The following is a 55,741-nucleotide window of genomic DNA, read 5'->3' as shown; positions in this document are numbered from 1 at the left end:
GTGTCCATTTTTAGACATAACCTCTTTTTAGATTACTAATGTGGATATCTAGGAATCAGCAAGATTTCTGATTTTTCTTTATCACTAAAACATGTCATCGATTAAACTGTTGCCATTAAACTTAATGTTCCATTCAGTCGCCATATCCTCTATCTCTGGAATAAATGTCGTATAAACAAAGTTAAAATAATTAAAAATATTATATAAAAAGTCTGGCGTAACAGTTTTGTACTCCCCAGCTCCTCGCAATAAAATCACCCAGCCATCTCTTCCCTTGGCAAGGGAAAAGCTTAACTTTGTCATTTTTGTGTTATATGCAAGTAATGCCTGATTAAAAGCTGCTACATTTTCACTAGTCCCATGTGCAGATTTTTTAAATGGAGACTCAAAAACCAATTCCCCTTCATGCATAAAAAAACGAACATAAAATCCTGAACCATTTTTTGATACACAATACACTTGCAGGGATTCGTTTTCCCGCCTTATAGGCTTCAGTCCCATTTCAGTTATCATCTGAGATATATCTTCCAGATAATCTTTCGGTACCCGTTTCCATCCCAACATTTATAAACTCCCCAAAAATGAAATTAATATTCTCTTTTGATGCTTAAGGCTTTAAATTTTTTTGTATTTTTCTTGTTTAATACTTCTGTAAGATAAGTTTCATTATTATCAGCTGTTTTGTTGGAATAATAATTTTGATAATAATCACGCTGAATTTTTTGTGAGGTAAATTGGCTTTCTATTCTTATTTCAACGAGAGCGCGAGACCAAAAGTTCATATAGCGCTCCATTTTAGATACGATACTTTTTCCTATACGTAATTTGCCAATTTTTTTTGCATTGCTTCTATTAATGGTATATCTACAATCATTAATAAACGTTGTTACATTCCATTGAAGTAAGTTTACATCTTCAATCTGTTTGTTTTTTTTCCAAGTGCTATATGTATTAAGTAGTTTTTCATGATCTTGAATCATTTCATTTACAAGGTCATTCTCAGGTGCGCTAATCATTTTTAACATCTTCTGCTCCATAATTCCTTTTTATTGTCCCAGGGTCATGCGAAGCCATTTCAGACAATCTTCCACGTAAATAATCAGGAACTTTAGATTGACTATTGAAGAATTTATATATACCAAACACAATAGTCACGACGGTCATATTAGTTCCAAGACCTAATAACAAGTCATAGTAGAAATCATAATCAACGTTACCATGAATCTTATAAGCCCCCCATATACAAAAAACGCCGATTAAAAAAACAGATATATAAAGCCCTAATTCCAGTTTAGCTGGAAGCGATTTGTTGTCCATATCTAAAAAATATGAAAATTATTATACACCAATTTTTTACTAAAAAACAATACCGAAATCATCTGTGAAGAGTTTGATAAGGTATTATTTCGCATAGCTTATTACCCACCAAACCCCAACTCCTTCAAATTCTCCTCACGGCTCTTCTTCCCGCCGCCCCCCATCTCCTTCCAAAACGACTCGTCATACCGACGTGAACGCACAGGCAGCGGCATCGGCACACCCCAACCGAGCAACAGCACCTCTTCCTTCGGCTGCAAACGCGCCAACATACCCCGCAGCGCATCGCGCCCCGAAAGACCCGAAAGCACCGCCTGAATATCCAGGTCATCGCCCAGCCAGCCGCTAATGCGCGTGCCCAACTGACTCATCACCTCATCATAGATCTGCGACGGACGCTGGTCCACAATCAACAGCGTCACATAATATTTGCGCAACTCGCGCGCGATGGTCGCAAAGGTCGTCTGCGCCGCCATCTCGCGGTTCAACAGTTTATGCGCCTCCTCCACCACAATGATCAACGGACGCGGCTCCGCAGACCCATGCGTGCGGAACTCATTCGTCCGCTTCTCCCACGCCGCGCGGATCTTCCTCGTCAACAAATTCGACACCAGCAGATAATCCAAGTCACTCTCATGCTCGCCGAACGACAGCACCACATGCTTGCCCGCCTCCAACGACTGAATGATTTGCGCCACCGAATCCGCCGCAGTGTTGTCTACGATATAGGGTTTGCCGAACAGCCGTCGGAGTTTGTCATGAAGCGCCTCCGCCGCCATCACATTCACACCGTTCTCCATCGCCCACTTCGCCACGCTCCCCTCCGCAGGCACTTCCTTCGTCTTGCCGCGCTCATCTTCGATCATCACCGTCTCACGGCTCATCCCTCGAAACTCAGCAAACCACTGGTCACGAAACGACCCATACAACGCATTCAAAATCGTCGGCGTCGTCTCGCGCAGATTTAACTCGCGTGAAAGTGTTTCAATATCACTTGTGGAAATATCTCCCGTTGAGATTTCCAAATTAAAGTCAACTTGATTGCCTCTGATGGTGCTTCCTGCTCCCAAGCCAACGCATCTTACTCCGCCCTTGAACAGGGTCTTCAAACCCTTCACGGCTTTTTTCGTGTCTGAAGCCACATCGTCAAACCCATACTCGTTGTGCATATCCAGCACCAACACCGAAGCCTGATTGTGCTTCATCAACCCCGCCAACACCAAACGCGTCAGGAACGACTTACCCGTACCCGTCGCCCCAAACACCCCCGACGACCGCTGCACGAACTTATCCAAGTCAATGCACACGGGATGATTCTGCTCGCGTGTATAGCCGACCACAAAATTTCCGTCCCTGTTTGGGTCACCGAAAATTTCAGCGATATCGCCCTCATTCGCCAGCGACACAACCGCATGGTGCGGCGGCACATTCTTGACAGGCAAAATCCGCGGCGCATCCTTCAAGCCCGCATCGATCTTCCCCTGCCAATCCTTATACTCAGGCGTGCCCAATTCAGGACCCACCTCCAGCATCAGATTCGGCAGCACCTCAAGGTTCGCATACAACGCCTTCTTATGCAGCGCATCCGAAATATGCTTCGGGAAACGCCCCTCCATCTGCTCATCCGCAAACCGCGGGTCCGTCGCCCCCAGTTGGATGTCAGTCACGATCCCATAGTAATTCCAAACTCCGCTCTGAATCACCACAAACGCCCCCTCCTGAATCTCCTGCGGAGAAACCGTAAGCCGCACGCGGAAGTTTTCCTTGAGTCCGCCGCCGACGAGATAGCCGATTTGTGTTCGTTGTTCCATAAATTCTCCTCTACCACGAAGGGTCACTAAGGGTCACAAAGGTTTAAAACCTTCTGCTCTCCCTTAGTGCTCCTTTGTGACACTTAGTGGTAAAAACATCCTTCGTGTACCTTCGTGACACTTTGTGGTTGATAATTCCTAAACCACAATCCGCTTAATTCCATCTTTCAAATGCACCACATTGAAATTGATCAAAAATCCCAAACGGATTCCCGTCAACTTCAAATACGTGATCAACTGCGCATCAAAGATCGGATGCATCGTATCCACAGACTTGAATTCCACAATGACACAATCTTCCACGATCATATCTGGACGCAACCCCGCATCCATCTTGTTTCCGCGATAGGTCACAGGCAAACCGATCTGAGTCGGAGCACTCAAACCGCTTTCAGTCAACTCGAACGCCGTACAAGTCTCATACACCGACTCCAATAAACCAGGACCCAGAGCAGTATGCACCTTGAATGCCGCATCCAACACCGCCTTGCCGACCTTCTCCACATGCGGCGGGATGGGAGCATAAATTTTCTTATCCATATTCCTCCTAAAAAATCATTACCACAAAGAGTCACGAGGTGTCACTAAGGTTTAAACCTTTTGCTCTTCCTTCGTGTACCTTCGTGACACTTCGTGGTGAAAATTTATCATCAAATACTCACCTTATAAATCCTCGAAGTCATCACTCCATCCTCGATCCTCACATACCGATAATGGGGCGGCGCAAGAATCACCAGCGGCTCATCCACTTTCGCAAAGGGAAATGCCGTGGAGCGCAGACCATAAATGGGGACTCCGCGGTATTCATCCTCATACGTTATGTGAACATGTCCGCACAGGATACCCAGCACATTGTCTTGCCTGGGCAGTACCACATCCCAAAATCCATTGAGGTTATCCGCCAGGAAGGCATCCAGCCAGCGGCTGCCGATCCTTTTCACATGCTGATGGCACACGATCACAGACGGCAAATCCGCCTTTAACGCATTCATCAGGAACTCGCGTGTCTCGGGGAAGAAATGCGCCTTCGATTTCGGACCCCAATCCATGAACACGAATTGCACGCCTTTATGCTCAAAGGTGAAGTTATAAAACTTCGGTGTCTGCGACTCGGGAAAGAAATATTTCGTCACCAAAGCCCGGTCGTCATGGTTGCCCGGCAGGAAGTAAAAGGGAAAGTCCTTCAGCCCTTCGATGTTGATATGCTGCGGTCCCGGCAATGCGGCGGAGGATTTCACGCCCAGCAGTTTCACCGCGCTTTGATAATGCGTCTCCAGCTCCGGTTCGACGAGGTCACCCGTCGAAATGATGAAGTCGATCTTCGAAGCGACATGCTCCGAAATATGGCGCATCACCATGCGGAGAGAATGCGCCGGGGAAAAACCGTCGCGCATCGCGTCTTCCGATTCAAGCAGGTGATGGTCCGTGATCTGGACGAAGGAAAATCCGCTCATCTTAGATACTCACATCGCTCAATGCACCCAGCACGCTCATCAAAGCCGGGTAATCGTCCCGCAGGAGCGTGATCACTTCCTGTGTGGCTTTGTCCTTCCAGGTCTTATCCTTATGTGCAGACTGTGTCTGCACGATGTGCGCGGCAATCACTTCCCCTATTGGAATATCCTTGCCATTCAAGATATGACGGAAATACCCGAACTTCCCTGTAAACCTCACTACATCCTTATCATCACACAAATAGATCACGTCCAAACTCAGCGGCGGACGCGGCGGCAGCAGATGATGGATATTCCCATCCTGTTCATATCCCACCGCCAGCACGGACATTTCCACGGGCACAATGCGGCGCTCGCGGTTGTCCTTCATCACTTCCTCGCTGACTCCGTCCGCCGTCACGAGTTGACGCACCAGCCCATCATCGTCAATGTGAATATCGTGGATCAAGCCGTAGACCTGATACCCATCCGTCAGCGGCGCCCGGACAAGCGCCCCGAACGAAGGTACGCTCAACTGATTCACACGGCAGCCCGCGATGAATCCCGTCGTCCCTGCCCGCAATAAACGTCCGATCTCGATTTGAGTCATAACACCATCCTTTTAACGCAAGGGCGCAAAGTTTTTTTCTTTGCGTCCTGCCGTCTTTGCGTTAAGATTTTTTGAAAGACGTCCGTCCCGATAAACCTTTTGCAGAACTCTTATTGGAGCTTTCATCCACGTCTTCGTTGTTGCGTCTTAATTCCTGTTGCAACATCTGCTCGATCTGATATTTTTCTTCGTTCTTCACCACCGCTGTCTCATGCGCACGGTGCAAGAGATAAGGATATGGCTTGCTGCCCATCACTCGGCATTGTTCGACCAAAACGGCGTGAAGTAAATCTAGTTGCTTTCTGTCATCCACCACCCAGCGCGGAATTTCCACCCGAACAGGCCACGGATGTCCTTCTGTGCCAACGTTCAAATAGAAGAAATGCAATTCCAGCACGCCTTTGTAACTCTTTTCGGCACTGGACTGAATCTTGAACACCGCCGAACGATGACCGGGCGGAAGCAGTTGAAATAATTTGTTGTTGTAGCCGAACAACCATCTATCGGTCACATATTTCAGCGGTGGCGCGGAACGCAGTTTTTCCATCTCTTCGGGGATTGTGATCTGCGTAAGTTCGAGAAGTTTGACAACAAGGCTGGAGGAAGGTTTATCGATATACCCCGCCGAGATAATCCCGCGTCCTTGCAAGCGCGAGAGGACGGAGATGTACTTATCCACTGTGTCGCGGTACATGCTCGGGGTGTCCACGTCCCTGGTGCGGAAGATTTCAAGCGTGCCATCTGTAAAGGAGACAACCGAGCCTTTCAGCCCTTTGCTCATCTTCTCAATGACGCTGCGTTCAGCAAGGTCACGCCGAAGGGCAACACCGCCATCGGTGGTAAGTCCGTTCTCTTCGATGGCATCGCCGAAAAATAATTCGCTGTCTACTTCAACCGATGGTGTTTCCCCGGAGTTCGGTTTCATGATGATCGCCCCGACGTTGATGACGCAGAACTGCACCGGGCTGTGTCTGTCCGCGATGGATTGGGAACCGTCAGCGGCGATTAAAGTCGCTTGAAGAACAGAATCAGCCGTCGGGTAGTGAGAGGCGAGCGGTTCCTCAAGCGGCACGGCGCAGCGGATGTTGGCATCGGCCGCTTTGGCAGAATCCACTTTGGAGCGCAGCGCATCCAATTCGGAAGAATAAGTTTCGAGGAGCTTGCTGGCCCGTTCCTGCGCTTCCTCTTTCTTCTTCCTTCTTTCCTTCGCGCCCAAGCCGACTTGTTTGATCTGTGCGTAGATTTCCTGGTAATTAATTGGCATAGAACATTTGTGCAATTTTAGCCCTTAATGGGGCAAAATTCAAGGACATGTGCGGGAACATTTTCGGGATGGAAGCGTCTTTATGGTGCATAATATAAGTATAAAGGAGACAACAATGCGTACCAAATATTTTTCTTTTGCTGTTCTGGCGGTCCTGGCTCTCGTTCTGAGCGCCTGCGGACCGACCACCATCAACCAGGCAGCGCCGGAGAACCTGCGGACATTGGACGTGAGCGGCGTGGGTGTCGTGTATCTCACCCCCGACATCGTTTACATCAACATCGGCGTGAATACCCAGCGCGAGAATGCCGCCGAAGCGGTTTCGATCAATAAGGAACAGACCACTGCGGTCATCCAGGCGATCAGGGATTTCGGCGTGGCGGAGAAGGACATCCGAACCACGAATTTCAGCATCTGGTCGAATCCGCAGTACGATGAATTCGGTCAGGTCAAGGGTTCCAACTATTCGGTGGATAACACTGTGTATGTGACCGTCCGCGACATCGACAAACTGGGCGACCTGCTCGACGCCGCAATCAGCGCGGGCGCGAACAGCATTTACAGCATCCAGTTCGATGTTGAGGATAAAGCCGAAGCCAACGAGGAAGCGCGTTCTCTGGCGGTCGAGGAAGCCAAGAAACAAGCACAGGACCTGGCGGAGGTTGCAGGGCTCTCGCTGGTTGAGGTCCAAAAAATCAGTTACTACGAAAGCGGCGCATCGCCCTATTTCTATGGCGGCAAGGGCGGCGGCGGCGGCGGAGCGGAGGCGGCTGTGCCGATCCAGCCCGGTCAACTGGCGGTGACAGTGACCGTCAACATGACATACACCGTCAAGTAACCCGCATCTTTCCGGACTTGAAGCCTGTCCCTGCAAAGGGGCAGGCTTTTTGCATCTCACCCTGTGCTCCACCAAATAACCGTCGTATTAAGGGAAGGCTGGGGCTTATAATCCCCCCAACCTCACTCAAGGAGTCTCTTCATGTTAAGAGTTGGCTATATCGGTTTGGGATTAATGGGCAAGTCCATCGCGCGGAATATTATGAAAGCGGGATATCCCATCTTTGTTCACAATCGTTCACGCGCTGCTGTGGATGAATTGGCCGCCGAGGGAGCTGTTCCTGCGACCTCGCCAAAAGAAGTTGCCGAACAGGTGGATATCGTCTTTACGAACCTGCCCGATTCGCCCGATGTCGAAAAGGTGGCTCTCGGCGAAAATGGCATCATCGCAGGCGCACATCACGGCTTGATATTCGTGGATAACTCGACGATCAAACCGGCAACGGCACGCATGATCGCCGAGAAGTTAAAAGAAAAGGGGATTCTCTCCCTCGATGCGCCCGTCTCTGGCGGGGATATCGGCGCGAAGAACGCCACACTGACCGTCATGGTTGGTGGCGATGCCGAGGCTCTGGAAAAAGTAATGCCTGTCTTCCAGGCGATGGGTAAAACCGTGACACACGTTGGCGAAGCGGGAGCCGGTCAGGTGGCAAAGGCGGCGAATCAGATCATGGTTGCGGCGCAGATGGTGGCAATGGGAGAATTGCTGGTCTTCTCGAAGAAAGCCGGTGTCGATCCGCGCAAGGTGGTGGATGCCATCAAAGGCGGTGCGGCTCAGTGCTGGACTCTCGATGTCAAGCCGCCGCGTTTATTCGACGGCAATCGCAATCCGGGTTTCAAGGCACACATGCAATTGAAGGATTTAAGGATCGTGCTCGACACGGCAACGGAATACGATATCCCCGTCTCATCGGCGGAGGAACATACAAAGCTCTTCGAGCAGATGATCAGCCTTGGCATGGGCGAGTTGGACAACTCTGCAGTGGTGGGTGTGGTCGAGAAGTTAGCGGGGATTGGGATTTTGGATTGACCAAGGCCGGATGATCCCCAACGTTCGAATCATTGTCTCAACCAGCCGCGTTTCTGTTTTGCAATATCGCTCAACCAAAGCCACATCCGATTTGCTCCAAACCCGACCAGGAGTGAATAGGGAATCTGCAAGATCAGGAAATATCTTTGCCAGGAAAGAGAGATCAAGAAGAACAGCAGGACAGCGGAAACAAAGAAAAGCGAATGGATGAAAAATCCCTCCCCTGTGAACTTTATAAGCAGAACCCATCCGCCAAGGATAGCCAGCGCTGCAATGATTCCGTCGATCAAAAGCGACCCAATCCGTCCGCCTAATCCCGAATGTTCGTATGTATTTATCTGCTCATGAAAAGGCGGGACGTCGAAGCTCGCCGTCTCCATGTACATGACATCCGATGAAATGGTGTTTTCAATCAGGAAGCCCAATCGGTTCCTTTTGGTCCCGGCGTCGAACTGGTTTGCATCGCCGATGAACGCGCTTTGCCCGGAGACAACGCCCTCTCTGGTTTCGAGCATGGCAAGCACCGGTGTTGGGATGTCCCGCCATAGCAATGGAGATTTAACGGCTATCCCCGCCATAAGAATGAACCCAACAAGGGCAAATGGAACAGCCATTCGCTCCGATTTCAGAACAGGCAATTGAAAAAGGATGATGGAAAAACCGATTAACGTGAACGCTGTTTCCCACCAATCCCAAAAGACGGGCATGAACAACAGGAAGAGGGCATAGGCAATGCAAGTGGCGGCAAACAGGTAAAGGGAATTTATCAGGAGGAATCGGATTCCCGCTTTATTCCAGACCGGAAGAAGCCCGAGCGCAAAATAGATCGCGACCAGCATCGGAGCGGTATCCTGCTTGGCGGCAAGGGTAAGTCCGCTTGTAAGCCCCAGGAGGGCATACGTCTGCCAGCGTATTTTCAACGCCTGAAGGTTTTGTAGCACGAACAATGAGAGATAGACCGTAAAAAGTAGAAAGAGAAACTTCGGACCCTCCTGCATCGCGCGGCGGATATTCACAAGGACTGCGCCTTGTGTGGCAAATACCAAAGTCGCGCACCATGCAGCCAGGCGCGATGAAGATAGTTTGAACGCTGCAAGGAAGAATAGAATTATACTAATGGCACCCATCACGGCTGAAATCCCCCGCCCCATGGCTAAAAGGCGCGGTGCCGGCATCTTTCCCATTTGGATGTTTTCCTCCCAGGATTCGCCCCATAACCACTTCTCGATCGGGTCGTCGTTATCGGTGACATCCCGCAAAAAGCCGATGGAATAGGAAAGGACCGAGCCGGTGGTCAACCGCAAATATTGTTTTGGATTTCCCTCCGGGGTGTAGAGCACCTTTTCGAAATCCCGGTTTTTCACAACCCGGTCGTAATCTTCACTCAACCAAATGTATGCCGACTCATCTCCGTGGAAGGGAGTCAGGGAAACCCCGGCAAGGAGATAAACAACGGCAAGGAACAAAAAGGCAATATCCTGCCAATGGATGCGGCGTTCGTTCTTAATCATGTAAACTTCCGGATAGTTCCATTATGATCTGGGGTTATTCAATTATATCGTAAGCATTTTTCGAATCTCGAAAGCGCACTCCCCATGGAAATCAACCAACCCGTCCCCGATTTTGAATTGTCCGATCTCAACGGCATCAGTCACAGACTATCGAACCATCGTGGAAAGATCGTCATTGTCAACTTTTGGTCGTGCGAATGTCCGCATTCGGAACGAACGGACAAAGCCATCCTGTCCATGTTCGTGCAGTGGCAGGACGATGTGGCCATGCTGAGCATCGCGTCGAACCGCAACGAGTCGCTCGAGGCGTTGAAAGATGCCGCTGAAAGCCGCCGACTGCCACTGGTCCTGAATGATGCGGATTGCCGCGTTGCGGACCTCTTCGGCGCGCAGACCACTCCGCATGTCTTCGTCATCGACCGGGATGGAATCCTTCGCTACCGTGGTTCGGTGGATGACGTAACCTTCCGGCAGCGAAAACCAACACGCTTCTTTCTGGACGAGGCGGTTGAGTCGCTGCTCGAGGGGCATTTACCCCCGCTGAAGGAATCCCCCGCCTACGGCTGCGCCATTGTGCGCGAAGTTTGATAGAATCAAATCGTGAGCGATATCCAAGCGCGCGTCATCCTGCTCGATAAGATTCACCTCTTCAACGGGTTGGATCAGGATCAGCTGGCCGACATTGCCACCAAACTTGAAGACCGGACCGCCCCCGCCGGGACGGTGATCTTCAAACGCACAGATCCGCCGGATGGTTTTTACATGATCTTCAGAGGAAAGGTTAAAGTCACGATACCCGCTGGAGAGAAGGGTGAGCGACGGATCGGCGTCCTTTACGGTGGGGATTACTTCGGCGAAGAGGCACTCTTCGAAAACCGCAATCGCTCCGCCACCGTCACGGCGGAAGATAATACTGAGTTGCTGTTCCTCTCCCGTCACGGTTTCGATTTCCTGTTGAATCAATACGAAAAACTCAGGCCGAACTTTCAGGTCACGATCAAGAGCCGCAGGTTGGCACGGTCCACCAACTTCAAATGGCTGGGCAAGAATGAGGTTATTTACTTCATCGCCCGGCGGCATAAGATTCGGCTGTTTCAGACGTTGATTGCTCCGGTGTTATCCATGCTGTTTTCGCTGGGAATGGTCGCATCCGGCGTTGTTCTCAATTCGGCAATCCCGCAGGCGGTGGGATGGGCGGCAGCGCTCGGCGTTTTCTTCTGGGGCATCTGGCGCGCCATCGATTGGAGCAACGATTATTTCATAGTCACCAACCAGCGCGTAATCTGGTTGGAAAAAGTGATCGGACTGCATGACAGCCGCGAAGAGGCGCCGCTTGGCACCATCTTATCGGTTGGCGTGGAAACGGATACACTGGGGCGCATCTTGAAGTACGGCAACGTCATCGTGCGCACCTTCGTCGGGAAAGTCGAATTTGACCACGTGGATCACCCCGTGCAAGCCGCGGACATGATCCGCGAATATTGGGAGCGCACCAAAGCCATCACTTCACGCAGCCAGATGGATGTGATGAAGGATACGATCAAGCAGAAATTGGGTCTTCCCCTGCCGAAACGTCCGCAGGTGGAACTTTCTCCCATTGTGCCCCTGGATGAGGAAAAGGCGTTGAAGACTCCATTGTGGATTCTGGCGTTGCAAAACTTTTTTCAATTACGGATCGAAGAAGCCGGGAAGGTCATCTACCACAAACATTGGTTTGTGCTGTTTCGAGAGGCTTGGAGACCGATCGGACTCTTCTTTTTAAACCTGGGCTTGCTTGGCTGGCGAATCTACCTGCTCGCCGCTTCGCCCGACCCAGCCGATACGGTCTTTCATATCAATGCGATCGGAATCCCCGCGCCTGATGGAATTATTGCGTTTCTGATGGTTTTCTTCCTTCCCATCGGGATCTGGCTCTGGTATGAATTCACAGACTGGAAGAACGACATCTTCATGGTGACCAACGACGAGATCTTCGACATCGACCGCAAACCCTTCGGCACGGAGGAACGCCGCTCAGCCCAGATCGAAAATATCCTAAGCACTTCATACTCACGAGATGGGATCATCGCCAACTTGTTCAACTACGGAACGGTGAAGATCACGGTCGGCGGAACGCAGTTGGCATTCGAAGACGTGATAGACCCCGCCGCCGTTCAGGCGGATATCAACCGCAGGCGCGCAGCGCGTATCGCAAAAAAAGGCGAGGATGCCGGCAGCGCCGACCGCGAACGCTTCGCCACCTGGATCGCCGCGTATCACAAACATATCAACGAGTTCAACAAACCGATCACGGCTCCAGATGACACCGAATCCACGAATCCGTTTGCCGCGGCGGGACAGGACCTGGATGATCTTCCGCTGGGCGGGGACGATGGACTCGGCGGAGAGAACGACCTCGGTGAACAACCCCAGCCCGGCGAGTTTTAGACCACCAAAGGAATTAGCCTGAATGACATTAAGACAAATTATTCATCTGCCTGAACCCATCCTGCGAAAAAAGGCAAAGCCTGTCACTAAATTCGACAGGGACCTGCAGTCCCTTATAGACGATATGGTCGAGACCATGCGCGAGGCTCCCGGTGTGGGGCTTGCCGCGCCGCAAATCAACCTGCCCATGCAACTTGCGGTGGTCGAATACGGTGAACACGAAGATGAAGGGGAACCGAAGGAAGATGCCCCCCCGCCCCCGAAAAAACTTTATGTGCTGATCAATCCAGAGATCATCAAGGCGTCGGAGGAGAAGGTGATGGGAATCGAAGGCTGCCTATCCATTCCGGGATTGGTCGGCGAAGTGGAACGCCATGAATCGATTCAGGTTCGCGCATTCAACCGGCACGGCAAACCCGTCAAACACAAAGTGGACGGGTGGATGGCACGCATCTTTCAGCATGAGATCGATCACCTGAACGGAGTACTCTTCACCGACCGCGCCGCCCGCGTGTGGAAGCCGAGCGAGGAAGAAGAAGAAATACCGCTGGATTAAGTTACGGTTCGAAGGTTGAAAGTCGAAGGTTTTGACTTACACCTGCAACCTTCGACTTTCAACATGCAATTAAAACACCTCTCCCTCACCAACTTCCGCAGTCTTACCCGCCTGGATGCAGAACTCCCACGGCGGGCTTTGGTGTTGACGGGTGGCAATGCACAGGGAAAAACATCCGTGCTCGAAGCGATCTATTTTCTTGCGGCGTTCACATCGTTCCAGACCCATGCAGACAGGCAGATCGTCAACTTTCACGAAGCAAGAAAACCCCTGGCAGTGACTCGGCTCGTGGCGGATTATCAACGCGGAAAGACAAAACACCGTCTTGAAACAAGGCTGATCCTCGAACCGACCGGCGCGAACGGGCAGCGGCTTCGCAAAGAGATATTGCTCGACGGCGGCAGGCGGCAGGTCAATGATGTGATCGGGCATTTCAATGCTGTCATCTTCGCTCCGCAAATGTCGCAGATCATCGAAGGCGGACCCGAGGACAGGCGTCGTTATCTCAACCTTGCGCTATCACAGACGCTCCCCTCTTATGCGCGGGATTTGGGCGAGTATTCGCAGGCGTTGACCCAGCGCAACGCACTGCTCAAGGCGTTGAACGAAGGCGCAGGGAACAGCGACCAGCTGGAAGTCTGGGATGAAGCGCTGGCGGGAGTTGGCGCGCGAATCATTCAACGTCGCATACAGGCGATCCATGAGATCGAACGGTTCGCCGCGCGCGTGCATCACGAACTGACTCGCGGGTCCGAGATTCTTCGCCTCGCCTACGAACCCGCTTACGACCCCCTCCCCAAGCCAGAAGGTCAATTGGGGTTGAAGATCGATACTTCCATCGACCGCACGTCGCTCAACCTCAAAGAGATTCAAGAAGGTTTTTTCGCAAGGCTAAAACAAATTCGCGGTGAAGAGATCGCGCGCGGCATGACCACCATCGGTCCGCACCGTGACGATCTGCGGTTCATCATCAACAAAGCGGATGTAAGCGATTACGGCTCGCGCGGGCAGGTGCGCACCACGCTTTTGGCGTTGAAACTTGCCGAGGTCGAATGGATGAAGGAACGTACCGGGGAGTATCCGGTCATTCTGCTCGATGAGGTGATGGCGGAACTTGATTCCTCACGCCGCAGCGACCTATTGACATATGTGGGCAGGGACCAACAGGTTTTATTTACCACAACCGACCTTTCTCTCTTCTCGCATGAATTCACGGCAAATGCCGAGGTCTGGGACGTGAAAGGCGGGGTGGTGACGCCGCGTCCGGGGCAGATGACATGATCTCGAAAAAGATCATCGCAGTGTCGGCGATGCCAATCCTCTCAGTTGCCTTCTACATTAACGGATCGAGCGCATCGGAACCCGGTACGCGGTTCAGAAATAGAATGCGCAGAACTCCGCGTGGAACAGAGACTCGATACCGCGACCTGGTCCAAGTCCGCTGCAGGGTCGTGCCAGGCACTTCCGCGTATGACGTGATTCCACTCCGGCTCCAAATTGACGGGATTCCTCGCAGGCAATTGGGAATAATCACCCCAGTTGTACCAGTCATAAACCCATTCTGAGACATTGCCGACCATATCCATGACTCCATAGTAACTGGCGCCAGCCGGGTATGAACCGATGGGACGTAAACCCAATTGATCAACGCCAGGAGTGGCTTGCAACAAATTCCAGGCGTTCGCCCAAGCCGTGGGCGACCCGTCCCGCTCCGGCTGGGTAAGAGGCGAAGTCCAATGATCCACATTGGCGAGTTGCCGATTCCACCTGTTTCCCCATGGGTATAGATTTCCATCCGGGCCGCGGCAAGCCTTTTCCCATTCGGCTTCGGTCGGCATGCGCTTTCCCACCCAGGTGCAATATTCATTTGCATCTTCCCAACTGATACCAACAACCGGATTGTCTGCCTGACCGGATGGATAGGCGCCGCCCGTCCAATACGGTGGAGGTTTGTTGTCTGTCGCCAACAAAAATCGGCTGTATTGGATGTTCGTCACTTCAAAGCGGTCGATCTCGAACGCATCCAGATAAACTGTCTGTAATGGACCCTCATTGTAATTTCCCGCGTCATTACCACGGATGAAATTGCCTGCAGGGATGAACACGACGCTTCGCTCCAGCATCTCCGCCAGGACGGGGTCGTTGACGACGGCAAACTTACGCACAAGTTTTATTTCAGGATCGAGCAAACTGGACTTTGGCTGAATTCCAATTATTACAAAAAACCCCGTAACACCGATGAGAAGCGCAAAGCCAATCCATAGATACTTGCAATTCCATGTTTTCATTGGCTCCTCCTGTTCACCACGATTTCATTGTACAACGATTACAGGAGGATTTTCCGTCAATCACCTCATCATTCCCAAAGCCCCACCATCGCGGACAGGTTCCTCATCATTCCCAAACCTGACCACTCTCAATCCCATCTCACTCAGCACCCTCTCCCGCCGTTCATCTTCCCATCATGATACAATGACGTAAATTCGAAGTCATAAAACGTCAATTAGACGTCAGGAGAGATCCCATGATCGAAGTACTTCTAGGTTCCAAAAATGCCGAAAGGGTTTTACTCTATATCTTCACGCGGGAAGAAGGCTACGCGCGTGAAATCGCCAGTTTTTACAACACGGACCTGAAACCCATCCAAATGCAATTGGACAAGTTCGAGAAAGGCAGCGTTCTCGTCAGCCGCTCCATCGGGCGGACTCGACCGTATGAATTCAATCCCCGCTACCCATTCTTGAACGAGTTGAAAGCATTGCTTGAAAAAGCGCTTTCATTCTACCCTGCCAAAGAACAGGAAGAATTAAAAATGTATCGACGTCGTCCACGGGCGAGGGGGAAAACGTTATGAAAAAGATCAAGAACATGAGCCAGGTGGAGCTGGCAGCCTACGTTTTATAAGGGCATGACATTTGATAACAAAAAACTCCAAGCCTGTAAAATGCTTGGAGTTTTAGTTTCACAAAAACACGGCACTTGAAACCTTGAACTTCTCCGCAAGAGAGCGGACTTGTCGAATGTTCAACTCGCGCTTGCCATTCAAAATTTCAGAGACCATACCCTGTGGCCCGACTTCCGGCAGATCAGACTGTGTCAAACCATGTTCTTCCATGAGAAAGTGCAATACTTCGGCGCCCGTAACGTCAGGGATCGGATAATGCTCTTCTTCATAGATTTCGATCAGTGTTCCAAGTGTATCCAGCAACCCATACAACGGATGTTTCTCGTTATCTCCGATTTCATCCAGTAATTCATTGAGACGTTTGACAGCCGCGTTGTATTCGCGCTCGTTGCGAATGGACAGCAAAGGAGCGATATTTGCCCAGTGGACTTCAAGTTTTTTAGTTGCGAGTGTCATTTTTCCAATCTCCATTATGAATTCAAATTTTCCCGTATCCACGCAAGGACATCACCTGGAGTTCCAATTTTCAGCCCCGCTTTTTCCGCGACTTTATAATCATTCAGAAAATGTTTGCGGTTATGGGTCGCCAAATAATCGACATGGCTCTTCATTGCCGCCAGCAAGATAGGGACATCATCAGGATCTGCGATCAGGGAAAGGTTTTCTTCTATTTCTTCTTGCGTTGGGTTGTGGACAACTTTCAGGTTGGCGTCTTTGAGGGTTTGACGGAATTCAGGCAATGCCTGCGGAACTTTCTTTGCAATCGAACGTTCGCTCTCAACGATAACTTGCTCACTGATAAAAGTTTCGATCTGCCCATTTTCAGACATCACCAACAAGACACGCGCCGCGCCCGCAGATGAGATCACCCCCGCCATCACAGCACTGCTATCCAGGAACACTTTAATTTTTGACATAGTGCTCTTTGTAATAGGTCTTGCGCTCTTCATCCAGTGTTGCAAGTAAGTCTTCCAAATCTACATTTGCTTCTTTGACCTTCTTAGCGACTTTATCTGCATTCTTCATCACCTTGCTTTCCACAGGGACAAGGAAGAACGAACCGTCACCTACATCGATTAAATTGAAAAACTCACCCTCCTCCAGCTTATATTTTTTGCGAAGGCTGGAGGGTAAGGTAATGGTTCCTTTGCTACGGATTTGAAGGGTAGTCATGGTTTTTCTCCTGAAATTCGGAATTTCCGAATTTCTGAAATTCTACCACAAATTGATAAATTCCCTGACCTTCCCCACCACCGCGGACAGATTCCTCATCACTACATTATTCCGAAACCTGACAATCCTCAACCCCAGCGCGGACAACACCTTCTCCCGCCGTTCATCTTCCTCTTTCTGCAAGTCGTGGACATCTCCAGAAGAGCAAGGATGAATTACGAATGCTGAAGGATGAATTCTCTGATCTTCCCCACCACCGCGGACAAGTTCCTCATCATCTCATCATTCCAAAACCTGACCACCCTCAACCCCAGCGCGGACAGTACCTTCTCCCGCCTCTCATCTTCCTCTTTCTGCAGATCGTGGACATCGCCATCCACCTCAATAACCAATCCCGCCCTGTGACAGTACCTTTCCAAGGAAAAGCTCTGAATGGCTCGTCGCGAAATTTCTGATCTAAATTTTTGATCTTGACATTTGATCATAAAAATGTTGGAATTACTAAAGATCAGAAAAGGAGATCAAAATGCACAAGACAAAAGCTATTCAATTTATTCAAAACGGTCGCATCTTCTACTCAGTTGTTATCCCAGCTGGCAAACTAGCAGAATTATCAAAAGTAGATGTTTGGGACCCCAACAACCCACAATCAGGTTATCAAAGGAGTCCTAGCACATCGCGAAAACGTGAGATCGGGCAATATGCATTAAAGCCTGATTCAATAATGCCAGTAGGCGGGTTATTGAATGCTCGCGACGTTGAAGACGCTGATGGCGGTCATTATGGTAGTAAATTAAAATTCGAGATTGAATACAAAGAAGGTGACATAAGTTTTGGAACACTTACCATTCCAGATAAAGCATTGCCGCTTTACATCGTAGACATGCAACACCGCATTGGTGGTTATGAGTGGGCAATTCAACAGCAAGGAGGAGAGCGACTAGAAAACTTTCCACTTGTTGCAACAATTGCGGATGGACTTACTAAAATGGAAGAGGTTGACCAATTCGACATTATAAATACGACACAAAAGAAAGTTCGAACCGACCTGGCACGACGTTTAAAATCCATTCAAGTAAAAGACGTTGACCACATGTTAGCACTTGATAAGCGCGGCAAACTTTGGGAAGCAAAAGGTCCAGTAATTGCTGAAAACCTTAACACTTCAAGTGGTGTATGGTCTGGAAAAATCCTTCCACCAAATAAGTCAAAGGCAGATCAACCCACCATGGTTGTTCGCGAAACTTCCTTTGTTACTTCACTCAAGCCAATATTACAAACCCCGTATTTTATTCGTCAATCAGAGGAAACGGCAGCTGAACTCATCAATAGATATTGGACAGCTATTCAGAAAGTATGGCCTGACGCATTCAAGAATCCAGACGCTTATGTTATACAGAAATCTCCTGGGGTATTTTCTCTCCATGAATTAGCACCAGAAGTTTTTGAAATGGCGCGAGATAAAGGCGAGATTACTGTTAAAAGTATTTTTGAAATCGTAAAATCTCTGGGTGAAATTGGCGAAGCAGAATACTGGGAAGTGAAAAATTCCGAAGGCGCTGCAAGCTACGGGAGTATGCAAGGGTTTCGGTTTCTTGCTTCAGAATTGCGCCAGTATCTCCCCAAAATCGAAAACTAATTATTTTAATTCAGTGAAGATGCAATTGTAAACATATTGCATCTTCACTAAGGAGAATAAACAATGGATGAAGGAAACAATGTAATCATAGCGTCTTTTCAAAAAAATAGTCGCGAAGCCATTTGTGTTGGAGTAAGCGAATATAGGGGTAAAAATCTTATATTTGTACGAGCATATGCAGCCTCATTAGACTCAGCAGATCTCGTTCCAACACCTGCTGGCGTAACTTTATCAATTGAAAAATGTCAAGAGTTGGTTAGTGCAGTTAAGACTCTTGGAGATGTAATGAGTACAGATAAAGTTGTTGCGAAAATCACAAAGAATTCAATGCAAGAAATTTGGATTGGCACAAATATATTTAAGAACAGACCCCTAATTTTTCTTCGTACATATGCAGTTTGGGGAGGCTCTTCTGAGTACAAACCTACGAAAAAGGGTATTTCTATAAATGTAGAGCTTTATCCTCAACTATTAGATTGTATAGAAAAATTGGAAACAGAAGTCTCAAAGTTACTTTAAGAAAATTTTATAAAGCGATACAAATGAAAAAGAATTAAAATATCCCAAAGCAACATAAAAGCAAAGCTTTTTTTTCATCCCACAAACAATCATCGGGTAAAATACCGCCACTATGAGTAACGAAACCACCCAAGTAATTTATTCCATGAACAAAGTGGGACGTATCGTCCCGCCCAACAAACAGATCCTGCGCGACATCTCCCTCGGCTTCTACCTCGGCGCCAAGATCGGCGTGCTCGGTCTTAACGGCGCGGGCAAATCCACCTTACTGCGCATCATGGCAGGCGTTGATAACGACTACATCGGCGAGATCTCGCAATCCAAAGGCTACACCACGGGCTTGCTCGAGCAGGAGCCCAAACTCGACGAAAGCAAGACCGTCATCGAAGTCGTCAAAGAGGCGGTCGCGCCCATCGTCGAAATGCTCGCCCGCTTCGATGAGGTCAACGCCAAGTTCGCCGAACCCGACGCCGACTTCGACGCCCTCGTCGCCGAACAAGCCAAACTGCAGGAGCAGCTCGACAAGCACGACGCCTGGAACCTCGACAGCCGCCTCGAACTCGCCATGGACGCCCTGCGCTGCCCGCCATCGGATACGCCCATCAAGGTCTGCTCAGGCGGAGAAAAGCGCCGCGTCGCCCTCACCCGACTCCTGCTCACCGAACCCGATATTCTCCTGCTCGACGAACCCACCAACCACCTCGACGCCGAGTCCGTGGCGTGGCTCGAACATCACCTGCGCGACTACAAAGGCACCGTCATCGCCGTCACCCACGACCGCTACTTCCTCGACAACGTCGCAGGCTGGATCCTCGAACTCGACCGCGGCTACGGCATCCCCTACAAGGGCAACTACTCCTCGTGGCTCGAACAAAAACAGGAACGCATCCGCCTCGAAGAGAAATCCGAATCGAAACGCCAAAAGACCCTCGAACGCGAACTCGAATGGATTCGCATGTCGCCCAAAGCGCGTCAATCCAAAGGACAAGCCCGCGTCAGCGCCTACGAAAAATTGCTCAATCAAGAAGCCGAAGCACGCCGCGAAGAACTGGATATCTACATCCCGCCTGGTCCGCGCCTCGGTGACGTTGTTTTTGAATTTGACAAAGTGACCAAGTCTTACGACGACCGCCTCATTCTCGACGGGTTTTCTGCTTCTGTTCCCCCAGGCAGTATCATCGGGATAGTGGGACCCAACGGCGCAGGCAAGACCACACTCCTCAAGATGATCGTCGGCAAAGAAAAACCCGATAGCGGCTCCATCAAAATTGGCGAAACCGTCAAACTCGCCTACGTTGACCAATCCCGCACCCTCGACCCTGAGAAGACTGTCTACGAAGAAATCTCAGGCGGCGCAGAGACTCTCGAACTCGGCAAACGCAAGATCAACGCCCGCGGCTACTGCTCCTCCTTCAACTTCGCAGGCTCCGACCAGCAAAAGAAAGTCGGCATCCTCTCGGGCGGCGAACGCAACCGCGTCCACCTCGCCAAAACCCTCACCGAAGGCGCCAACGTCATCCTGCTCGACGAACCCACCAACGATCTGGATGTCAACACCCTCCGCGCCCTCGAAGATGCCATCACTGAATTTGCGGGTACTGCTCTTGTCGTCTCCCACGACCGCTGGTTCCTCGACCGCATCTGCACCCACCTCATCGTCTTCGAAGACGACTCCCAAGCCAAAATGTACATCGGCAACTGGTCCGATTATGAAACGATGATGATAGAAAAATTTGGCAAGGATTTGACTCCGCACCGAGTCAAATACAGAACATTGAAGAGGTAAAACCAAGTGACAGTCACCTTGAAGGTGACTGTCACTTTATCGGCACCTCGTCATTGCGAGACAGTGTTCTTCCGTCGAAGCAATCCCCTCATCGAGTCGGGGATTGCTTCGGGCAAAGAGCAAAAACGCCTTCGCAACACCGCACCTGCGGTGGGTGCAGGTGTGACATACAAAAACAACGTCCCGAAGGTTGTGAACCTTCGGGACGGTTTGTCTTACTAGGACATTGCCGCTGGTATTCTCTCATAGAGAAATTCCCGCATGTCGCTGGATTTGCTGGCATGTTCTATCGTGATACTGACCACGTTTCCGTCCCTGTCCAGATCCAGGTAGATATTTTCGTTCAATTCACGCGTCTCCACAGGCGGGTTGGTGGAAAGCTCAACCAGTGTGGTATCGGTATCTTCAAAGTATTTGATTCGCATGGCTTACTCCTTAAAATTTCGGTCAAAGAAAGCGTTGTGGACAGTCTCGCCATCCTCGAGCAGGATGACCCGCAATACGCGGTTTTCCATTTCTGCAATTCGCGCCCAACGGCGAATCCTTCCGTCAGATTGAATTTCTTCACGCAACGGGTTCTGAATGACCCGCTCGATCCATTCATCCTCGATCAACACACGGTCGGGGCGTTGACGGGTGTATTGAAAGTATTGCGTGGTCTTCATTTGCTTCGATTATACTTGAAGTACAAGCCCTCGAAGAATCCGCGGCGTGGCGCTGGTTGTCAGTCACGATCGCCGGTTCCTCGACCGCATCTGCACCCACCTCATCGTCTTCGAAGATGACTCCTAGGCGAAGATGTATATTGGCAACTGGTCCGATTACGAAACCATGATGAGAGAAAAATTCGGCAAGGACCTCACCCCGCACAGGGTCAAGTAAAGAACGCTGAAGAGATAAACATAAGTGACAGTCACCTGCGAGGTGACTGTCACTTTTAAGAACCCGTCATTTTTCCTGCATGGCTGTGAGCAACCTTTTGTAGGCGCGGTCAACCCTCATTTGCTGTAGGACGAGCCCTGCGATCCTCTGAGTGAGCCACGCAGGCATGGGAGTCTTTACCTTGCAATAGATCTCCAGTTTCGTGCCTCCATTTTCCAGTGGATGTAATTTGTACGTTGATATGATCGACATGGGCGGGGTGATCCTGCCCCGCTTTTGGGGTGACCTCAACACAGAATAATAATCAAACGGTTTCCAGTCCAGCACTCTTTCCGTGTATGCCCTGCCTTCGCCGAAACAACGGCTTTCCGATCCAATGCCGTGCTGTTCAGTGGGACGTTGAATCTCGTTCAGTTCCTCCCACTCCAGACGGCGTGCATTACTGGTCAGCCATTCCCATACTTGATGCGGGGATAGTTCCGTCTGTTGTTTAATAATAAGATCTGCCTCTTCCTGATCGATCAAGATTCGCTTGGAATCCACCCATCGGTCATAATAAGGGGTTAAATCCATGCCGAACAGTTGGATTTCGCCAAGATGTTCATACGCCTCGCGGAATTCTTGCATACCCTCCGCCGATATTCCCATCTGGGAAAGCGCATTCTGAGAGATGAGCGCGTATGCTCTCCAATTTGTTTTTTCGTGAATATGGTTTTTCAAGAGGCGATGCGCCACATTGACATCCATGCCGACAAGTTCCTGAAAGGCAGTCACACTTTGGATGGCAAAACTGCCATAATGAACGATGAATTTCAAATCGAGACTGGGCAGGGACTGGCAAGCTTCACATTCGCACAAATTGAGGCGGAACAATTCTTGCCCTTCGCGAAAAGCGATATACGTCGATTCGATCAAATCCATAAGCGCTTCGCCGCGGATTGGTTCCGTGGTGTAAGCGAACACAGCGTCACCTTCGAGCCGCGAAATCTTTACCACGGATTGAAATTGCTCGACGATCCGCTTGAGCAACTCGGCTAATAACGCCTGCGCATTTTCGATCTCGGATTTTGCGAGATAGGAAGTGTAGCCCGAAATATCTGCAAGAATGAGATAGCCAGTGTGTATGTCACTTTTCATGTTCATAGTCCTTGCTTGAAAGAGGATGTCCAAACATCAGAGACCCGCTTTCCTGGGCAATTTACAACACGCCTGAGACGGCTCGGGTATTTGGGTTACATTTTTTCAAGCTGATTCTTCAATGCAACCAGTTGCTGTTTGGAACTGTTCTTGAATTCGGCGGCAATGATCGGCTGTAAAAGTTTCCACAAGCCTTTCGGTTGCACCGTGCCTGTGAGCGTAATGATTACGCCCTTGTCCGCAGGTTCAACCAGAATTCTTTCAGTAAAGTCCATGGCTGTTGATAAACCACTGAAGGCGAGCGCCTTGTCTGGGGAAAACTCGGTCACTTCGCAGTTGACCGAACCGACCTTCGACTCCTCTACAAAGCGGGATCCGACCCCAGCTGCCCCAGGCGTGACGAGAGTGAAATTCTTCACCTCGCGGTCCCATAAGGGGATGTTGTCCAAATTGCTGATGAACGCAAAAACCTCGGCTGGCGACCTGGAAATTGAAATGGTCTCAGTTACCTTGATCATGGGATAGCTCCTTTTTGAGATTTCAGACACCCATTGTCTGATTTATGAACCAAGTGTAAAATTTCAAGTGCGCTTTAAGTCAAGAGGCAATTTGGAGGCTGATATGGACGAAATGAATATCGGCGAACTGGCTGAAAAGGTGGGCATCCGAACCTCGGCGATCAGGTTTTATGAAAGCGTGGGGCTTCTCCCCAAGCCGCCGCGTCAGAGCGGTTGGCGGCGTTACGACCCCTCCGTGCTGGAACGACTGGAAGTGATACATGCAGCGCGGGAGGTCGGTTTTTCCATTGAAGAAATTCGGACGTTGTTAAACGGTTTTCCAAAAGGCGATTCCCCGTCAAAACGCTGGCAGAAACTTGCCAGGAAAAAGTTACCCGACCTGGAGGCGATCATTCAGCGCACCATAGCGCTCAAATATTTGATCGAAGCAGGGATTGAATGTGATTGTGAAGATATAGCCTTGTGCATCAACAGCGAAGGAAAAGCCTGTCGCCCCGCCTCAAAGAATGGCGTCCCAGCCGCGCAAACCGACGATTGCGATTGCTAGCCTCATTGTCATCGAAGACGACTCGCAAGCCACGATGCACATCGGCAACTGGTCAGATTACGAAACCTTGATGCAAGAGAAATTCAGCAAAGACCTCGCTCCGCATCGAGTCAAATACCGAACGTTGAAACGGTAAGTCGGACTGCCAGTCCGACCTAGGCATCGAGTGAAATACCGAACGCTGAAAAGATAACAGAGATCTATCAGCCTGCATCGTCGTACAACGACGCCAAACCTTCACGCAGAGCATATAGCGCGGCTTGCGTGCGGCTGGCAAGATGCAGTTTATCGAGCACACGCGAGACGTGTGTATAAACGGTCGCCACACTTACAACGAGTGTTTCCGCGATCTCCTGGTTGCTCAAGCCGCGCGCGATGAGTTTCAACACCTCCACCTCACGATCAGTTAATGGATCGGGCGATACTTTCTGTTTGGATGTGTGCGAGATTTCAGTGAGCAGCTTTTGCGCGATGCTCGAATGCAACGTGGGTTCGCCCTTATGCACCTGCCGTATCGCATTGATCAATTCTTCGGGACTCGTATCTTTGATCAAATATCCCAATGCGCCTGCTTTGATGGCGGGGAAAACTTTGTCGTCGGTGGCGAAACTGGTCAGCACCAAGATTTGAATGGACGGATGACCCGCCTTGATCTGACGGATCGCCTCGATGCCATCCATGACGGGCATGACCAAATCCATCAGCACGATGTCGGGCTTGAATTTTTCCACCTCCGCAACAGCCTCCCTCCCGTTGGAGGCCTCGCCCACCACCTCGATGCCCGCTTCTGTGCTTAACAGTTGCCTGATTCCCCTGCGGACAATTTGGTGATCGTCGGCAATGTAAATTCGAATCACGTTACCCATAAGCTGCCTCCGCACGTACCTTCGTTCCATTCGCGGAGCTTTGGATCTGCAAATCTCCTCCAAACTGTTCGGCGCGTTCCTTCATTCCTTTCAATCCAAGTCCGCCGTGCGTTTCAGCGTGATCAAGATCAAATCCAATGCCGTTGTCGCTGATCTCCAGAACGATTTTGTCTGACTGCCTCGCCAACAAGACCGCGACTTCGGTGGCATGGGCATGTTTGAGCACATTGTTCAACGCTTCATTGGATATGCCATACAAACCCGCTTCGACCCCCACATGGAGCCTTCCCAAATCCTGCACGTCGATCTGGGTTTTGAGTCCGCTTCGGCTCTCCACAGATTCCAATCTGGCTCGCAGCGCCGATGCCAGTCCTTCATTTTCAAGTATCGGCGGGCGGAGTTCGAAGATCAACAGACGGGTTTCCCGCAAGGTCTGCTGTGCGCTCTCGCGGATCTCACGCAGTTGTTCCGTCGCTTTGTCTGTTCGCCCGAGGTGCAGTTCGCGCGCGGCGGCTTCAGCCTGGAGCGTCAGTCCGTAAAGAGTTTGGGCGACTGAGTCATGAAGTTCTCTTGCGAGTCGGTTGCGTTCCCTGGCAGTGGCAAGTTCATCCGCCTGCCCCGCATATACCTGCAACTGTTGGTGAGCCTGTTTTAGCTCGTCCAAAAGCGAATCGCTTTGTAAACGCGCTTTGTCGGCGCGCATCATCAAGGTCGAGAAAGAAGCGATCAGGAATAATCCAGCGAGGTATAGCAACGAAAATGACAATCCCTCAGGAATTCCGAATTGAATCCCTTGTCCAGCAACAATGGCGATGCCAAAGACGGCAAACCACATGAAGGCGGTCTTGCGGGGGAACAGGAACATGGCTTGCCCACCAAGCGGAAGGAAAAGAGCGGCAAAAAAATCCAATTCGAAATGGAGCAGCATGGCGCCAATGATAAGAATCGTTTGAACTCCAAGATAGATATGCGCCCTTAGCGACGCTCCTTTGACCGTGACGGACTGTAACCCAAGCAAGACGCCGTACGCCGCGAGCAATGCACTGAGAAGCCAGAGATGCGGATGCCGCTGTTCCATGAACTCAAGAATCCATCGCAGAGACACAGCGACCCAAATGGTGAAACTGACAACGAGAAGGGATGATGTGTAATTGGCAGGGCGGAGAATTTTCATTGGGCAAATTATAGGGGAGAGACCCGACCCAATCAATACAGAAAATTATTGATATCAAGCCTGTTGATGTGGAAGTTTTTATGTAGGTGCATTTCATCCTTTTTTTCGATGGCAGATGAGGCGATAACTGTCAAACTGGCATCATCGTTTCCAAATTTATCAGATTGGAGTTTCTCATGAAAAAAATTGGATGGTTGGTCGGAGTTCTTGTTTTTCTGGCAGTTGTGTTGGGACCTGTGCTAGTAACACAAGTGAAAGGAGGTTCCCCGCAGCGGACACTCTATGGTCCGAGTTTGTCCACCTTGGACTATACGGAGGTAACATTCAACAACGAATCCCAGGGTTTGACCCTTGCGGGCATGTTATTCGTACCCGAAGGAGAAGGTCCATTCCCTGCGGTGGCGATCATCCATGGCGCAGGGACGAGCGTACGCGAAAACACCTGGTACCTGAGTCTTGCAAGCTTCTTGCAAGAGAACGGCATGCTGGTCCTATTGCCAGATAAACGCGGCTCGGAAAAATCCGAGGGAAACTGGCGCACATCCAGTTATGAAGACCTTGCCACGGATACGGTGGCAGCGGTGGATTTTCTGAAGAGTCAGGATATGGCTGCTGTCTCGAAGGTCGGCATCATCGGGATGAGTCAGGGCGGGCAGATATCGCCTTATGTAGTTCACCTCTCGCCTGATATGGATTTCCTTGTGGATGTGGTCGGCACTTCACTTAACAACTATGATGTGCTTCACTACGAAGAAACCAATAACCTGCGCGAGATGGGATTTCTGCCAGGCGTATCTGACCTGATCGCATACCCATCAACCTGGGTGCTCAGAAACTTCACGCAAAAAGAGTTCTGGGATGTTGTCGGCAACTTCGATGCCCTGCCTTATTGGAAAGAACTGTCTGTGCCCGCGCTGGTGATGTATGGCAGTGATGATCCCAATGTTCCTGCAGAGGCGAGCAAGGCGCGGTTGGTATCTCTGAACAAGGACAATATCGAAGTAAAGATCTATGAAGGCTCCGAGCATGCCTTGCAGGATCCGCCTGGGAAAGGAAATGATCACTTCCGTATCGAGGCGCTAAACGATATAAAGGGTTTCATATTTTCAGTGAAGTAGGATGAAACAAGAAAACCGGCTTGACTCAAGATATCAAGCGGGTTTTCTTGTCTTGTGTTAATTCAAGCAATTTTACCTGAACGATTACATTCAGACTCGATGATGAAACATCTCATCCTCTTCGAAAGCGATTCCACGGTGAAGATATACATCGGCAACTGGTCTGATTACGAAACCTTCATGATGGAAAAATCCGGCAAGGATTTGACTCCGTATCGGGTCAAATACAGATCGTTAAAATGATAATCCCTTGTTGGGGCAGCTCAATGGGTCGCCTTATATTTCCCCTTGACACATAGTGTTACTAGGTGTAGCATTGCTAGGTATGAACAACGAAACGCTAAAAGGACACTTGGATTTTCTCCTGCTGGCAGTTCTCTCGAACGGCGCGTCACACGGGTATGCCGTGATCGAAGCCCTGCGACAGCGGAGTGGCGGTCACTTTGACCTGCCCGAAGGCACGATCTATCCCGCCCTGCACCGTCTCGAAGAACAGGACTTTCTTAAAAGCCATTGGGACGAATCCGCGCCGCGCCGACGAAAAGTCTATTCGCTGACCGTGAAGGGGCGGCAATCCTTGTCGAAGCGCCAGTCTGAGTGGATGGCGTTCTCGGAAGCGGTCAACGCTACGGCGGGGATGTAACATGAAGAACACCATTGCTTCTTATTTGAAAGTCCTCCAACGGGAGATGAAAAGGAACGGCACATTTCACGCAGACCATCTCGAGGAACTCGAAGGTCATCTGCTTGAAGCGGTGGAGACGAATCTCCGACGTGGGATGAATCTGGCTGAGGCAGAAGAGGAAGCGCTGCGTCGGTTTGGATCGGTCAATGTTGTTTTATCTTCATTTGAAAAAGAAAGGTTTACAGTCATGCAAAAAATTCTGCTTGGAATTGCAGCTATCGCGGGTTTGTTCTCTCTCTATGTGGATACCCGCCCAAACTGGGATGATACGGGCGTTCTTGCAATGGGAATTCTATTTGTCTGCGGCATGCTGGCATTGTTCGGGTTTCAACGCCCCTGGGTGTTGGCGCTCGCGGTCGGCGCATGGATTCCGCTTCATGGAATACTCATTAGCCATAATTATGGATCAATCATCGCGATCATCATCGCCTTCATCGGCGCGTATGCGGGTTGGGCCTTCCGCGCGGGAATTAACAAGATGCTTCACCCTTTATTAAAACAGTAGAAGATTCAGAGGTTCGGCAAGGATTTGACCCCGCATCCAAATAATGAACTTTGAAGGGATAATGTCCCGTGGGGCGACTCGGCGAGTCGCCCCTTTTTGTTTTCCCAACCCTTGACAATAAATAAAAAACTAATATAATTAGTTTTATCTAATGATATTAGTTTATGAAAACACAACGCAAACCCACCCCCTCCATTCGCCGCCAGCGCAACCGCGAAGCCATGATTAAAACCATCCTTGAAACGGCGCGTGAGATCATGCGCGAGGAGGGCGTGGCAGCCTTGACCATGCACGAACTGGCGCGCAGGCTTGAGATCCGCCCGCCCTCGCTTTACAACTACTACAACAGCAAAATGGAAATCTACGACGAATTGTTCCGCCTGGGATTCGAGCTGTTCAGCCGCGCCATGCAGGAAGCCGCCGATGCGGCGGAATCGACTTTCGATGACATGTGGCGAAGCATGGAAGCCTACATGAATTTCGCACTGCAAAACCCGGAACTTTTCAAATTGTGTTTTGAGCGCCACGTGCCTGGCTTTGTGCCGTCAGGGGAAAGCATGAAGGTGGTCAACAGGTTAATGGAAAGCGCCATATCGAGAATCAACTTGTGGGCGGGAAGAGGCGGGTTCAACCCCCAGATCCCCATGGACAAAGCCTTCGACCTGGTCAATGCCATGATGCACGGATTGGCTTCCATGCACCTTGCAAACGATCCGCATCTTCCCATGGGCGAAGGCAGATTTGGCAGACTTATCCCTGACGCGGTCAGGGTGTTTGAACAAGCCTGGAAAACGGCTTGAGTTTTATAAGTAAAGGAGAACAAGATGTTAAAAGTTGGTGATGTCCTTGATATGGGTCCATTTCAAATAAAGATGACGGTGAAGAAGTTCACCGCTGAGACCCTCGACGTGGAGATGGAGTTGGGACCGCGTTCCGGCGGGACGCCGATCCACATTCATCCTCATGCGCTCGAAACCTATGAGGTGCTCGAAGGTCGTTTCGACGCCTATGTGGATGGCGTCTGGAAAATCTATCAAGTTGGCGAAAGGGTCAATGTCCCGAAAGGCGTGCCGCATGCCTTCCGCAACAGCAGCGACGCGAAGACGCGCGTCTACAACACTCATCAGCCCGCCCTAAAAATGGCTCAATACTTCGAAGGGCTGCACAAGATCGCCCACAGCGGTGTGTCAAAGAACGGTGAGGTGACCTTCAAAGCCATGCTCTATCTGTCATTGTTAATGATGAGTTTCAAGGATGAGATCGTCCCGATCAACCCGCCCGCGCCCGTTGCGAATGTGCTGGGTTTCCTTGGCAAACTGGCAGGTTATAGAATTTAACCCCGCATCGGGTCATATACCGCACGTTGAAGAGATAATGTCCCGTAGGGGCGAGGTCATCTCGCCCCTTTTTGTTTCATCCCACCATCAAGGGCGACGGGACGTCGCCCCTACATTATTATTTCCTCCACGCCATCGTCGCCTGACTTAACATCTCTACTTCCTCCGCCGTCAACGAAAACGTCAACGCCTCGGCATTATCCGCTGCCTGCTTGCCATTCTTTGCCCCAGGGATCGGAAGCACAACGGGATTCTCGATCAGCCATCGCAGCGCCACTTGACTCGGCGTCTTCGAATGGCGTTCTCCAATCTCACGCAAGAGTTTAATCACAGGCTGCATTTCTTCCAATGCCTTGCGGCTGTATTGCGGGAGAATGCGCCTGAATAATCCACCTGCCCTGTTCTGTGCGGAATACTTTCCTGTAAGCCTGCCGCCTGCCAGCGGCGTTTGCGCAATCAGCGTGATCCCCAGCTCGCGGCAGGCATCCAAAACGCCATCCACTTCAGGTTTGCGATTCAGCAGCGAATACTCCACCTGATTCGACGCCAGCGGGATTCCGCGTTTGGCAAGCGCGGCATGCGCCTCCCGTAACTGCTCTGCCGAATAATTGCTCACGCCCACCGCCTTGACCTTCCCCGCCTCGACCACATTTGCCAGTTGATCCATCAATTTTGGGATGGATATGTTCGGCATGGGATAGTGATGCTGATATAACTCGATGGAATCCCGTCCCAAGCGCTTCAAACTCGCCTCAAGTTGTTTCGGCAGATCCTCCTCTTTCATCGAAAACCCGCCTGGGAATTTCGTCGCAATGATCGCATCTTTCCCGCGCCCCAACTCACCGAGCCGAAGTTCCGCCGCGCCGTTGCTATACATCGCCGCCGTGTCGAACAAATTCACATCCGCTTCGATGCTCAACTCAAATGCACGCTTCTCCTCTTCAAATCCGTGTGCGCCGCCGTAGGCTGTTTTTGCAGGGTGCAGACGAGCCAAACCTTTTGCATCACCCCACGTCATTGCACCTACACCCATGCGCGGCACACGTAGGGTGCTTTTTCCTAAATATGTTTCGTGTACCATGCTTCCCTTCCTTTTATACAGAACGTCCCGAAGGTTTCGAAGATCAAACCTGTTTTCCGCCAAAACCTTCGGGACGGTGCGTACATCACTTCATGATCTTCACATTGAACATTCCCGTCCCCAACGCGCCCCACATTCTCAGCCAGATGGGCAAATACATTTCCGTGCCGCGCGCAGTGGTAATGTCGCCCAGATCCAAAATGTGGATCCAGCCAAACTCCTTTAAGATCCCGATCGCCGTATCCTTCGCGCCCGCATCATTCCCGCTGACAAAGACATGATGCTCCCCGTCCGCCACGCTGCGTGGGTTAACCATGATCGCCGCCGTCACCGTGTTTAACGATTTCACCACTTTCAAATTCGGATATGTCCGTTGGATCTGCTCGCCAAGCGAATCCGTATTGCTCACCGATAACGAAGGCGGCATGCCTTTCGAAAAATCAAGCGGGTTGGAAATATCCACCAAAACCTTGCCATTGAGGTTCGACTCGCCCGCCAGCTTCAACGCCTCGAGCGATCCCGCGCCGTTTGTAGCATTGAACAGGATATCGCCGAACGCGGCGGATTCCGCAAACGTGCCGACCTTCACCGCTTCATTCTTCGACTTCAACTTGTCCCCGCTCTTCGACGGTTCCCTCGTCCCGATCATCGCCTCGTGACCCAACTCCACCAGCCGATTCGCGATCGCCAGCCCGACCATGCCAGTTCCAAAAACTCCGTATTTCATGTTTATCTCCTTGTGATTTTTCCAGAAATATGCTACGATACAGACCTGTATCGAACACGCCCCATCATACGATACAAACCTGTATCGTGTCAAGAGGAAAATGCCATGAAAAAAGAGACTGCTCCAAAAGATAAGGTCTTTCAAACCGCCGCGCGGATGTTCTACCAGCATGGCTACCGCGCCATCGGCGTGGACACCCTCGCCGCCGAATCGGGCATCGGCAAGATGACCCTCTACCGCCACTACCCCTCGAAGGATGACTTGATCACCGCATTTCTCAGAGACAGCAACGAGGTCTTTTGGAACGGCTTTGAGCAAATCACAAAAGACGCTGCCACGCCGCGCGAAAAACTGCTGGCATTCTTTGAGTCATTGCAGGAGTATGTAAATACCCCCGCCTGTTACGGTTGTCCGTTTCTCAACGTGGCGACCGAATATCCTGAGACTGACTACCCTGGTCATCAGGTGGCAATCGAGCATAAACAATCCGTCCGCGTGAAATTCCGTCAACTGGCAAAGGAAGCGGGCGCTAAAAAGCCTGACATCCTTGCCGACCAGCTTTTTCTCTTGATGGACGGCGCCTACATGGCATCGCGCATGTTCGGGGCGGAGAATCCCGCCGCGCATCTTGCCGAAGCCGCACGGGTTTTGATTGACGTGGCAATCGAATAGTTTTCTTTCCCATCCAGGCTAATCTTTCCCCGTTTTTTGTTTTGTTGAATTTCATGGAAGCAGAATCCGGCTCGAAAGCAAAGAGGGGAAATGTGCATCCTTTTGCTTTACCTCTCCCGGGAAACCCATGGAAGCATGATCAGGTTCTGCAGATTCGAACCCCTACATGTCAAATTAAAACATCATCATCTGCCCGACCGCCTTTTCCACCGGGTCGCTGGTGATCTGTTCATCGAATGTCTCGCGCGTGAGAATGGGGAGTTCGAGCAAGCCGCGCAGCGTGCGGTATTTTACCAGGCGGTGTTTTTTCAACCCCTCCTTCAATGACGGGTCTCGCTCCTGTTTATACGCCACAAGCGCCGCGCGACCGCCGGGAAAGACGATGACGGTTTGCCCGTCCGCCTTTTCCAACGCGCGGTGGACCAGGGCGGAAGCGAGGACATGGAACCTACGGACAGGCTTGCCTTTCTCGAGCCATGTCAATACCGGATGATCCCGCTTCGAACCGTAATCGAGGCGTTTACCGATCTCTTCAAGCAGATCGAAAACCTTTTCCATTTCGTCGCGGCGCGCAGAGGCGAAATCCTCCCTGCGGAGGGTCCAGCTCCCGCCGTCTTTTTCTGCATACGAATTCAGGACCGCATAGATCAACGCCTTGGATGGCGTCATCAGCCCCGGGAACTGATTGTTCAACTCCCCTTCCACTTCAAGATAGATCGCATTGGGGTTCTTCTGCAAATAGGTCACAACCGCAACTTCCACTTTATCTGAAAGCGACTCCTCATTCTTTGATGGTCGAGTAGGGATGGCGCTCTTCCGTCCCGTATCGAGACCAGAGACCAAGCCCCACATCCCTGTATCCACGCCTTCCCCCGTCGAGTAATGGAAGAACCCATCCCCTTCCTTCAAAGCTTCTTCCATCGCGTTGTGAGTTTTGCGCAATGCCGTATCGAACTCGTCTTCAGCCTGTTTCAACGCATTTGCCTGCGCCAGCGCGATCAATCCCGCCGTGTGCAGATGAAGATACCCCGCCGGTTCGCCGCGCGCGGATAAAAATTCGCGCATCGCTTTCCGTATGGTTTCGATCTCCATCGGCGCCGGCTGCAGTTTGCTCCCGCTCTTCCAAACGATCTGCACAGGGTCGAGCGCGGTACGCAATGCGACACTTTCCAGGACAAATCCCGCCGCCTGCGCCGCCGTCAACGCCGAGGTCATGAAAGGCGCTTCGGGTTCGGGCAGAACACCAAAGACCGGCACACCGTCTGCGAGTAGTTCGTTCAAATGGCTGAACATCGCGTACAACGCGGTCGCGTTCCATGCCCAATCGTACCTTCTGCGCCGCAATGCGATCTTGTACGGCTCGACCGCATCCCTGCCCCAAAGCCATCCCGCCCACAACGCCGAAAGAGTCCAGAACGCCTGGTTTGGTCTTGGGATGGAACCGATCACGGCCGCGATGGGAATCTCCCGTTTGACTTCATGCGCAAGGTCTTTGAGACGGCCGTCATAGATGCATATCCCGCCCGTTTCGGGAATTTTTTTCGGCCACGCCTCGAGCGGGACGGGTGAGCCTGAGCCTGCAAACAAACCGACTCCACGCTCGAGCATCATCCAAAGATTATCCTCGCGGTATTGATTCGGCGTGGATAACTGCTTCGGGCGCGGACGTTCCGCCGGGTGCGCCCAAAGCGAGTTGCCCGCATCGAAAGCCAGCAGCAGGAGCGCGGTCAATGCGCGTTTGCGGTTTGGAGAAAGATTCATGCCATCGAGCCGGTTCAGGATCGTGCCGATGACATACAATGGGCGCGGTTGATAATGCTCGATGGCTTCCTCGGCATAGAAACGGTCTTCATCCTTAAGTGAAACCACCCGCTCGAAAAGGCGCGTTCGGTGCAGTGTATCCGTCGAGGCAAGCCGTTTTGCACTTTCCCTGTCCTCCTCCGTTGCGGGTCTTTCCCCCGAGTCACCACATTGTTTGCATTCGTAAACTTTCGCATACGGCGCTTCGTCCCCTTTGCGCCAGAGAAAAGCCTGCGCCTGGGTCTTTTGTTCGCATTTTTCGCATTTGGTCAGGTATAACGATTGCAGGTGAAGTTCGAGTCTCTCGTCCCCCTTTTTGACCGCGCCCAGGTCTGCGAGCGCGGCAATGAATTCTGACTCTGGCGGCGGGTCGGCAAATATTTCAAGAAGAAAGCGCGTCACTGGGTTGTTGGCTGTCACCAGCACGCGGTATCCGCTGCGTGCGGCTTCGAGGGCAACTTTCGGGGCGAATCCGAACGGGTCGAGCAGCCAGGTTCCGGTTAAGTCAAGATGCGAAAGCCATCCCGAGATGACGCCATCCTCCAATGCGGGTAAAAATCGGGAGAGGGGTCCAACCTCCGCGGGTTTGAATCCGGGAATATAGGGTTTGAAGTCCATCTCACACCAAAGGTTTGCTCAAAGCCTTGCGCGGGGCGGCGTTGAGGTCGATCTCGACGGCGGAAAGCAAAATTTGAATTGCGAGGATGACCGAAAGGGTGGGCAGGATGACCGTGCCCGTGGGGGCAGGGATGTCAAGCCTTGCGTAATGGATCCATTTGGTAATGCCGAAGATCAAACCAAACAATAGAAGCGGGATGCCCGTCAGCAGGTAGATGGAGGTCATCGAGAAATCGAAAATGAAATATTTCAACACGATACGGCGAAGCAATGTGCGCGTGAGTTTAAACGGAAACTCGAAAAGGGCGCGCCGGATGGAAAGATTGGAGGTCTCGCCGCCGTACCGCGCAGGCATGGTCACATCCTGGACGCAGGCGCCAAGCAGATACAGCCGCGAGAGCATCGAGGTTTCGAAGAAATAACCCTTGTCGAGTTTGTCGAGAGGCAACTGCGCAAGGATTTCGGCGCGGATGGCGAAATAGCCGTTGGTCGGGTCGAAGATGGTCCAATAGCCGGTGGCGGCTTTGGTGAGAAAGCTCAACCCCAGGTTACCGATGCGGCGGATGAACGGCATTTTTTGCAAAGCGGCAAAATTGCGAAAGCGATTGCCCTTGGCGTAATCGGCTTCGCCGGAGATCAGAGGCGCGATCAGGGCGGGAATGTAGCCCGGGTCCATCTGTCCGTCGCCGTCCACTTTGATCACGATGTCGCTTTTCAATTCGAGCGCTTTCCTGAAACCCGTCGCCATCGCGCCGCCCACGCCCTGGTTTTTTGCGTGACGAATCAGCGTGATGCGTTTATCGCGTTTGGCGGCGGCGGTCACGAGGTCCGCGCTCGAGTCGGGCGAAGCGTCGTCCACCACGATGATGTGACGGATAAAGCCGGGAATCCCCCCGAGGACCGTTTGAATTTCCTTTTCAGTCCGATACGCAGGGATGACCACTGCGATCTTGTATCGCGCGAAATTCATGCTTAAGATTGTAATCGAAAAGGTGATAGAATTTCTTCAAGGAGAACTTCGATGGCAACCGGGGAACGTATTCTCATTGTCGAAAACGACCCAGATATCGCCGATCTGATCGGCAGACAGGCTCTCAAACCGCTCGGTTACCAGGTGAATGTGGTGGGAGACGCCGGTTCCGCGATCAAGCTCGCGGTTCAGACTCCTCCAGACCTGATCCTCGCCAATATCAACCTGCCCGGCCTGAGCGGAAAGGACCTGCTGGCGGCTCTTGGTTCTCAAAACGTCAAATCCCCCGTGATTGTCATCACCGAAAAGGGACAGGAACACGATGCCATCCAGGCATTCCGCCTCGGAGCAACGGACGTTCTGTTCTGGCCCTTGCGCGACGCGGAGGTGGTCTCCATCGTCGAGCGCGCCCTGAGTCAAACCCAGGAGGCGCGCGAGCGGCAAAAGCTCGACCGCCAATTGAAAGCAACCAACGAGGAACTGCACAAACGGCTGCGCGACATGACCACCATTCTCTCTGTCGCGAAAGCGGTCACCTCCATCACCGACCAGCGTTATCTTTTCGACCGGATTCTCGAAAGCGCCATGCAGCTGGGCGAGTCGGATATGTGCTGGTTGATGCTGCGAGAAGAAAAGGGGAATCAATATCTGATGCGCGCCCAGCGCGGTCTTCCCGAAGCCTGGTCGAAGAAAATGAACCAGCCGATGGACGATGGCATCAGTTCGCTGGTTGCGCTTTCGGGTGAAAGCCTGTTCATGAACGGCGGTCCGCTGCAGAAATTCAAAATCGCTTCGCTCGGAAAATCCGCCGGGGTCGTTCCCATCAAGATCAAAAACGAAGTCATCGGCTTATTGATCGTGGCGCGCAAAGCCGACCGTGAATTTACCCGCGATGCCCAGACCATGCTCGAAGCCATGGCGGATTACGCCTCCATCTCGCTCGTCAACGCGAGATTGTTCCGCGCACTCGAACAAACGGCGGAAGGCGCCCGCGCCGGGGAAAAAGCCCGCCAGAGTTCACTTGAAAACCTTCGGAAATCCATCCATACTGAAGTAGAGGCGGCGATCTATCCGCTCAATCTGGTGTTGACCGAGATGCCCGGCACTCTCAACGCCGAACAGAAGAGAGCGCTCGAAACCGTGAAATCCGCGCTGGAACGTTTGATGCGCTCATCCGAAAAAACGGTTCCCCCGGCCAGGTAAAAACCGTCTCTCATCGAAACAATGGCAAAACAGGACCTGATTCTGCTCGCAATGGATCCCTCGCCCTCGCTTGAACTATTGGTGAAGGCTCTGCGGGCATCGAATTTCGATCTTGTTCTCGCGCATGACCGCGGGGGATTGGACAAATTAACACAAAACAGCATTCCAGCATTGGCAGTGATCGGGGATTCGTTTGCCAGGCAGGATGGGTTTTCCATCGCCGCAGGCATGCTGGAACGTTTTCCCACCATGCCGATCGTCCTGTATTCAGAAGGAAATTCCCCCGACCTCGCCGTGAAGGTTTTGAAAGCGGGGATTACCGGATATATCCATCCGCCGTTGACGATAGAAGAGATCGTGGAGGAGATACGGCGCGCCCTGAAACGCGCACGAACCCTGGGAGATTGGGTGCGGCGTGAAGTGAAACGCACCACTGCCTCGCTGGAGCAAAAGGCGAGAATCTCCGAATCGGAGCGCGTCAAACTCGAAGCGATCATCTCCAACATCCAGGACGGCGTCCTTGTACTGGATGAACAGCATCACATCCTGATCGCAAACCAGACGATTTACGAAATGTTCAGCCTGGACGGAACGCCGATCGTCGGCAAATACGTCAAGGATGTCATCCCGAATGCCGACCTGAGCGCCCTGATCGACCGCGCGCGCGACGGCATTTTGAAATACCACGAGATCAATTTCGACGATGGGCGCGTGTTCAACGCCCAATACACCCCGCTGGCGCGCATCGGCAGCGCAGTGACCATGCAAGACATCTCCTATTTAAAAGAGATCGACCGCTTGAAGAACGAGTTCGTTCACACCGTCTCGCACGACCTGCGTTCGCCGTTGACCGCCATCCTGGGCTACATGGAATTGATCGAACGCGTTGGCTCGCTGAACGACTCCCAGCGCGATTTTCTCAACCGGCTACAGGCCAGTGTCCAACACATGACCAGCCTCGTCAACGAATTGCTCGATGTGGGCCGGCTCGAAGCCGGATTCGATACCCGGCGCGAAGTGGTCGATATCAGCAATCTGTTTGAGTATTCCCTGACCGTGTTCGACAGCCAGATCCGGAAGAAGAATCTGCGCCTGACCGTCGACCATGGCGATACGCCCAAATCCCTGCGCGCCAACCCGATTCGCATCAGACAGATGATCGACAACCTGATCGGCAATGCCATCAAATACACGCCGCCGGGAGGCGAGATCAGGGTGAGTATTTCCTCGCAGGAAAACCAGGTCATTTTGCAGGTTTCGGACAGCGGTCCGGGCATCCCGCCTGATGAACAAAACCGGGTGTTCGAAAAATTCTATCGCGCCTCGAACCGCCCCGGAAATGTAGAAGGATCGGGGCTGGGTCTCGCCATCGTAAAGTCAATTGTCGAAAGCCACCATGGGAGGGTGTGGGTGGAGTCCAAAGTGGGCGTCGGCTCTACCTTTATTGTGCTGCTCCCCGTGCATGAGTGAGGGATCTGTGTACATAGGCAAGCTGAAAATTGGCAGGGTGTTCGTTTTAAAATTAACGACATATCATTGACCCGTAACCTATCGATTTATAATAATGGAAAATAATCCTTCACAAGGAAATATAATTTGAAGCTTCGTCGTGTATTTTCCACTGCGGCACTCGTGACGCTTGTTTTAGGCTGCCTGTTTTCCCCTACCATCAAGGCGCAGGAGGCGTTGATGTTTGAGGGAATGATCGCTTATGTTGGCGCAGACGGAAATATCGTCCTTGCAACAGGAGACGGGGCGCGAGCCCAAATTACAATGGATGCCAATTTGGACGAATTCTCGCCTGATGCAGCAGCTTATCACTATTTGAACTTTTCACCTAACGGCGCATATCTTGCATATTATCGCTCCGGGGCGAGTGCACTGGGGTCAGGGATTTTCATATACGATGTTTCGGCGGGTTCCGTTATTGGGAGACTTCCTGAAGATATCAGGTCGCCGGTAGTGTGGCATAGGGACAGCGATTCTTTTTACATAAATGAAAGAGAAGATATCAATATCGGATCGGGAACCATAAATAACAGGATATATCGTCTGTATCTTTCCGGGGAAAAGGTCCAGTTAGGGGAATATTACGAGGATGACGCCGGTTATGTGATCAACTACAATCTCGACACGGTTTTTTACACACCAGAATCTAATACCCCGATGGGAACATTTTATAATTGGGCTCAAAATACAAATTATCAGATCGCGCTCAGTGACTTCTCTGTAGTTGGATATTGGTCTAAAGACGGGTCAACCTATGTCCACAAAGGGGATGATAGCGCATACACGATCATCGACCTGAAAACAGGCGGTGTAACGAAAACAATAGACGGACTGCCGCCTCTTGAACACGTATACCCGGATGGGAACACTTATAACCTGTCCGCCACCGCCACGGACTTCTCGCCAGATGCAACTCGTCTATTGTTGAATAATGATCTGAATTTATATGAACTTGACCTCAATACATCGATTTACCAAATCTTGTACACATCCATACATGACGACCCCGACTATCGGCTTTATGGGACTTGGTCGAGCAGCGGCAATCTAATCATGTTCGATGAGTTTTCTGTAAATAGCAGTTATTACGATGATGTTCTAGATGACCAGAGCATAAACGTATTAAGCAAGGGTGCTCCACCGATCCTTGCGGCAACCAATGCCGAATTTTTATTCTGGCTCTCTAAAGACTCAGAAAGGTTTTTGTACAACCAATATATCAGGGCAGGCGGATCGACGCTGGTTGACCTTATGGTATTCGATGCCACAAACCATGTCAATATAAAAATAGGAAGCCTGCCAACCATAAAGGACCCCGGTTACGATCCGTTCAGATTTAACTTCCTTGTTGCATGGACGGAAAACAATGTGGGATTAAGCAATATTGTTCCGTCAATGCCTTTCACTCCCATCACCGAAGAATCTTCTCTTGGTTTAAATGATCAGGAATTACTTCAAACTCCTGTTGCTGCGCTACCGACCTCAACCCCGTCTTCATCCCCATCACTGTTCACAGGGCTGGATGCGTCTTATTTGCTCGCCTGTCTTTTATGCCTGCTGGTCCTGATCGTCCTTGCTGTTCTTTTTGCCATTTTCATGGCGCGTTCCCGCAAGCGGAAAGATCAGACACAACAAGAACAAAGGGAAATCCGGAAGGACTATCACTCTCATTTCTCAAATGAGGGACAGGTTGGGCACGCCATTGGATTGGCGAAGGCAAAAAAATACCAAGAGGCCCTGGATATTCTACAAACCGTTGTGCAGACCGAGGCGGGTAATGCCAGTGCGTGGTTCAACCTTGGCAGAGTTTATGCCAGCATGGGGAATTTTGAGAATGCGAAGAGATGTTTTCTGCAAGCCGGAAGGCTCGGGCACTCCAAAGCTGACGAGGCGTTGGGTTGGTTGAGGAAACAGAAAAGCCAGTGATATCGTTCATACAATATCTATGGGCGGGATAATTTACGATCTGACTTATAATGTTGACGCCGGGCTATTCACCCGGCGTCAACTTTCGCCAAAGGAGGAGACTGGGATCTTTGTTGGAGGTGTCTGCAACCGTCTCCAGTTCGATATTAATGCACGATGCCCGATTTGAGCATCGTAATTTGTCACCGTTCCAGCATGATGAAGCGCATAAAAATCAGGACCTGCGCAGAAAATGCTCAGCACGACGGAGTGCCTCTTCGAAAGTGGAATAGACATCAACTCGAAGAGCGGGATCAGGGTTGCCTGTTATCATCCTGGAGACTTTACGCCCCTCCTGGTATAGACAAAGTGTCGGTTTCTTCAAAGTCAGGGCATATCCGATCTCATGGCCGACGCCATGCGAAGGCACGCTGACTTCCGCGATCAGTGCGTCACACTCGCGTATCCATTTCACATCGCGCTCATAGACATCAAGCGGAGTCAACACCCGCTCCCCTTCCAGGGCTTCCGACCGGGCAAGATGCGATGTTGGGATGATGTGTCCCTGCGCTTCGAGCGCGACGACGAATTGTCGGTAAAAGCCTTCGAGTTCTCGGCCGCCGGTGATGGAACAGGCAAAATAGATATTCATTAGATTTTGTGGAATCCGAAGTCTCCTGACTTCGGATAGTAAAGCCAACACCCGGAGGTGTTGGACCCCGCAATTACTTTTTCGGAAGCTTCGATAATATGGAAATATCGCGCCGGTGCTCCACGACAGGAGCCTCGCCCCCGTGGCGCATACTGTCCATCTCAGCCCCGAAACGCATCCAGTCTGAAACAAGGATGACGATATGAGGCGACTTATCCTTGAAGAAGAGCGGTGAGAGGAAAAGCCGCAGGGCAGATCGAGACATGGGAAGCGCGTTGACCTCGATGACGATCGCTGTCATTTTTGCGATCGGTTCAACGATATCCACAAGCGACTTCGGGATGCTTTTGGGCGGGAAGATCGAGCCCATTGTCGCAGTGGCTGTACGCCGGAAGCGTTTGTATGAAATATTCAAACGCAGGAAAGGCGTGACAAGCCGCAGATGATCGCTGAACGGCTGGACATACGCGCTTTTTCGAATCAACCACATGCCAAGGCCGATCATGGCGGTGACCACGCCCAACGCGGCGAACGTCATCCAACGCCATTGCTCGAAACCCCACGAGTAAATCGCCCATGCCAGCCCGAGCATTGCCAGACCGAGCGTAAAAACCGCCGTCCACCAGCGGCTCATCATATGCGTAAATACGACCAACGGGTAACGTCTTCCGCCTTTCCCTGCCATGACTTAATCGTCCTCGTCCATGATGGGTAAAGTCCCGTTTCCTTCGGGACCTTGAACCTGGCTGCCGCCCAACCGGTCGATCAGATTCCCGATGGCTTTTTCCAAATGTCCTCCGCGCAGGCTGAAGGTAATATCGCCGCGCGTCTTCTCGATGATGCCGCGCGCCAGGTCGGTCTGACGACGCAAGCCGTTGGTGATGGCGTCGGGGTAATCCATGGTGACAAGCACGGAATAAATTTCGTCCATCACGCCGAGCAGGCGTTCCGCTTCGGTGGAATATCCGTGCCGCAAAATGTCCAGTGTGCGGCGGCGCAGTTCGCCCACGACCTCCGCCAACCCGTTGAGAAAAGTAGCGGGTTCAACGACCAATTCCTCCGGAGTCGGAAGCGGTTGATTCTGGATCAAAGAACAAGTGACGTTGGCTTCCACGTATTCCTTCAACGCGTCCTGTGTGTATCCTGTGTGATAAAGGTCTGGATGGGCTGAGAGGGAACTGCGGAGCGTATCCGCAAGTTGACGCGCTTCGCGCAATTGCGCATGCATGTTCGCCGTATCATCACGGTGGACTGCGCGGATGGCGAGCGAACAGGCGCGCGTGAGTTGACGCGCATGGGCAAGCGCCTGCTCACGCGCGGCGGTGCGAGAGTCGAAACTTTTACGGATCTGGTCTGCGATGGATTCGAGCTTGTGCATGATTATTCTTTTGGAGGCTCGGGAGGCTGTTGGTACGGACGGAACAAGTTGTCGGCGAGGGTGGAATTGACGGGGACTTGAATCTCACCATAGGCAGCCTCATAACGCGCAATGTTCTCCGTAAGCGCTCTCAACAATAGTTTCGCGCTGAGCGGCGTCATGACCACCCGCGAACGGATTCGCGCGCGCGGCTCGCCGGGCAGGAGGTGGGCAAAATCAAACACGATATCGGACAGTGAGTGGGCGATGCGCGCCAGGTTGACGTATTGCGGTTCCAGGTTGGGGGGAATTTCGAGCACCGGACCGGCAGGTTTGGGAGGGGTTTGGGGAGTGGTCATGGCTTTTTATGGAGACCCCACAAGGCTTGAAAACCTTCAGGGTCTTTGAATTTAGAATGGAATCTCATCTTCGGGCGGGAGTTCAGCCATTTCCATGCCGCCGCTGGAGGGTATGGGTCCGGCTTCGCTTTCGGCGCGCGATGAGAGGAAACGCACAGTCTGGGCAGTGACTTCAAAGGAAGAACCCGCCGAGCCGTCCTGCTTCGTCCAAATGCGCGGACCGCCGGTATTTTTATCGGGTGTAAGGCGGCCTTCGATCAGCACCTTGGCGCCTTTCTTTAAATATTGATTGCAGGCTTCGGCGGTCTTCCCCCAGGCTGAGATGCGAAACCAAATGGTTTCCTTGACCTGCTCTCCGTTCCCGGCAGTGTACTGCCTGCTGGTGGCGACCGAAAACGAAGTGACTGCCTGACCGGTGGGGGTGTAACGCATCTCCGGGTCCTTGCCGACATTGCCTGCGATGATGATCGTGTGATACATGGGGAATTCTCCTTGAGGTAAAGGTACCCGCCGAAACACGGCGGGGAAAATGGAAACGAACATGTCCATTTTACACCCGTCAGACCTTGTAAGAAAGGAATTTAAGAGATTGTCTTGTATGCAACGAAAATAATGAGGAGAAATATCATGTCGGAGACCGCCCCCAAAAGATACCACCCCGCGCATGTCGCCATTCATTGGTTGATGGCGCTGCTTGTGATCATGATGCTTGGCATTGGTAAATTTGCTATGCCGGGCATCCCGCCGGAAGATCCGCAAAAGCCGATGATGTTGCAAAGCCATGCTTACATCGGCGGCGCGATTGCGTTGTTGTTGATTTTTCGCCTTGTGCTGCGATACACCACCAAGCGTCCTGCTCCGGCAGATGCCGGTAATGCCTTCCTGAACTTCCTCGCCAAGGCTGTTCATTTCCTGCTGTATTTGATTCTGGTGGGCATGGCGATCAGCGGGTTGGGGCTTTTCCAAATGGCGAACCTACCCGCCGTGTTCAGCGGAGCCGCGCCCTACCCTGCCAATTTCTTTGAATATCTGCCGCGCGGCGGTCATGGGCTTCTTTCATGGTTGCTGCTTGCGCTTGTATTACTGCACTTTGGCGCGGCGATGTTCCATCAGTTCATCAAGAAGGATAACTTGCTGGCAAGAATGTGGTTCGGGAAGTAGTCAAACCCACTCACAACGGCGCCTTCATCGGGATCCCCGCTTTTCTCGGGTACCTGGGCGGGGTGGCGGCGATCTTTTCCACCAGCACAAGATAGCGGTCATCTGCCACGCCTGGCAGGTGGACGGGGATCAACTGCTTCAATTTGCCGCCCAATAATTTCATTGCCTTTTCAGCGGACTGCGCCTCGGCCGGTCCGCTTTCCCCTTTTTGAGCAAGCATCGTTCCGCCGAGTTTGACAAGTGGGAGCAGGTATTCGGCAAGAATGTTCATATTCGCCACTGCGCGCGCCACCGCCCAATCATAGGTTTCGCGATGCGCAGGATCATGCCCCGCATCTTCAGCGCGTGCATGAATGACTTCCATGTCATCCAATCCCAAAGTTTGAATCACGTGCTGACAGAACATGGCTTTCTTGCCGACGGATTCCACCAGCGTCACATGCATGGTCGGGTAGATGATCTTCAAGGGAATGCCTGGAAAGCCCGCGCCTGTCCCAACATCCACAAGGCGGCGCGGCGGGTTGGCTCTCCAGGCCAGCACACAGGAGAAAGAATCCAAAAAATGCTTCGAGCGGATGGACTCCACATCGCGGATGGCGGTCAGATTAAATTTCCGGTTCCACTCGATCAACTCCCGCTCATAATTGACGAGCGCCGCCACCTGGCGGGTTGTGAGATGCACGTTGAAAATCGTTTTCGCGTCGTGAATGAGGGAATCCATGTCTGACGGGATTATATAACAATTGTGGTGCCCGGCATTTTATATGCGTACGCAGCGAACACCAATATCGGCGCGCTGTGATGGAATAACCCACCAGCCCCAATTGCCGTGATGGTCGTTCCAAGATTTACCTTTGAACAGGATATATGCCATCAGGGACGAGGAACGACGAAAGAGCCCCGCTCTCCTATCATCTTTTATTGCATACCGCCTCGTCTATTCCTTTTCGCCAACCTCACCGAAGTATTTCCGGACTTTCGCCGCAAACTGACGATCGGTCATCTTATCCGCAGATTCGATGCCTTCGATATGAATATGGTCTTTCCTGTGTTCGAGGCGCTGTTTCAACTCATGCTTCGCCTCGCCGGGACCAAAGATCAGAACTGCGTCCGCGCCGCGGAGCATGCCAATTACTTTTTCATAATACTTATTGAGATATCCTTTGTATTGTTTGTCGATCTGGTCATCCCCTTTTTGATATTGGGCGCTGTACGGAGTGCGGGGGCGGGTCAGGCCCCGATAGCGGAGGTGCCGACCGATGCCCGACTCGACCACCTGTAGGAATTCGTTGTCATTCAAGGTCAGGATCACCGCCCTCTTGTGATCGATCCAAAGCCCGATCTGTTTGGTCATGCATTCCATCCTTTCCTGTCATGTGCGCTCAAACCCTCATTAATAGTATAGGACGTTATTGATAGCAAATCAACAGGGTACGGGACAAACATAATTAATCCTGAATTTAATTTGGAATACTGAAGCGCAAAAGGATCAAAGGATCCGCGTTATCAAAGTTTCTCCGTATTCCATTTGTTCTTAAAAACGAACTCACCCACGAGCTGAAATTTCGGGTGAGTCATGTTTTAAAAGGGAAGGTGAAAACCAGACCAGAGGACGAGACAACTCGAAAGTTCGATTTACGAATAATACCAGTTGAAGATCCTGTTATAGATAGCCATCAGCATCTTCTTGATAAATACGATTTCCAGGACCCGTCTTCTAAACGAGGCAGGCTTCCTCCTCCCTGAATCCTTTAATTCACCGCGCAAATACCCCAGCGTATTGGACATATTCATCGCCAGTGGATCGGAAACCATCAAACGCAGCAATCCTGCGTCGTTCATTCGTTTGTCGAGCTGGCGTACCTGCCCCATCGGCTTGTCCATTTCGAAAGGCAGGAATTGTTCCAGCGTGGATTTGTACGCTGTAAACTGCCAGTGACTTGCTCCAGCCATCGCGTTGACTCCCTTATAAACTATTCTCCAGTCTCTAGTTTCCGCATATACTTTCTTATTCTCTTCTTCAGTTTGCCCAAGCGACAGGTTGAATTCCAAAAACGTCTCCCACGGGATAAATTGACCTTCCTCCAGTCTGGCGTTTTCGCGCGCCCACTTCAAAGTTGACTCATAATATTCTGGCGGCGTGCGGAAGGGACGCGCGGTCACCATGCCGACATTCGGAAAGGTTTCGAGAATTTCCACCGAACGCGAAAGCCATTTCGGGGAGAATAGTACATCCGCATCGGTGTAGGCGATGATCTCGCCCGGCGCGCCCGCCAGCATCACATTCCACGCGCCGCCCTTGCCCATGTTCTTCTCGGAAAGGATCAAATATTGGATTCGCCTTTCCTCCTTTTCTTTCACAAGAAAGTCACGCACCTCGGCGCATGAGCCGTTGTCGAAAACCATCAGATCGAAAGGCAGACCCGCGTCCTTGCGCATGGACTCGAGCGAGACTTTCAGCACATCGAGAGTCTCGGCGTAGAATCCGCTCAGGAACGGGATGTAATTCAACAGCGCGGCTGTGATCCGTTCGGGGCGGGAAACATCTTTGACGAACTTGGCGGGGTTTTGTCCTTTTCGCATTAGGTATCAGGTCCCAGGATTCAGGTATCAGGTTATGATTTGAAGAGTTTAGCAATTCGCTTTTGCCATCGTTTTGGGCGGGCAATGTTTTCGATCATATTTTCAGGCAGGAAGAAAAACACAGCGCGCAGAAACAACTCGACCTTCCTCATAAAGTGAGCCGATGTCATCTTCGGGCGGGCAAGCTGCCCATCGAACAATTCATGCGTCGCATCCAGGCTTGTGTAACGGATGTTCGCCTGTCCGCCCGCAAGACGGATATTGTCGTTGGTCTCGGGATGTTCATAATGCGGCTTGCCTTCAGGCAGATGCGAGTAATCGTGGTTTTGATGCACAATCATGATGGAGGGCGTGCAGTCAATAACCGCCCAACCTTCTTTGCGAGCCTTGTAGATCATCCAATTATCCCAGCCTGCGCGACCGATGGTAAAGTCGGGAATATCCTGATAACAGGATTTTGGAAAAAGGAAAAAATCGCTTCCCGCGGGACGGTGAAGTTGATCCTGTTTCCGGACGCTTTCCCTCAGCTTTGACTCCCACCCTTCGGCAAAATCAATTGGAGACGCAATGTCATAATCCCAGCGCTGGCTGAGCAAAACGTATTTATCACGCAACGTGCGCGAGCTCCGCGCCGTTTCGAAGAAATCGAGCATGAGGATCATATCCGTATTAATGATGCAGAGCAGGTCGCTGTTCGAGTTTTCGCGGGCAAGTCGAAACATGGACGAGATCAGCGGCGCGCCCGATTCGCTGCGTGCCACGTTGGGGATTTGCCTGACGCCGAGTTCTTTTGCAGTTTCAGCAAGACCCGTCTCTTCGCCGAGGAGGATGACTTCGACATCAGGAAGCAAAGTCCATGATTTGATCGCGTTGCCTTGAATCAGCGCGATGTGCGGATCGGTGAAGGGTTTGGGAGCGGAAAAGAGAGTGATCAGTGGCATGAGTAATCAGTATGTCGTTGCGAGCCCCGAGGCTTAAACGCCGAGTGGGCGAAGCAATCTCCCGTTTAATTGGAGACTGCTTCGTAGCAAAGAGCGCTCCTTGCAACGACATTATTTTAAAGCTCTTTTATCAATATCCTTCAAAGTTTTGTGTTGCACTCCTGCATTGAGCTTCATCAATTCAGGTTTGTCGTGAACGAGATCAAGCACTTCTTTCCACGAAAAGTCATCGCGCCCATCAAAGTGACTGTAGACCTGGCGCATGAATTCCAGGTCTTCGGGGGTGTCGACCGTCCAGCGGTAGTCGCCGAAGTCGATGGTGTGATGAAGCAAAGCAACTCTATATCCGCGTGAGGAAGTTCCATTTTCAAGTGTTCGGTTTTGACGAGTCAATTCGACACCTTCATAAAAATAGGGCATGGCATGCTCGCGGTGTTGCGGTTCCTTGGCTGATTTCCACGCTCCGGCAAGGGCTTTGAAGGTACAGGCTTCCACATCCAAACCAATGGGATAGGTTCGAGTCCACGGTGGAGGGAGACGGTTGCAGACAAAGTCATATTCGTCTCCAAGAAGAGTATTGACGACATCATCAATCAACGCGGGATCGATCACGGGACAATCCGCTGTGATGCGGACAACCACATCTGCCTTTGCTTGTTTGGCGGCTTGATAATAACGGTCGAGCACATCGTAGAGACTGCCGCGTGTGAAGGGGATTCCGCTGAAGTCGCAGTATTCGGCAACGGGGTCGTCGGAGGGATCGGTCGTCGTGGCGAATAAGGTTTGGGAAACAGAAGCAGACCGCGAGGTCCGGATGAAGACGCGCTGTAACATGGGTTGACCCGCAATGTCTGCGAGAATCTTACCGGGCAAACGCGAAGAGGACATGCGTCCCTGAATAATGGCGGCAACACGCGTCGTCATTGAGTCTGCCCTTCGGACGGGATCGGCTGGGGAATCACAAATCCCTTTGCCCTGAATTTCTCAACATAGTCACGGACGGTTTGATAATCAAGCCCGACCTGTTCTGCAATGTCGAAGACCGTGTGCTGACCTTCGAAGCGCATCATGATCTTTTCGATGGCGCGGTTGAGCGTCCAATTCTCGCGCCAATCGACCCAGAGACCGTGACCGCTGAGAAACACTGGACCTCGGAAGGTGCGCTTTGGAATGTAATTGGTTGCGTAAATGCGAATGATCTCTTCGGCAGTCCGCGCCGCGCCGACAAGCATGTCTTCGTGCATGATATCGAGATTGTCGTCGGTGGTGTGATATTCATCATAGGGCCAGCGGTTGATGGAAATGCACGGCACGTTGACGCCCGGTCCGTTGATGACGCGTTCATCGTTGGCGGGGGCAGCGGCAAAATCGCGTTCGTCGTGCTCGACATTGCGTAATTGGTTCTTGGTAATTCGGTCGAGGAGGTGATTGTGTTGACGTGTATGATGCCACGCAATTTTGTTTTTGTTACCCGTCATCTCCATGAAGATTCCGCCGCGCAGATTCGGGATGAGCGGCTCGTTGTGCGCAAGCCAGGCGATGGTGCCGATGGTTTCGGGTCCAAACCAAAAGCGGACGCTCATCGAGCCAGCCGGAAGCGGATTCTCCGCGAGCCGCCGCGCCAACTCAATCGTGCTGACCACTCCCGCACCATCGTCGTTGGCTTGCATGGGATGGCAGGTATGCGCCTGCACAAGGAACTCGCCCGCTGCGGGATTCGCTCCGCCTTCGGGATGGACAACCGCAGTCGCGACCTTGAATCCCTGTTTGGGGTCGGTGATAAATTCGCAGTTGATGACTGCATGATATTTCTTGTCACGAGGAAGTTTATCGAACGTATTCTTCGGCAGACAGAATCCCCAGTCGCGTTCGTAGTATTTGAAAATCCATGGCACCGTGTGCGGACGTTTCTCATTGAAATACAAATGCGGCTGGAGTTCGTCAAAACTCAGAACCTTGTCAACGGGCAACGAATACGAAACGATGTGCAAAGGGTTATCTTTGAAGTCAATGATTCGCTCGCCGCCTTCGATCTCCAAATACGCTTCGTGAACCACATAACGCTCCGGTACTTTCCACGTCCAGACGGGAGTCAGCGGCGCGTACGTTTCGATGGTGTAGTTCGAAGAATCGGGCATGTACGAGCCGACGATTTCCAACGTCTTATCGTGGTCGTCGGAGGCGATAGTGCGATGCAGGGGGAAGAATTCCGCGAGGATGGATTTGAGGGAGGTGTAGGGTTTCATTTTTTAGACACGCAGGGGCGAGGTTCTCTCGCCTTGTTTTGGTTTTATCAAATTTAGGGCGGGGAAACCCTAATACTTCGCCTCTTCGATGTAATGCAACTTTTCAGGGTGCTCGCGCACGATAATCGACATATTATCGTAAAAATCATTCGCCGTTGCAAAATGGATCTTTGCCTCACCGACCTGCACTTCCTTGATGACACCCGCCGCCAGCAATTCGTTCATGCCCGGGTTGATGTAGGTCTTCACGCGCTCGTCATTGCGGACGAACATCGAATACATTTTGATCTGCGGCTTGCGGTCATAACCGACATAAATTCCGGAAAACTCCTTTACGCGCCGGTAATTGCAGCCGACGTTGTATTCGATGTAATGATGCATCGAGAACGTGCTATTGAAATCCAAACCAATGCTCACAATTGTGCCATTGATCTTGTGAAATAACGCAAACGCCGAGTTCGGTCCGTAGGCTTCCACATCTTCGGTTTTGGAAAATTCCTTCGCCCTCGCCCCAAGCGCGGAAAAACTGTAGATCGGGTGCGGCGTACGCAACGCATTCGGCCTCAACCGCGCAATCTCGGTGATCATCCCCATCTTCGAAGGACTCTCCATGACATCGAAATAATGCGTCTCCGTCCACGATTGAAAATTGAACGCAGGGAATAATACCGTTCCGGTTTTACCGACCAGTTCGCACATCACATCGATGACCGTGTCCGCGCCGCCCTCCACCCCGCCCAGCGATTTATACGACGTATGCACAATGATCGTCTCGCCCTCTTTCAGGTTGAGTTGACCAAAACCACCCAGCAAATCCTTCTTACTTAACATGTTCTTCTCCAAGACTTCGATAGACATTCATCAAAACCGCGGCATTCTTTTTCCAATCCGCGCGCCTCTCCGCGGACCTGCGGGCTGCTTCGCCGATCCCCGGCAGTTTCTCACGCTGATTCATCGCCGCGCGGATCTTCTCCGCAAGATGATCCGCATCCCCATCGCGGAAAAACCAGCCGTTTTCGTCCTCCACCACCCATTCTTTATTTGCGGGGATATCCGAAACCAAACAGGGCAGCCCGCACGCCAGCGCTTCCATCAATGACACGGACGAACCGTCAACATGCGAAGGCGAGATGTACAAATCCGCCATATGATACCAGCGCGGAAGCTCTGTCTGCGAAATCTGCCCGCCGAAGGTGACGTATTCCTCCACGCCGCCGCTCTGTAAAATTTTACGGATATTTGCTCCCTGCGAACCGCCGCCCAAAAAGATCAAGCGGATGTCTTCGCGGCGCCGTGCAACTTCCACAAATGCGCGCGCCAACACATCCACGCCATAGCGTGGCTCCCATGCGCGGTTACAGAAAAGCACAAACCCTTCTTGATCCAATTTGCCTTCTGCCTTCTTCATTCTGAAATGATCAAGATCCACACCCCAGGGAATGACAACCGTCTTTCCAGGGTCCATGCCGTAGGTGGCTGCTTTATCCCGCGTTACGTTGGCGTCACTGGTGAAAAAATCTGTGCGGCGCAATACGTAATGCGTGACCCATTCCATCCACTTGTTTTTGTGAACATCGTCCATCAAGTCGAAACCCCAGGACATGGTGAGGATGGGATGGAATCCGCTCAGGGTGGCGATAAACGCGCAGGTCTGAATCGGTCCCGCATGGACGAGGTCAGGTTTGAGGTCCCGCAAGAGGCGTTTGAAATCCACCACCAATGAGGGGAGTTTGCTCCACGTAAACGGTTCGCGTCCGCCTTTCCAAATGACTTGATTCACATTTTCAGGAACAGGGCGGCTTTCGACCTGTCGCTGATTGCCTTCAAGTTGCACAAAATAAACCTCGTGCCCGCCATCGGAGATGGCTTTGAGAAAACGATAATCGTGGGTGGAGTAGCCGAGGGAGAAATAAATAATCTTCATATGCAAACGTAGGGGCGAGGCAACCTCGCCTTACACATTTACTACGCACCCAACTCTGTCCAGCGCAATTCTTTGCCTTTGGGCATATCAACCAATGCCTTTGTACCGATGACTTTTTCTAGTTCATGCGGTTTGACCGCTCCCGGTGTGGCGGGACGCAGGACATCGATCATGTCGCGGGTGAAGGTTTCACCGGCTTTGATGTCGCGCGCGGCTCGCAGACAGCGGCGTTGCACGACCTTGGTCTCCTGCTCATTGGCGGCGATGATTTTATCGGGACTGCCAAACGAGCGTTCGAGCAGGCGGGTCTCTTCGACCATTTTTGCCCAGTTGGCGGGGTTCATCGCAAACTTGTGGTCGGGACCTTCGCGGTCGTTACTGTCGGTGAAGTGGCGTTCGATCATGCGCGCACCCAAAGTCACCGCGCCGAGAACTGGTGCAAGGGCATGGGTGTGATCGGACAGACCAAGAACCACATCAGGAAACATGGCGGTAAAGGTTTTGAGCGTGTTGATGTGCAGGTGGTCGTAGTTATCGGGGCTGGCGGTGTAATTGGTATTGCACTGCATGAGGCACAGTTGCTTGTTGATCTTGAGTATGGCGTGGACCGCGCGCTGAACGTCGGCGATATCCGCTGCGCCGCAGGCAATGATCATCGGCTTGCCCTTGGATGCCATGTGTTCAAGCGCCTCGATCCAGTCAATTTCGCCGGAACCCGCCTTGAAGGCTGGGATATACGGATTGACATGCTCAATGGAATCGTAATCATAGGGTGAGGTGAAAAAGTCAATGCCGACCTTGTCGCATTCCTCTTTGAGGATGGGCGTCCAACTCTGGGAGACGGAAGCGGCGGCATAAACTTCGGTCACCGATTTCTTCCACGTGGCTTGATGGCTGACCTTGGAATTCATGTGAGTGAAGCCGTAATCCGAGACGATCTTAGGCGCTTGAAAATGCTGGAATTTGGCGGCATCCGCCCCGGCTTCTTTGGCGAGTTTGATCAGTTTCTTCGCCCGATCGAGGTCGCCGTCGTGGTTCGCGGCGATGTCGGCGATGAAGTAGGTGGGATGGTTCAAGCCGATGGTGTGGTTGTTGATCTTGAATTCCATGTGTTCCTCCAAATGTTGGAGGTGACAGTCACTTTAAAAGTGACGGTCACCTATTTGGGTTTCCGATCTTGCCCAGATGCGTATTTTGAAAGGCGTCTTCGTGCTTCAAGCCGTAGCCGAAGACCCGGTCAAGGCTGGAGTGGGCGAAAAGCAGAATGCCGGTAAAGGTCAGCCAGGGAGTAACAAGTAGGACACCCAAGGCATAGAGCGTAATCCCAAGCCCTTTGTGGTGGATCAGGTTATAGGTCCACGCGCCGAAGCGGGGGTTGATCAGGTAGCCGAGCATGCTCAGATCGGGAGCAAGAAAGAGGAGGGCGAAAAGTCCCCAAAAGGCGTCCAATCTCGAAAAAAGAAAGAGGGCGAGGGCAAACATCAGTAATTCTTCAAGCTTAAGAAGGGATTTCATGTGGGTTCCTTGTGAATAACGACAAAACGACTGTGGATAAGTTGGGAATATCTGCGGATAACTGGGGTCAAAATCTTAGTTTATCCACAAAAAGCGCCCAATCTCTGTGGATAACTACCCGTTTAAGTGGGTGAAGCTGTGGATAAATTGCCTGAAAAGCGGTTCACATGGGGTTATGGCTGTTGATAACTGCGGATTTTCTGTGGATAACCCTGTTCGTGTTGTGCGTAAAACTCCTCCAAACCTGTGGAGAAATCGGGTAAATCCTCGCCCAGGTCTGTGGATAACTTGCGGGTGGAAAGCCATAAATTGTTGGAACGTTTGGCGATAAGACCGGAAAAGTTGACGGACTTTGGGGTTATGTCGCTTTCGCGCATGTGGAAACGCCGCGCGAGCTCGACCCCGAACTGGTACTTGCTCATGGCTTGCGGACCGACAAGATGATACAAACCCTTTAACTCGCGCTTCAACATCTCGACGAGAGTTCGGGCGGTATCGTTCACCAACATCGGGCAAAAGATGACGTCGGTGAAGCCGCTCATGCTTTTGTTGTTCGAGAGATTGTTGAAGAAGAACTCGGCGAGACTGCGCCGGCCGTTCAAGCTCCAGCCGTAAAAGTTGACGCGCGCCACGATGGCTTTGGGGTTCTCAGTCAATGCCGCCCATTCGCCGTCGAGCTTGGTCTTGGAATACACCCCAACCGGACTGGGCGGGTCTTCCTCGCTGTAGTAGCCGTCCTTTTGCCCGTCGAAAACGGCATCGGTTGAGATGTGGGCGAAAGGGATATTCCGAATTTTGCAGGCGCGCGCGAATCGGCGTGGGAGGTCGGTGTTGAGCTGTTTGGCGAGGTCCGGCTCTTCTTCGCAGACATCGAGGTCTGCGAGAGCCGCACAGTTGACAACCCAGTCGGCTTGGGCGGCATCGAGGATCGACTCCACCGAATCCTTTTCGAGCAGGTCGTATTTCAGAACCTTGAACGGCGCGTTGACCAGTTTGCCGCGGTCCACGCCGATGACCTGATGCTCATTCATCATCTCCTGCGCGAAGTTGATGCCGAGCAATCCGCTGACGCCGGTGAGTAGAAGTTTCATGGGTTAGGTTCCAGGTTTCAGGTGCGAGGTGTCAGGTATCAGGTTTTCAACTGGCACTTGACCCCTGATGCCTGACACGTGACACCTGATACGTGACACTTCCTTATCCTTCCAATTTTCCCTGAAGGAACAATTCCTCAAAGGGGGCGATGTACTTCTTGATTCCTTCCACGTCGAGCCATTCGCTGTTGTTGTCGCTGGAGTATGAAAAACCTTCCTTGAGAATTTTACCCCTATCCTGCCAGGAATACCCGAACCAGGTTGCCTCAGCAGGCTGGACGACGAACATTTTCTCCACCTCGATGGTATGCCGCGCCTCATCCTCCGAGATGAGCATTTCGTGCAGTTTCTCGCCGGGTCGAATGCCGATGATCTCCAGTTTCGCATCCGGGGCGATGGCGCGCGCAAGGTCGGTCACTTTGGTGCTGGGGATCTTGGGGACGAAGACCTCGCCTCCTTCCATCTGCTCGATGCAATGGATGACGAAACGGACGCCCTGTTCCAATGAAAGCCAGAAGCGCGTCATGCGTTCGTCGGTAATGGTCACCTTGCCGTTGGAGCGCTGCTTGAGGAATAACGGCACCACCGAGCCGCGAGAGCCGACGACATTCCCGTATCGGACGCAGGAGAAGCGGGTTGCCGAGCCCCCGGCATAGGCATTACTCTGGATCGTTAATTTCTCCGCCGCGAGTTTTGTGGCTCCATATAAATTCGCCGGGCTGACGGCTTTATCGGTGCTGACAGTGAGAACTTTCATCACGCCTGCATCGAGCGCGGCTTCGACCACATTTGCCGTGCCCATGATGTTGGTCTTGATTGCCTCCATCGGGTTGTACTCACAGGCAGGGACCTGTTTGAGCGCGGCGGCATGGACGACCACGTCCACCCCATGCATCGCGCGGACGAGTCTCTCGCGGTCGCGCACGTCACCGATGAAATAGCGCAGGCGTTCGTCATTGAATCCGCCGACCTGCATCTGATGCTGTTTCAATTCATCGCGGCTGAAGATGATGACCTTCTTGGGCTGTTGTTCTTCGAGCAGGATCTTCGTAAATTTCTTGCCAAAGGAACCGGTCCCGCCGGTGACGAGTACGACTTGATTTTTCCAATCCATGAAATCTCCTATCAACTCTTCTCTCAACAGAGTCTACTCTGATCCCTTGCAATAATCTTTATCAATAATTTGTTTAATATCGTCAGACAACGGCTGTTCGATATTACCCAACATGTCACACGCCTGCAGGCGGATGATCCTCTCGCCCACGATGCGCCGCGCCATCTGCTTCAACGATTCCGCGTCGCCGGTGATGGCGTATCCCTTCAGGAAAGGCAGCCATTCCACGCGGTCTTCGGGGGCGAAGCCCAAAGCGATGGCTTCTCCTCCGAGAGCGGCAACCCGCTCCCAGTCCCCGCGTTGAGCCGCCAAATCCGCCTCCTGGAAATAATTGCACCAGCCGCGTTCGGGGTCGTTTCCAAAAATACTTTCCGGCGGCGGAACAGGTTCGGAATCAACGATCACGTTTGTGATGTTTGAACGAGGCGCAACCAGCGAAACATCGAGCGGGTCATATTCAGAGATCAATGGAGCAGCGGCATCGATGACATGCACGCATGAGTTCAAGGTTGGCTGGCTCATCACCAATATATTTGTGTAATCGATCGTGTACGTGTGACTGCGATAACCGGATTCATCCACTTGTGTACCATCCAAAATGCCGGGCATGTTCTCGCTGTTCAAGGTCAATCCCGCCAGGGGATAATGCACCGGAATTTCATTCGTCGGTTGCGGGAAATACATGACGTTCGCGGCTTCGATCAACGCCAGCCCGCCGTCGCCCAT

At 51.7% G+C, this 55,741-nt stretch carries 65 protein-coding genes (1 of these 65 only partly in view); 22 read left to right on the top strand and 43 right to left on the bottom strand.

The window, feature by feature from the left end; translation table 11 throughout:
• Positions 1-84: 84 nt before the first annotated feature.
• The 8 genes from HS100_07795 to HS100_07760 form a co-directional block, all read right to left on the bottom strand.
• Positions 85-564 carry a hypothetical protein gene (locus HS100_07795; protein MBE7433805.1) on the bottom strand — a complete coding sequence of 160 codons (480 nt, stop codon included), beginning with the start codon at positions 562-564 and terminating at the stop codon, positions 85-87.
• 23 nt (positions 565-587) lie between these two features.
• Entirely contained in the window at positions 588-1,025 is a 438-nt protein-coding gene (locus HS100_07790) for a hypothetical protein (protein ID MBE7433804.1), read from the bottom strand.
• Complete coding sequence (locus HS100_07785; protein MBE7433803.1) at positions 1,009-1,317, bottom strand: hypothetical protein; 309 nt, start codon at positions 1,315-1,317, stop codon at positions 1,009-1,011. The genes HS100_07790 and HS100_07785 overlap by 17 nt, the downstream gene beginning before the upstream one ends.
• 101 nt (positions 1,318-1,418) lie before the next feature.
• The gene (locus HS100_07780; GenBank protein MBE7433802.1) at positions 1,419-3,128 is read right to left on the bottom strand and encodes an ATP-binding protein; all 1,710 of its coding nucleotides are present in this window, start codon (positions 3,126-3,128) and stop codon (positions 1,419-1,421) included.
• Between the two features lie 138 nt (positions 3,129-3,266).
• On the bottom strand, positions 3,267-3,668 hold the full coding sequence (locus HS100_07775; protein ID MBE7433801.1) for a GxxExxY protein: 402 nt from the start codon (positions 3,666-3,668) through the stop codon (positions 3,267-3,269).
• 110 nt (positions 3,669-3,778) lie between these two features.
• Positions 3,779-4,582, bottom strand: coding sequence for a metallophosphoesterase (locus tag HS100_07770; GenBank protein ID MBE7433800.1), 804 nt, complete (start codon positions 4,580-4,582; stop codon positions 3,779-3,781).
• A gap of 1 nt (position 4,583) precedes the next feature.
• The gene (locus tag HS100_07765; protein ID MBE7433799.1) at positions 4,584-5,171 is read right to left on the bottom strand and encodes a hypothetical protein; all 588 of its coding nucleotides are present in this window, start codon (positions 5,169-5,171) and stop codon (positions 4,584-4,586) included.
• 61 nt (positions 5,172-5,232) lie between these two features.
• Complete coding sequence (locus tag HS100_07760) at positions 5,233-6,435, bottom strand: DNA double-strand break repair nuclease NurA (protein ID MBE7433798.1); 1,203 nt, start codon at positions 6,433-6,435, stop codon at positions 5,233-5,235.
• Positions 6,436-6,550: 115 nt separating this feature from the next.
• Between HS100_07760 and HS100_07755 the strand changes: the two genes are divergently transcribed.
• Both HS100_07755 and HS100_07750 read left to right on the top strand, forming a co-directional pair.
• Positions 6,551-7,273: an SIMPL domain-containing protein gene (locus HS100_07755; GenBank protein MBE7433797.1), complete on the top strand. Its 723-nt coding sequence runs from the start codon at positions 6,551-6,553 to the stop codon at positions 7,271-7,273.
• Between the two features lie 141 nt (positions 7,274-7,414).
• Entirely contained in the window at positions 7,415-8,302 is an 888-nt protein-coding gene (locus tag HS100_07750) for an NAD-binding protein (protein MBE7433796.1), read from the top strand.
• Between the two features lie 29 nt (positions 8,303-8,331).
• Here HS100_07750 and HS100_07745 read toward each other — a convergent pair whose 3' ends face one another.
• On the bottom strand, positions 8,332-9,813 hold the full coding sequence (locus HS100_07745) for a phospholipid carrier-dependent glycosyltransferase (GenBank protein MBE7433795.1): 1,482 nt from the start codon (positions 9,811-9,813) through the stop codon (positions 8,332-8,334).
• Positions 9,814-9,897: 84 nt separating this feature from the next.
• Here HS100_07745 and HS100_07740 point away from each other — a divergent pair, with 84 nt between their 5' ends.
• The 4 genes from HS100_07740 to recF all read left to right on the top strand — a co-directional run bounded on the left by HS100_07740 (position 9,898) and on the right by recF (position 14,077).
• A complete protein-coding gene (locus HS100_07740) occupies positions 9,898-10,401 on the top strand; it encodes a redoxin domain-containing protein (protein ID MBE7433794.1) in 504 nt (167 codons plus the stop codon).
• Positions 10,402-10,413: 12 nt separating this feature from the next.
• Positions 10,414-12,240 (top strand): cyclic nucleotide-binding domain-containing protein, encoded by a 1,827-nt coding sequence (locus tag HS100_07735; GenBank protein MBE7433793.1) that lies wholly within the window; start codon positions 10,414-10,416, stop codon positions 12,238-12,240.
• 22 nt (positions 12,241-12,262) lie between these two features.
• Complete coding sequence (def, locus tag HS100_07730) at positions 12,263-12,796, top strand: peptide deformylase (GenBank protein MBE7433792.1); 534 nt, start codon at positions 12,263-12,265, stop codon at positions 12,794-12,796.
• A 63-nt stretch (positions 12,797-12,859) separates the two neighbouring features.
• On the top strand, positions 12,860-14,077 hold the full coding sequence (gene recF / locus HS100_07725) for a DNA replication/repair protein RecF (GenBank protein MBE7433791.1): 1,218 nt from the start codon (positions 12,860-12,862) through the stop codon (positions 14,075-14,077).
• A 41-nt stretch (positions 14,078-14,118) separates the two neighbouring features.
• Here the strand turns inward: recF and HS100_07720 are convergent, their stop codons facing one another.
• Positions 14,119-15,084: an SUMF1/EgtB/PvdO family nonheme iron enzyme gene (locus HS100_07720; protein MBE7433790.1), complete on the bottom strand. Its 966-nt coding sequence runs from the start codon at positions 15,082-15,084 to the stop codon at positions 14,119-14,121.
• A gap of 236 nt (positions 15,085-15,320) precedes the next feature.
• Between HS100_07720 and HS100_07715 the strand changes: the two genes are divergently transcribed.
• Positions 15,321-15,650 (top strand): ArsR family transcriptional regulator, encoded by a 330-nt coding sequence (locus HS100_07715; GenBank protein MBE7433789.1) that lies wholly within the window; start codon positions 15,321-15,323, stop codon positions 15,648-15,650.
• Between the two features lie 108 nt (positions 15,651-15,758).
• On the opposite strand, the gene HS100_07710 is transcribed toward HS100_07715, so the two are convergent.
• From HS100_07710 to HS100_07690, 5 genes are read right to left on the bottom strand one after another with little or no spacing between them, the layout of a single operon-like run.
• Positions 15,759-16,157: a transcriptional regulator gene (locus HS100_07710; protein MBE7433788.1), complete on the bottom strand. Its 399-nt coding sequence runs from the start codon at positions 16,155-16,157 to the stop codon at positions 15,759-15,761.
• 14 nt (positions 16,158-16,171) lie between these two features.
• Positions 16,172-16,618, bottom strand: a complete 447-nt coding sequence (locus HS100_07705) for a PIN domain-containing protein (protein MBE7433787.1) — start codon at positions 16,616-16,618, stop codon at positions 16,172-16,174.
• Positions 16,605-16,874 carry an AbrB/MazE/SpoVT family DNA-binding domain-containing protein gene (locus HS100_07700; protein MBE7433786.1) on the bottom strand — a complete coding sequence of 90 codons (270 nt, stop codon included), beginning with the start codon at positions 16,872-16,874 and terminating at the stop codon, positions 16,605-16,607. Before HS100_07700 ends, HS100_07705 begins: the two co-directional genes overlap by 14 nt.
• Positions 16,875-16,916: 42 nt before the next feature.
• Positions 16,917-17,057, bottom strand: coding sequence for a DUF559 domain-containing protein (locus HS100_07695; protein ID MBE7433785.1), 141 nt, complete (start codon positions 17,055-17,057; stop codon positions 16,917-16,919).
• Positions 17,058-17,089: 32 nt separating this feature from the next.
• Positions 17,090-17,293 (bottom strand): DUF559 domain-containing protein, encoded by a 204-nt coding sequence (locus HS100_07690; GenBank protein MBE7433784.1) that lies wholly within the window; start codon positions 17,291-17,293, stop codon positions 17,090-17,092.
• A 107-nt stretch (positions 17,294-17,400) separates the two neighbouring features.
• Between HS100_07690 and HS100_07685 the strand changes: the two genes are divergently transcribed.
• From HS100_07685 to ettA, 3 genes are all read left to right on the top strand, one after another.
• Entirely contained in the window at positions 17,401-18,513 is a 1,113-nt protein-coding gene (locus HS100_07685; GenBank protein MBE7433783.1) for a DGQHR domain-containing protein, read from the top strand.
• Between the two features lie 63 nt (positions 18,514-18,576).
• The gene (locus tag HS100_07680; GenBank protein MBE7433782.1) at positions 18,577-19,032 is read left to right on the top strand and encodes a hypothetical protein; all 456 of its coding nucleotides are present in this window, start codon (positions 18,577-18,579) and stop codon (positions 19,030-19,032) included.
• Positions 19,033-19,144: 112 nt separating this feature from the next.
• Entirely contained in the window at positions 19,145-20,818 is a 1,674-nt protein-coding gene (gene ettA, locus HS100_07675; GenBank protein ID MBE7433781.1) for an energy-dependent translational throttle protein EttA, read from the top strand.
• A gap of 218 nt (positions 20,819-21,036) precedes the next feature.
• On the opposite strand, the gene HS100_07670 is transcribed toward ettA, so the two are convergent.
• From HS100_07670 to HS100_07655, 4 genes are all read right to left on the bottom strand, one after another.
• On the bottom strand, positions 21,037-21,243 hold the full coding sequence (locus HS100_07670; GenBank protein MBE7433780.1) for a DUF2283 domain-containing protein: 207 nt from the start codon (positions 21,241-21,243) through the stop codon (positions 21,037-21,039).
• 3 nt (positions 21,244-21,246) lie between these two features.
• Positions 21,247-21,483: a hypothetical protein gene (locus HS100_07665; GenBank protein MBE7433779.1), complete on the bottom strand. Its 237-nt coding sequence runs from the start codon at positions 21,481-21,483 to the stop codon at positions 21,247-21,249.
• Positions 21,484-21,766: 283 nt separating this feature from the next.
• The gene (locus tag HS100_07660) at positions 21,767-22,837 is read right to left on the bottom strand and encodes a DUF2652 domain-containing protein (GenBank protein MBE7433778.1); all 1,071 of its coding nucleotides are present in this window, start codon (positions 22,835-22,837) and stop codon (positions 21,767-21,769) included.
• A gap of 95 nt (positions 22,838-22,932) precedes the next feature.
• A complete protein-coding gene (locus HS100_07655) occupies positions 22,933-23,355 on the bottom strand; it encodes an SRPBCC family protein (protein MBE7433777.1) in 423 nt (140 codons plus the stop codon).
• 103 nt (positions 23,356-23,458) lie between these two features.
• On the opposite strand from HS100_07655, the gene HS100_07650 reads away from it, so the two are divergent.
• Positions 23,459-23,902 carry a MerR family transcriptional regulator gene (locus tag HS100_07650; GenBank protein ID MBE7433776.1) on the top strand — a complete coding sequence of 148 codons (444 nt, stop codon included), beginning with the start codon at positions 23,459-23,461 and terminating at the stop codon, positions 23,900-23,902.
• A gap of 203 nt (positions 23,903-24,105) precedes the next feature.
• Here HS100_07650 and HS100_07645 read toward each other — a convergent pair whose 3' ends face one another.
• Positions 24,106-24,756: a response regulator transcription factor gene (locus tag HS100_07645; protein ID MBE7433775.1), complete on the bottom strand. Its 651-nt coding sequence runs from the start codon at positions 24,754-24,756 to the stop codon at positions 24,106-24,108.
• A gap of 4 nt (positions 24,757-24,760) precedes the next feature.
• Positions 24,761-25,942, bottom strand: coding sequence for a sensor histidine kinase (locus HS100_07640; GenBank protein MBE7433774.1), 1,182 nt, complete (start codon positions 25,940-25,942; stop codon positions 24,761-24,763).
• A 176-nt stretch (positions 25,943-26,118) separates the two neighbouring features.
• On the opposite strand from HS100_07640, the gene HS100_07635 reads away from it, so the two are divergent.
• From HS100_07635 to HS100_07610, 6 genes are all read left to right on the top strand, one after another.
• The gene (locus tag HS100_07635) at positions 26,119-27,060 is read left to right on the top strand and encodes an alpha/beta fold hydrolase (GenBank protein ID MBE7433773.1); all 942 of its coding nucleotides are present in this window, start codon (positions 26,119-26,121) and stop codon (positions 27,058-27,060) included.
• A 102-nt stretch (positions 27,061-27,162) separates the two neighbouring features.
• The gene (locus HS100_07630) at positions 27,163-27,303 is read left to right on the top strand and encodes a hypothetical protein (protein ID MBE7433772.1); all 141 of its coding nucleotides are present in this window, start codon (positions 27,163-27,165) and stop codon (positions 27,301-27,303) included.
• Positions 27,304-27,385: 82 nt separating this feature from the next.
• Entirely contained in the window at positions 27,386-27,703 is a 318-nt protein-coding gene (locus HS100_07625) for a helix-turn-helix transcriptional regulator (protein ID MBE7433771.1), read from the top strand.
• 1 nt (position 27,704) lies between these two features.
• Positions 27,705-28,250, top strand: a complete 546-nt coding sequence (locus HS100_07620) for a hypothetical protein (GenBank protein MBE7433770.1) — start codon at positions 27,705-27,707, stop codon at positions 28,248-28,250.
• Between the two features lie 164 nt (positions 28,251-28,414).
• On the top strand, positions 28,415-29,050 hold the full coding sequence (locus tag HS100_07615; GenBank protein MBE7433769.1) for a TetR/AcrR family transcriptional regulator: 636 nt from the start codon (positions 28,415-28,417) through the stop codon (positions 29,048-29,050).
• Positions 29,051-29,074: 24 nt separating this feature from the next.
• A complete protein-coding gene (locus HS100_07610; GenBank protein MBE7433768.1) occupies positions 29,075-29,587 on the top strand; it encodes a cupin domain-containing protein in 513 nt (170 codons plus the stop codon).
• A 118-nt stretch (positions 29,588-29,705) separates the two neighbouring features.
• Here the strand turns inward: HS100_07610 and HS100_07605 are convergent, their stop codons facing one another.
• Positions 29,706-30,668: an aldo/keto reductase gene (locus tag HS100_07605; protein ID MBE7433767.1), complete on the bottom strand. Its 963-nt coding sequence runs from the start codon at positions 30,666-30,668 to the stop codon at positions 29,706-29,708.
• Between the two features lie 85 nt (positions 30,669-30,753).
• Positions 30,754-31,395, bottom strand: a complete 642-nt coding sequence (locus HS100_07600; GenBank protein MBE7433766.1) for an NAD(P)-binding domain-containing protein — start codon at positions 31,393-31,395, stop codon at positions 30,754-30,756.
• A 105-nt stretch (positions 31,396-31,500) separates the two neighbouring features.
• On the opposite strand from HS100_07600, the gene HS100_07595 reads away from it, so the two are divergent.
• Positions 31,501-32,067: a TetR/AcrR family transcriptional regulator gene (locus tag HS100_07595; GenBank protein MBE7433765.1), complete on the top strand. Its 567-nt coding sequence runs from the start codon at positions 31,501-31,503 to the stop codon at positions 32,065-32,067.
• A gap of 174 nt (positions 32,068-32,241) precedes the next feature.
• Here the strand turns inward: HS100_07595 and HS100_07590 are convergent, their stop codons facing one another.
• Together HS100_07590 and HS100_07585 are read right to left on the bottom strand one after the other, a co-directional pair.
• Entirely contained in the window at positions 32,242-34,485 is a 2,244-nt protein-coding gene (locus HS100_07590) for a hypothetical protein (protein MBE7433764.1), read from the bottom strand.
• A 1-nt stretch (position 34,486) separates the two neighbouring features.
• Positions 34,487-35,455 (bottom strand): glycosyltransferase family 2 protein, encoded by a 969-nt coding sequence (locus tag HS100_07585; GenBank protein MBE7433763.1) that lies wholly within the window; start codon positions 35,453-35,455, stop codon positions 34,487-34,489.
• Positions 35,456-35,506: 51 nt separating this feature from the next.
• On the opposite strand from HS100_07585, the gene HS100_07580 reads away from it, so the two are divergent.
• The 3 genes from HS100_07580 (at position 35,507) to HS100_07570 (ending at position 40,093) form a co-directional block, all read left to right on the top strand.
• The gene (locus HS100_07580) at positions 35,507-36,658 is read left to right on the top strand and encodes a response regulator (protein ID MBE7433762.1); all 1,152 of its coding nucleotides are present in this window, start codon (positions 35,507-35,509) and stop codon (positions 36,656-36,658) included.
• 21 nt (positions 36,659-36,679) lie between these two features.
• A complete protein-coding gene (locus HS100_07575) occupies positions 36,680-38,128 on the top strand; it encodes a PAS domain-containing protein (GenBank protein MBE7433761.1) in 1,449 nt (482 codons plus the stop codon).
• Between the two features lie 126 nt (positions 38,129-38,254).
• Positions 38,255-40,093 (top strand): tetratricopeptide repeat protein, encoded by a 1,839-nt coding sequence (locus HS100_07570; protein ID MBE7433760.1) that lies wholly within the window; start codon positions 38,255-38,257, stop codon positions 40,091-40,093.
• A 214-nt stretch (positions 40,094-40,307) separates the two neighbouring features.
• Here HS100_07570 and HS100_07565 read toward each other — a convergent pair whose 3' ends face one another.
• The 5 genes from HS100_07565 to ssb all read right to left on the bottom strand — a co-directional run bounded on the left by HS100_07565 (position 40,308) and on the right by ssb (position 42,920).
• A complete protein-coding gene (locus HS100_07565) occupies positions 40,308-40,724 on the bottom strand; it encodes a nucleoside 2-deoxyribosyltransferase (GenBank protein ID MBE7433759.1) in 417 nt (138 codons plus the stop codon).
• A gap of 73 nt (positions 40,725-40,797) precedes the next feature.
• A complete protein-coding gene (locus tag HS100_07560; protein MBE7433758.1) occupies positions 40,798-41,409 on the bottom strand; it encodes a hypothetical protein in 612 nt (203 codons plus the stop codon).
• Between the two features lie 3 nt (positions 41,410-41,412).
• Positions 41,413-42,102 (bottom strand): haloacid dehalogenase, encoded by a 690-nt coding sequence (locus HS100_07555; GenBank protein MBE7433757.1) that lies wholly within the window; start codon positions 42,100-42,102, stop codon positions 41,413-41,415.
• 2 nt (positions 42,103-42,104) lie between these two features.
• Entirely contained in the window at positions 42,105-42,440 is a 336-nt protein-coding gene (locus HS100_07550; protein MBE7433756.1) for a DUF3467 domain-containing protein, read from the bottom strand.
• Positions 42,441-42,491: 51 nt separating this feature from the next.
• Positions 42,492-42,920, bottom strand: coding sequence for a single-stranded DNA-binding protein (gene ssb / locus HS100_07545; GenBank protein ID MBE7433755.1), 429 nt, complete (start codon positions 42,918-42,920; stop codon positions 42,492-42,494).
• A gap of 147 nt (positions 42,921-43,067) precedes the next feature.
• Between ssb and HS100_07540 the strand changes: the two genes are divergently transcribed.
• The gene (locus HS100_07540; protein ID MBE7433754.1) at positions 43,068-43,601 is read left to right on the top strand and encodes a cytochrome b/b6 domain-containing protein; all 534 of its coding nucleotides are present in this window, start codon (positions 43,068-43,070) and stop codon (positions 43,599-43,601) included.
• Between the two features lie 10 nt (positions 43,602-43,611).
• Here the strand turns inward: HS100_07540 and rsmG are convergent, their stop codons facing one another.
• From rsmG to HS100_07475, 13 genes are all read right to left on the bottom strand, one after another.
• Complete coding sequence (rsmG, locus tag HS100_07535) at positions 43,612-44,322, bottom strand: 16S rRNA (guanine(527)-N(7))-methyltransferase RsmG (protein MBE7433753.1); 711 nt, start codon at positions 44,320-44,322, stop codon at positions 43,612-43,614.
• 216 nt (positions 44,323-44,538) lie between these two features.
• Positions 44,539-44,955, bottom strand: coding sequence for a hypothetical protein (locus tag HS100_07530; protein MBE7433752.1), 417 nt, complete (start codon positions 44,953-44,955; stop codon positions 44,539-44,541).
• A gap of 281 nt (positions 44,956-45,236) precedes the next feature.
• Positions 45,237-46,184, bottom strand: coding sequence for a glycosyltransferase family 2 protein (locus HS100_07525; GenBank protein MBE7433751.1), 948 nt, complete (start codon positions 46,182-46,184; stop codon positions 45,237-45,239).
• A 32-nt stretch (positions 46,185-46,216) separates the two neighbouring features.
• Positions 46,217-47,125, bottom strand: a complete 909-nt coding sequence (locus tag HS100_07520; GenBank protein ID MBE7433750.1) for a hypothetical protein — start codon at positions 47,123-47,125, stop codon at positions 46,217-46,219.
• Between the two features lie 111 nt (positions 47,126-47,236).
• Positions 47,237-48,049 carry a glycosyltransferase family protein gene (locus HS100_07515; protein MBE7433749.1) on the bottom strand — a complete coding sequence of 271 codons (813 nt, stop codon included), beginning with the start codon at positions 48,047-48,049 and terminating at the stop codon, positions 47,237-47,239.
• A complete protein-coding gene (locus tag HS100_07510) occupies positions 48,046-49,371 on the bottom strand; it encodes a DUF4910 domain-containing protein (GenBank protein ID MBE7433748.1) in 1,326 nt (441 codons plus the stop codon). The genes HS100_07515 and HS100_07510 overlap by 4 nt, the downstream gene beginning before the upstream one ends.
• 69 nt (positions 49,372-49,440) lie before the next feature.
• Complete coding sequence (locus HS100_07505) at positions 49,441-50,202, bottom strand: AAC(3) family N-acetyltransferase (protein MBE7433747.1); 762 nt, start codon at positions 50,200-50,202, stop codon at positions 49,441-49,443.
• On the bottom strand, positions 50,192-51,295 hold the full coding sequence (locus tag HS100_07500; protein ID MBE7433746.1) for a glycosyltransferase family 4 protein: 1,104 nt from the start codon (positions 51,293-51,295) through the stop codon (positions 50,192-50,194). Before HS100_07500 ends, HS100_07505 begins: the two co-directional genes overlap by 11 nt.
• A gap of 41 nt (positions 51,296-51,336) precedes the next feature.
• Positions 51,337-52,404, bottom strand: a complete 1,068-nt coding sequence (locus tag HS100_07495; protein MBE7433745.1) for an N-acetylneuraminate synthase family protein — start codon at positions 52,402-52,404, stop codon at positions 51,337-51,339.
• A gap of 46 nt (positions 52,405-52,450) precedes the next feature.
• On the bottom strand, positions 52,451-52,810 hold the full coding sequence (locus HS100_07490; protein MBE7433744.1) for a DUF4260 domain-containing protein: 360 nt from the start codon (positions 52,808-52,810) through the stop codon (positions 52,451-52,453).
• Positions 52,811-52,983: 173 nt separating this feature from the next.
• Positions 52,984-53,901 carry an SDR family oxidoreductase gene (locus tag HS100_07485; GenBank protein ID MBE7433743.1) on the bottom strand — a complete coding sequence of 306 codons (918 nt, stop codon included), beginning with the start codon at positions 53,899-53,901 and terminating at the stop codon, positions 52,984-52,986.
• A 103-nt stretch (positions 53,902-54,004) separates the two neighbouring features.
• Positions 54,005-55,015, bottom strand: a complete 1,011-nt coding sequence (gene pseB / locus HS100_07480; GenBank protein ID MBE7433742.1) for a UDP-N-acetylglucosamine 4,6-dehydratase (inverting) — start codon at positions 55,013-55,015, stop codon at positions 54,005-54,007.
• Between the two features lie 33 nt (positions 55,016-55,048).
• Positions 55,049-55,741, bottom strand: the 3' portion of a protein-coding gene (locus tag HS100_07475) for a hypothetical protein (GenBank protein MBE7433741.1). It continues 1,314 nt past the right edge of the window; the window shows 693 of its 2,007 coding nt (coding positions 1,315-2,007); its start codon lies beyond the right edge, outside the window; the stop codon is at positions 55,049-55,051.

This window comes from Anaerolineales bacterium (assembly GCA_015075725.1).
Lineage (GTDB): Bacteria > Chloroflexota > Anaerolineae > Anaerolineales > Villigracilaceae > Villigracilis.
Note: the sequence above shows the minus strand (reverse complement) of the source record. Positions and strands in the feature narration are given on the sequence as shown.

Excerpts from the sequence above, each read along its gene's own strand:
- def (MBE7433792.1), top strand. The coding sequence starts at position 12,263 with ATGACATTAAGACAAATTATTCATCTGCCTGAACCCATCCTGCGAAAA.
- HS100_07795 (MBE7433805.1), bottom strand. The coding sequence starts at position 564 with ATGTTGGGATGGAAACGGGTACCGAAAGATTATCTGGAAGATATATCT.
- HS100_07655 (MBE7433777.1), bottom strand. The coding sequence starts at position 23,355 with ATGATCAAGGTAACTGAGACCATTTCAATTTCCAGGTCGCCAGCCGAG.
- HS100_07710 (MBE7433788.1), bottom strand. The coding sequence starts at position 16,157 with ATGACACTCGCAACTAAAAAACTTGAAGTCCACTGGGCAAATATCGCT.
- HS100_07555 (MBE7433757.1), bottom strand. The coding sequence starts at position 42,102 with ATGCACAAGCTCGAATCCATCGCAGACCAGATCCGTAAAAGTTTCGAC.
- HS100_07610 (MBE7433768.1), top strand. The coding sequence starts at position 29,075 with ATGTTAAAAGTTGGTGATGTCCTTGATATGGGTCCATTTCAAATAAAG.
- HS100_07600 (MBE7433766.1), bottom strand. The coding sequence starts at position 31,395 with ATGAAATACGGAGTTTTTGGAACTGGCATGGTCGGGCTGGCGATCGCG.
- HS100_07550 (MBE7433756.1), bottom strand. The coding sequence starts at position 42,440 with ATGACCACTCCCCAAACCCCTCCCAAACCTGCCGGTCCGGTGCTCGAA.
- HS100_07605 (MBE7433767.1), bottom strand. The coding sequence starts at position 30,668 with ATGGTACACGAAACATATTTAGGAAAAAGCACCCTACGTGTGCCGCGC.
- HS100_07625 (MBE7433771.1), top strand. The coding sequence starts at position 27,386 with ATGAACAACGAAACGCTAAAAGGACACTTGGATTTTCTCCTGCTGGCA.
- HS100_07525 (MBE7433751.1), bottom strand. The coding sequence starts at position 46,184 with ATGCGAAAAGGACAAAACCCCGCCAAGTTCGTCAAAGATGTTTCCCGC.
- HS100_07770 (MBE7433800.1), bottom strand. The coding sequence starts at position 4,582 with ATGAGCGGATTTTCCTTCGTCCAGATCACGGACCATCACCTGCTTGAA.
- recF (MBE7433791.1), top strand. The coding sequence starts at position 12,860 with ATGCAATTAAAACACCTCTCCCTCACCAACTTCCGCAGTCTTACCCGC.
- HS100_07635 (MBE7433773.1), top strand. The coding sequence starts at position 26,119 with ATGAAAAAAATTGGATGGTTGGTCGGAGTTCTTGTTTTTCTGGCAGTT.
- HS100_07740 (MBE7433794.1), top strand. The coding sequence starts at position 9,898 with ATGGAAATCAACCAACCCGTCCCCGATTTTGAATTGTCCGATCTCAAC.
- HS100_07760 (MBE7433798.1), bottom strand. The coding sequence starts at position 6,435 with ATGCCAATTAATTACCAGGAAATCTACGCACAGATCAAACAAGTCGGC.
- HS100_07790 (MBE7433804.1), bottom strand. The coding sequence starts at position 1,025 with ATGTTAAAAATGATTAGCGCACCTGAGAATGACCTTGTAAATGAAATG.
- HS100_07590 (MBE7433764.1), bottom strand. The coding sequence starts at position 34,485 with ATGGACTTCAAACCCTATATTCCCGGATTCAAACCCGCGGAGGTTGGA.
- HS100_07500 (MBE7433746.1), bottom strand. The coding sequence starts at position 51,295 with ATGAAGATTATTTATTTCTCCCTCGGCTACTCCACCCACGATTATCGT.
- HS100_07720 (MBE7433790.1), bottom strand. The coding sequence starts at position 15,084 with ATGAAAACATGGAATTGCAAGTATCTATGGATTGGCTTTGCGCTTCTC.
- HS100_07660 (MBE7433778.1), bottom strand. The coding sequence starts at position 22,837 with ATGAAAAGTGACATACACACTGGCTATCTCATTCTTGCAGATATTTCG.
- HS100_07665 (MBE7433779.1), bottom strand. The coding sequence starts at position 21,483 with ATGAAGACCACGCAATACTTTCAATACACCCGTCAACGCCCCGACCGT.
- HS100_07630 (MBE7433772.1), top strand. The coding sequence starts at position 27,163 with ATGAAACATCTCATCCTCTTCGAAAGCGATTCCACGGTGAAGATATAC.
- HS100_07615 (MBE7433769.1), top strand. The coding sequence starts at position 28,415 with ATGAAAACACAACGCAAACCCACCCCCTCCATTCGCCGCCAGCGCAAC.
- HS100_07680 (MBE7433782.1), top strand. The coding sequence starts at position 18,577 with ATGGATGAAGGAAACAATGTAATCATAGCGTCTTTTCAAAAAAATAGT.
- HS100_07700 (MBE7433786.1), bottom strand. The coding sequence starts at position 16,874 with ATGACTACCCTTCAAATCCGTAGCAAAGGAACCATTACCTTACCCTCC.
- HS100_07595 (MBE7433765.1), top strand. The coding sequence starts at position 31,501 with ATGAAAAAAGAGACTGCTCCAAAAGATAAGGTCTTTCAAACCGCCGCG.
- HS100_07620 (MBE7433770.1), top strand. The coding sequence starts at position 27,705 with ATGAAGAACACCATTGCTTCTTATTTGAAAGTCCTCCAACGGGAGATG.
- HS100_07540 (MBE7433754.1), top strand. The coding sequence starts at position 43,068 with ATGTCGGAGACCGCCCCCAAAAGATACCACCCCGCGCATGTCGCCATT.
- HS100_07580 (MBE7433762.1), top strand. The coding sequence starts at position 35,507 with ATGGCAACCGGGGAACGTATTCTCATTGTCGAAAACGACCCAGATATC.
- HS100_07765 (MBE7433799.1), bottom strand. The coding sequence starts at position 5,171 with ATGACTCAAATCGAGATCGGACGTTTATTGCGGGCAGGGACGACGGGA.
- ssb (MBE7433755.1), bottom strand. The coding sequence starts at position 42,920 with ATGTATCACACGATCATCATCGCAGGCAATGTCGGCAAGGACCCGGAG.
- HS100_07495 (MBE7433745.1), bottom strand. The coding sequence starts at position 52,404 with ATGGAATTCAAGATCAACAACCACACCATCGGCTTGAACCATCCCACC.
- HS100_07650 (MBE7433776.1), top strand. The coding sequence starts at position 23,459 with ATGGACGAAATGAATATCGGCGAACTGGCTGAAAAGGTGGGCATCCGA.
- HS100_07490 (MBE7433744.1), bottom strand. The coding sequence starts at position 52,810 with ATGAAATCCCTTCTTAAGCTTGAAGAATTACTGATGTTTGCCCTCGCC.
- HS100_07780 (MBE7433802.1), bottom strand. The coding sequence starts at position 3,128 with ATGGAACAACGAACACAAATCGGCTATCTCGTCGGCGGCGGACTCAAG.
- HS100_07750 (MBE7433796.1), top strand. The coding sequence starts at position 7,415 with ATGTTAAGAGTTGGCTATATCGGTTTGGGATTAATGGGCAAGTCCATC.
- ettA (MBE7433781.1), top strand. The coding sequence starts at position 19,145 with ATGAGTAACGAAACCACCCAAGTAATTTATTCCATGAACAAAGTGGGA.
- HS100_07510 (MBE7433748.1), bottom strand. The coding sequence starts at position 49,371 with ATGAAACCCTACACCTCCCTCAAATCCATCCTCGCGGAATTCTTCCCC.
- HS100_07785 (MBE7433803.1), bottom strand. The coding sequence starts at position 1,317 with ATGGACAACAAATCGCTTCCAGCTAAACTGGAATTAGGGCTTTATATA.
- rsmG (MBE7433753.1), bottom strand. The coding sequence starts at position 44,322 with ATGGATTCCCTCATTCACGACGCGAAAACGATTTTCAACGTGCATCTC.
- pseB (MBE7433742.1), bottom strand. The coding sequence starts at position 55,015 with ATGGATTGGAAAAATCAAGTCGTACTCGTCACCGGCGGGACCGGTTCC.
- HS100_07715 (MBE7433789.1), top strand. The coding sequence starts at position 15,321 with ATGATCGAAGTACTTCTAGGTTCCAAAAATGCCGAAAGGGTTTTACTC.
- HS100_07705 (MBE7433787.1), bottom strand. The coding sequence starts at position 16,618 with ATGTCAAAAATTAAAGTGTTCCTGGATAGCAGTGCTGTGATGGCGGGG.
- HS100_07485 (MBE7433743.1), bottom strand. The coding sequence starts at position 53,901 with ATGAAACTTCTACTCACCGGCGTCAGCGGATTGCTCGGCATCAACTTC.
- HS100_07560 (MBE7433758.1), bottom strand. The coding sequence starts at position 41,409 with ATGGCAGGGAAAGGCGGAAGACGTTACCCGTTGGTCGTATTTACGCAT.
- HS100_07505 (MBE7433747.1), bottom strand. The coding sequence starts at position 50,202 with ATGTTAAGTAAGAAGGATTTGCTGGGTGGTTTTGGTCAACTCAACCTG.
- HS100_07775 (MBE7433801.1), bottom strand. The coding sequence starts at position 3,668 with ATGGATAAGAAAATTTATGCTCCCATCCCGCCGCATGTGGAGAAGGTC.
- HS100_07565 (MBE7433759.1), bottom strand. The coding sequence starts at position 40,724 with ATGAATATCTATTTTGCCTGTTCCATCACCGGCGGCCGAGAACTCGAA.
- HS100_07755 (MBE7433797.1), top strand. The coding sequence starts at position 6,551 with ATGCGTACCAAATATTTTTCTTTTGCTGTTCTGGCGGTCCTGGCTCTC.
- HS100_07670 (MBE7433780.1), bottom strand. The coding sequence starts at position 21,243 with ATGCGAATCAAATACTTTGAAGATACCGATACCACACTGGTTGAGCTT.
- HS100_07575 (MBE7433761.1), top strand. The coding sequence starts at position 36,680 with ATGGCAAAACAGGACCTGATTCTGCTCGCAATGGATCCCTCGCCCTCG.
- HS100_07520 (MBE7433750.1), bottom strand. The coding sequence starts at position 47,125 with ATGCCACTGATCACTCTCTTTTCCGCTCCCAAACCCTTCACCGATCCG.
- HS100_07515 (MBE7433749.1), bottom strand. The coding sequence starts at position 48,049 with ATGACGACGCGTGTTGCCGCCATTATTCAGGGACGCATGTCCTCTTCG.
- HS100_07640 (MBE7433774.1), bottom strand. The coding sequence starts at position 25,942 with ATGAAAATTCTCCGCCCTGCCAATTACACATCATCCCTTCTCGTTGTC.
- HS100_07530 (MBE7433752.1), bottom strand. The coding sequence starts at position 44,955 with ATGACCAAACAGATCGGGCTTTGGATCGATCACAAGAGGGCGGTGATC.
- HS100_07685 (MBE7433783.1), top strand. The coding sequence starts at position 17,401 with ATGCACAAGACAAAAGCTATTCAATTTATTCAAAACGGTCGCATCTTC.
- HS100_07745 (MBE7433795.1), bottom strand. The coding sequence starts at position 9,813 with ATGATTAAGAACGAACGCCGCATCCATTGGCAGGATATTGCCTTTTTG.
- HS100_07585 (MBE7433763.1), bottom strand. The coding sequence starts at position 35,455 with ATGAATTTCGCGCGATACAAGATCGCAGTGGTCATCCCTGCGTATCGG.